The sequence below is a fragment of the Phycicoccus sp. DTK01 genome, from assembly GCF_017312765.1.
In the GTDB taxonomy this organism is placed as follows: domain Bacteria; phylum Actinomycetota; class Actinomycetes; order Actinomycetales; family Dermatophilaceae; genus Phycicoccus; species Phycicoccus jejuensis.
On the sequence record NZ_BOPU01000006.1, the window covers coordinates 56,658 to 113,961 of the forward strand.

Genomic DNA, 57,304 nt, shown 5'->3' on the forward strand with positions numbered 1-57,304 from the left:
TCGACCTCGGCGGACGCGCGGGCCGCGGTCGCCTGCCGGTCGGTGCTCGGCCGCTCCTCGGCGAGCCGGTCGAGGAGCACCCGGATCGTCGCGAGCGGGCTGCGCAGCTCGTGGCCGGCGTCGGCGACGAACGCCCGGCGCGAGGCGTCGGCGGTGTGCATCCGCTCGAGGAGGTGGTTCATCGTCTCGGCGAGGCGGGCGAGCTCGTCGCGCCCGGCGGGCACCTCGAGGGCCGGGCCGGGGGCCGGTGGCGCACCCGAGGCGGCGACGGCCTCGACCTGGTCGCGCATCCGCTCGACGGGGCGCAGGGCCTGGCCGACCGCGAAGGTCGTCACGGCGCCGAGGAGGGCGATGAGCCCGACGGCGCCGATGAACGCGAACTCGGTCGACTGCCCGAGCGCGGTCGTCTCGACACGGGTCGGCACCCCGACGAGCAGCGTGTAGTGCTCGTTCTCGGGCGAGGCGGCGTCGGCGGTGGCCACGACCCACGCGCCCTCGGGCAGCCCGGTGACGTCGCTGACCTTCTCGACGCGCACGGAGTCGCCCTCGGGCTCGACCCGGAGCAGCGGCGTCGTGGGGGCGCCGCCCGTCGCGGCGACGACCTCACGGGTGCGCGGGTCGACGACCTGGACGACGCGGTTGCCGTCGAGGACGGCGTGCGTGCCGATGAGGTCGCTCACGCCGTGCACCGCGAGGTCGGCGCGCAGCTCGACCACCTCGGCGCGCGCGACGTCCCGGGCGGAGGCCTCGAGCACCTGCCCGAGCGAGAGGTAGACGATGCCGGCGAGCGCGGCGCTGATGAGCAGGACGACCGGCATCGTCAGGGCGAGGATGCGGCTCCTCAGGCCGAGCCGGACGCGCATGCGGCGAGTCTAGGCGGGCGCGCCGACGCCCCGCCCGGCCGGAGCGGCGGCCGGACCCACCCGCCTCTCAGGAAGCGCCGCACCGGGCAGGATGGCGCCGTGAGCGCTCCCTCCCGCACCCTCGTCCTGCGCAGCGACCGGCTGGCCCTCGAGGTCGTCACCGCCGGGGCCGCCGCGCGCCGGCTGGTCCTCGACGACGGCGGCCCGGTCGACCTCGTCCTCGGCCACCACGACCCCGGCACGTACGTCGCGGACGGCGGCTACCTCGGCGCGACCGTCGGTCGCTTCACGAACCGGCTCGGCGGCGGCTGCGTCGTCGTCGACGGCACCGAGCACCGCGTCCCGCCGAACGACGGCGCCAACGCGCTGCACGGCGGGCCCGAGGGCTGGGACCGGCGCACCTGGGAGGTCCTCGAGGAGACGCCGGACCGGGTCGTGCTCGGGCTGGTCAGCCCGGACGGCGACCAGGGGCTGCCCGGCGAGGTGACCGCGCGGGTGACGTACGAGGTCACCGATGACGAGGTGCGGCTGCACCACCACGCGACGACGACGGCCGCCACCTACCTGGGGATGACCAACCACGCCTACTTCGCGCTGGACGACGCCCCGGACGTCCTCGACCACGGGCTCGAGGTCGACGCGTCGTCCTTCACCCCGGTCGGCCCGGACCTGCTGCCGACCGGCGAGGTGCTGCCGGTCGACGGCACGCCGTTCGACCTGCGGCAGGCGCGACGCATCGGTGACGTCCTGGCCCTCGACGACGAGCAGCTCGTGCGCGGCGGCGGCCTCGACCACAACCTCGTCGTCGACGGGGCCGGGATGCGGCGGGCCGCCCGGCTCGTCGGGGCGAGCGGCCGGTGGGTCGAGGTGCACACCGACCGCCCGGCGGTGCAGGTCTACACCGGGGCGCACTTCGACGGGTCGCTGACCGGCCTCGACGGCCGTCCGCTGCGCCGGTCCGCCGGTGTGGCGCTCGAGACGCAGGGCTTCCCGGACGCGCCGCACCATCCGGCTTTCCCCGACGCGACCCTGCGCCCCGGCGAGGTGTTCGAGGCCCGCACCACCTGGCGCGTCGGCCGCTCCTGACGAGGCGACCAGCGCCCCCGTCGGGGTCGAGTGCGGAAGCGGCTGCCTGCGCTACCGCCGCCCTCAACCCCCGCGCCTGTCGGGGTCGAGGGCGGAAGCGGCTGCCCCGGTGACCACTTCCGCACTCGACCCGAGGAGGGTCAGGGAAAGACGGTGCGGACCGCGGCCATGTCGTCGGCGCCGTGCCCGGCTCCCGACGCCTGCGCGAAGAGCTCGTGCAGGACGTGGAGCAGCTCGGTCGGGAAGCCGGCCGCCGCGCCCGCCGAGACCATGAGGCCGAGGTCCTTGACGACCCCGTCGACCTCGAACGAGGGCGTCCAGTCCTCCGCGAGCATCGCCCCGCCCTTGACCTTCGCGTAGGGAGCGAAGACCGGGCCGCCGTCGATGGCCTCGAGGAACAGCGCGGGGTCGACCCCGAGCGCGCCGGCGAGGGCGAGCGACTGCGCCGTCCCCGCCGTCAGCAGCGCCACCCATGCGTTGCACGCGAGCTTGAGCGCGCTCGCCGCCCCGACCTCGTCACCGGCCACGACCGACCGCGACCCGATGGCCTCGAGCACCGGAGCCACCCTCTGCCGCAACGCCTCCGGGCCCGAGAGCAGCACGACCAGCGCTCCCTCCTCGGCCGGCTTGCGCGTCCCGAGCACCGGCGCGTCGAGCACCCGCCCGTCACCGACCTCGGCCACCCGCGCGGCCCCCTCGACGCCGACGGTGCCGCACTGCAGCCAGACGGCGTCCTCGCGCAGGTGCGCGACGACCTCCCGGCCGACCTCGACGGTCGCGTCCGCGTCGAAGAGCATCGTCACGACGACGTCGGCGTCGTCCGCGGCCTCGGCCACCGAGCCGGCCACCGTCGCGCCGTCGGCGGCGAGCGGCTCGGCGCGCTCCGCCGTGCGGTTCCAGGCCACGACCTCGTGCCCCTCGCGCAGCAGGCTGCGGACCATCCCGCTGCCCATGATCCCCGTCCCCAGCACCGCGACCCGCACGTCGTTCCTCCATCGTCCGTGGCGGCGCCGACCGGTCGGTGGCGCCGTCTCCCACCCTGCCACCGCGCACCCCTCCCGCGGCCGGGGAGGGACCGGCCGCGGGAGGAGGCGTCGGGGGGCGCGGTCCGGCGCGCCCTCCCGATCAGGGGTGGACGAGGATCTTGACGTTCTCCTCCTTGTTGTCGACGAGCTGCCGGAAGCCCTGCTCGACGATGTCGCCGAGGTCGATCCGCCCGGTGATGAACTGGTACGGGTCGACCTTGCCGGCGCGGACCATGGCGATGGTCGCCGGGTGGTCGTCGCAGTAGGCGAGGCTGCCGAGGACGTCGACCTCGCGGAAGACGAGGTCGTTCATCGCCACCGACGCCTCGTGGCCCCAGATCGCGACGTTGACGCAGCGGCCGCCGGCGCGGGTCGAGCGGATGGCCGTCGCGAGCACCTGGTCGATGCCGGCGCACTCGAAGGACACGTCGGCGCCGCGGCCGTCCGTGATCTCCATGACCGCCTCGACGACGTCGGCGTCCCGCGGGTCGACGACGTGGTCGGCCCCGGCGACGAGCGCCTTCTCCTTGCGGGCCCGCGCCGGCTCCACGACGAGCACCTCCTCGACGCCGACCGCCTTGAGGCAGGCCGTCGTCACGAGGCCGATCGGCCCGGCGCCGAACACGAGCGCGGAGTGCTGCGGCTGCGCGCCCGAGAGCCGCACCGCGTGGTAGGCGACGGCGAGCGGCTCGATGAGCGCGCCCACGTCCGTCCCGAGCTCCCCGAGCGGATGGACCCAGCGGCGCTCGGCGACGACGAACTGGCTGAAGCCACCGCCGTGGCCCGAGAGGCCGACGAAACCCAGTGTCGCGCACACGTTGTAGCGACCCTGCCGGCACGCGTCGCACCGCCCGCAGATGATGTACGGCTCGACGACGACCCGGTCGCCGACCGCGAGGTCGGTCACGCCTTCGCCGAGCTCGGCGACGACGCCGGCGAACTCGTGGCCGAGGGTGATCGGGGCGGACTCACCGGTCAGCGGGTGCGGCGCCTCGACCGTCGGCGCGAAGATCGGGCCGTCGAGGTACTCGTGCAGGTCGGTGCCGCAGATGCCGCACCACTCGACCTCGACCTTGACCGTGCCCGGCCGGGTCGCCGGCTCGGGGACGTCGTCGACGCGGATGTCGCCGCGGGCGTGGAAGCGGGCGGCCCTCATGACGTGTGGTTCACCTCCTGCAGCCGGTACACGGGGGTGTCGAGGCCCTCGAAGCGCGCCTTGAGCTGCAGGGCGAGGAACTGCGAGTAGTGGCGCGACTGGTGGAGGTTGCCGCCGTGCATCCACAGGTTCGGCACCTGGGTCGGCTTCCACATGTTGCGCTGCTCGCCCTCCCAGGGCCCGGGGTCCTTCGTCGTGTCCGAGCCGAGGCCCCAGCACTTGCCGAGCCGGTCGGCCGTCTCCTGGTCGATGAGGTCGGCGACCCAGCCGTTCATCGAGTTGTATCCGGTGGCGAAGACGACGAGGTCGGCGGGCAGCTCGGTGCCGTCGTCGAGCACGACCGCGTCCTCGGTGAGGCGCACGACCTGCCCGTGGGCGAGCTTGACCTCGCCGTTGGCCACGAGCTCGGCGGCGCCGACGTCGATGTAGTAGCCGGAGCCGCGCCGCAGGTACTTCATGAAGAGGCCGGAGCCGTCGTCACCCCAGTCGAGCCAGAAGCCGGCCTTCTCGAGGCGGTCGTAGAAGTCCTTGTCGACCTCGGCCATCTTCTCGTAGGCGGGGATCTGGAACTCGTGGAGGATCCGGTAGGGCAGCGACGCGAAGATCATGTCGGCCTTCTCGGTCGTCACCCCCGCCGCGAGCGCCCGCTCGGAGTAGAGGTCACCGAGGCCGTACTCCATGAGGCTGTCGGACTTGACGATGTGCGTCGAGCTGCGCTGCACCATCGTGACGTCGGCGTCGTTCTCCCACAGGGCCCCACAGATGTCGAAGGCGCTGTTGTTGCTGCCGATGACGACCGCCTTCTTGCCGCGGTAGGCGTCCGGGCCGGGGTGCCGCGAGGAGTGGTGCACGTCGCCACGGAAGACGTCCATCCCCTCGACCTCGGGCATCCGCGCCTTGCCGCTCATGCCCGTCGCGAAGACGAGGTGCGTCGGGCGCAGCGTCAGCGGCTGCCCCTCCTTCTCGATCTCGACGACCCACTCGCCGGTCTCGCCGTTCCACGTCGCGCTCCTGGCCTCGGTGCTCGACCAGTACGGCACCTCCATGACCTTGACGTACGCCTCGAGCCAGTCGCCGATCTTGTCCTTCGGGGCGAAGACCGGCCAGTTGTCGGGGAACTTGACGTACGGCAGGTGGTCGTACCAGACCGGGTCGTGGAGGCAGAGCGACTTGTAGCGCCCGCGCCACTGGTCGCCCGGCCGCGGGTGCTTGTCGAGGACGAGGCTCGGGACGCCGAGCTGGCGCAGCCGCGCCCCGAGGGCGATGCCGCCCTGGCCGCCACCGACGACGAGCACGTAGGGCTGCGTCGTCGAGCCGAGCGACTCGGCCTCCTGCTGGCGCTGCTCCTTCCACGTCGTGCGCGAGCGGTCGGCGCCGTGCTCGGCGCCGCGGACCCGCCGGCTGCCGCGCGGCTCCTCGAAGCCCTTGAGCTCGTCGAGCGTCGTGAGGAAGGTCCAGGCGCGGTCCTCGCCGTCCTCCTCGACGAGACGCACGAGGCCGCTCCCGCGCCCGGTCGAGGTCTCGAAGGTGAACCACGCGGTGACGACGCCGCCGTCCTCGGTCGCGGGCTCGCTCGTCGCGAAGCCCGAGGCCGCGGTGCGCTCGGAGTTGTGGGCGAGCAGGTCGCGCACGCCGTCGCGGTCCTCGACCGTCGTGAGGTTCCACGTGAACGACACGAGGTCGCGCCAGAAGCTGCGCGTCGCGAACATCCCGGCGGCGCGGTCGAGGTCGCCCGCGGTGAGTGCCTGCTCGAAGCCGGAGAGCCACGCATCGGCCCGGGCCGGCGCGCTCCCCTCCTCGGTCGTGGTGCGCTCCAGGGTGTCGGTCATGGGGGCTCCTGTCGTCCGCCGCGCGTCCTCGTCGACGCGCGCTGATGGGGCACAGGACAGCAAGCGGACGGCCGCCGCGGGAAGCGTTGCAGCGCGTTGCATCCCCACCCGGTTCGACGGGGCGCGCGTCGGCGCGGAGGGCTAGCCTGTGGCCATCGCCCGGCGGCGCCGCCGGGGGGTGAGGAGCCGACGATGACGTCGTACCGCGCCGGGAGCGCCGTGGCCCCGGGCACCGACCTCGGGCAGCACGCCCGCGCGCTGCGCCGCGTCCACGACGCGGTGATGGGCGGCTCGGCCCCGGTCGCGACGGTCCGGCCGGTCGTCTCCCGCTCCTGGCGCCGCACGCTCGGCTTCGGGCTCGACCCGACGCACGCCAACGCCCGCGACCCGCTGCCGCTCGGCGAGGTCGAGCGCCGCCGCCGGGCCTCCCCGCTGCGGCTCGTCGTCGACGAGATCCGGGCCGTGCTGACGTCGGTCGCGGACGCGTCGCGGTTCATCGTCGTCGTCACCGACGCCGACGGCATCATCCTCTGGCGCGAGGGGTCGCCCGGGGTGCTGCGCACCGCCGACACCCTCGGCTTCTCGGAGGGCGCCGTCTGGACCGAGGACCACGTAGGCACCAACGCCATCGGCACCGCCCTCGCCGAGCAGGCGCCGGTGCAGCTGTTCTCGGCCGAGCACTTCGAGGAGGGGCAGCACCCCTGGTACTGCACCGCCTCCCCCGTCCACGACCCCCGCACCGGCGCGATGCTCGGCGTCGTCGACGTGTCGGGCCCGGCGCTCACCCTCCACCCGGCGCTCATCGCCCTCGTCGACACCGCGACGAAGCTCGCCGAGGCCCGGCTCTGGCGCCACCACGAGCAGTCGCTCCAGCGCCTGCGCCGCTCGGCCGAGCACGTCCTCGCGACGACGCACGGCCCGGTCCTGCTCGTCGACGACGACGGCTGGGTCGCGCACCACAGCGGCGTCCTCGTCCGCGACCGGATCGCGGCCCCCCGCGAGAACCTGCCCCTCACCGTGCCGGGGCTCGGGCTGTGCCTGCCGGAGCGGCTCGGCGAGGGCTGGCTCGTGCGGCCCGACGCGCAGGCGGCCGTCCTGGTGGCGACGCTGCGTACCGTCGGCGGCGAGGCGCTGCTCGAGGTGAGCGGCGGGGACGACGGCGGCTGGCGGGCCGCGCTCACGCCGCGGCACGCGGCCATCGTCCGCCTGCTCGCCGCGGCCGGTCCCGACGGGCTGACGGCCGCGACCCTCAGCCGTTCGCTGTTCGGTGACGAGGAGCACCAGGTGACCGTCCGCGCCGAGGTCAGCCGGCTGCGGCGGGTCGTCGGGGCCATCGTCGCGGCGGCGCCCTACCGGGTCGCCGAGGGCGTCCACCTCACCTGCGACCCCCGCTGACCCTCCTCCTCACCCCACTTCTTTCGAGTTGAGCCGCTCGACGCGCCGTCCGGCGGCGTGTCGGGCGGCGGAACTCGCAAGAAGTCGGGACGAGAGACGGGTCAGGAGGAGGGGCCGAAGCGCTCCGTGCGGATGGCGCCCGAGTCGTGGCCCTGGTCGATGAGGATGCCCGCCGCCGCCTCGACGAACCCCGACGGGCCGCAGACGTAGACGACCGGCGGCGCCGGGAACGCGTCGACCGCCGGCAGGTCCTGCGGCCGCAGCCGCCCCGGCTCCCGCTCGTCGTCGGGCAGCCCGCCGCGCGTGTAGAGCCGGTCGACCCGTAGGCCCGGCGAGGTGCGGGCGAGCGCGAAGAGCTCGTTCGTGTAGATGACGTGGTCCGGCGTGCGCGCCGAGTAGACGAGGTGGAAGGGCTGGACGGCCCCGACGCGCGAGCGGTGCCTGACCATCGCCATGAGGGGCACGACCCCGCTGCCACCGGCGACGAGGAGCACGGGCTCCGGCATCTGCTCGTCCCACCGGAACCAGCCGCCGATCGGGCCGCGCACCTCGAGCTCGTCGCCCTCCCGGGCCTCCCCGACGAGCCACGGCGACACCTCGCCCTCGGTGACGAGCTGCACGGTGAGCACGAGCCGGCCCGCCTCGGGCGCCGACGCGACGGAGTAGGTGCGGGTGGCCGTGTAGCCGTCGTCGGCGGTGAGCCGGACGTCGACGTGCTGACCGGCGTGGTGCCCCGGCCAGCCGGGGACGTCGAGGACGACGGTGCGGGCGGTGCGGGTCTCGAGCCACGCGTCCTCGACGCGGGCGTGGTACCAGGGCATGGGCAGCGGCGGGGAGGACCACGCGACGGTCATCGGGGCCCCGGCCTCAGTCGCCGACGTAGCGCTGCTCACGCCACGGGTCGCCGTACTCGTGGTAGCCGAGCTGCTCCCAGAACCCGGGCCGGTCCTGCGCGAGGAGCTGCAGGCCGCTCACCCACTTCGCCGACTTCCAGAAGTACAGGTGCGGGACGAGCAGCCGCGCCGGGCCACCGTGTTCCGGTGCGAGAGAAGCGCCCTCGTACTCCGTCGCGATCCAGGCGCGTCCGCCCCGCAGGTCGGCGAGCGGCAGGTTCGTCGTGTACCCGCCGTGCGCGTGGACGAGCACGTGCGTCGCGCCCTGCGTGCCGACGCCGGCCGCCGCCAGCACGGCCTCCACGTCGACCCCGCGCCACGAGGTGTCGAGCTTGCTCCACTTGGTCACGCAGTGGATGTCGGTGCGCACGTCCTCGACGGGGAGGCGGTGCAGGTCGGCCCACGACAGGATGCCGCTGCTGCCGTCCACGCCCTCCACCCGGAGCGTCCAGTCCTCGCGCCGGACGACCGGGGTCGGTCCCGCCGAGAGCACCGGGAAGTCGCGCTCGAGGTACTGGCCGGGCGGGATGCGCGGGTCGCCGCCGGAGCGCCGTCCGACGAAGCCACGGGTCACGATGTCCACGGGCCCATCGTCGCAGGCCGGGTGACGCACCAGACACTGTGACCCCCGAGACGTCCGGCCGCCGTCCGACCCCGCCCTTCCTAGGCTCGGAGCAGGAGCCCCGGGTTCCGCCGCGGGGCCGGTCGAGAGGCAGGACTGCCATGGCTCGGACGATCGTGGTGACGGGGGCGGCATCGGGGATCGGGCAGGCGCTCGCGGCGCTGCTGACCCGTCGCGGCGAGCACGTCGTCGCGGTCGACGTCACGTCCGGCGACGTCGTGGCCGACCTCTCGACCCGCCGGGGCCGGGACGACGCGGTCGAGGGCGTGCTCGACGAGACCGGCGGCCGCATCGACGCCGTCGTCGCCAACGCCGGTCTCGCGCTGCCGGTCCGCGAGACGGTGGCGGTCAACCACTTCGGCGCGGTCGACCTCCTGACCGGCCTGCGCCCCGCCCTCGCCGCCTCCTCCCGCGCCCCTCGCGCGGTCGTCACGTCGTCGATGGCCACGCTGCTGCCGGTGCACGCACCGCTCGTCGAGGCCTGCCTGGCCGGCGACGAGGACCGCGCGCTCGCGCTGGCCGCGGAGCTGGAGGCGGCCGGGCCGCAGGCCGCCGCGACCATTTACCCCTCGAGCAAGCGGGCGCTCTCGCGCTGGGTCCGGCGGGTCGCACCGCTGCCGGCGTGGGCCGGGGCCGGCATCCCCCTCAACGCGGTCGCCCCGGGCGTGGTCCGCACCCCGATGACCGCGGCGATGACGGCGACGGCCGGCGGGCGCGCCGCCCTCGACGCCGTGGTGCCCATGCCGCTGGGCGGGTACCTCGAGGCCGGGCAGGTCGCCGTGCTGCTCGCCTGGCTCGTCTCCGAGGAGAACACGCACGTCTGCGGCCAGACCGTCCACGTCGACGGCGGCTCGGACGTGCTCCTGCGCGGTGACGACGTGTGGTCGTGGCACGACGTGGACCCCGGGACCCTGTCCCCGAGGACCGGCGTCGCGACGACGCACGTCCCGGTCGCGACCTGAGCCGGGCCCCTGCCCCCGTCTCCGTCCGACCGGCGGGGGGCCCGGGACACCACCGCCCCGGGCCCGGTCGCCTGACCGAACCCTGACCGACTCCGGGTGTTCGCCTGACCTGCGACCCACCGGGCTGCCCCTAGCGTGGGCGCGCCGGTGGACGACGGGGTCCGCCGGCGTCGCGGTGACCACCACCGGGTCATCCCCTCGACGCGGCGGGTGGGTGCCAAGCCACCGGGGCCTCGGCACCCACCCGTCGTGCTGTTCCTGAGCGCCCGCTGACCTCGCGATTTGGGGCGGCGGGCGGCCCCGTGGCTATCGTGGCTGGGTTGTCCACCCCCGGACGGAGAGACCCGTGACCTGCCCCGAGTGCGGCGCCGCGGTACACCCCGCGGACCGATTCTGCTCCCTCTGCGGCACGACGCTGCCGCGAGACCACACCATGCCGACGACCCCGCCGGCCGACGACGCGACGACCACCGAGCTGCCCGTGACGGGGGCCCGTCCGACCCCGGCGGCGCCCGCCGGGGCGCCGGTCCCGGCCGCGGCCACCGTGCCGTCGGCCCCCACGGCGGCGCCGGTCGCCGAGCCCGACGACGCCTTCCTGCTCGGCGGGCGCGCGTCCGACGAGCCCCCGGCCGACCGGCGCACGGGCTGCCTCGGGATGGTGGCCCTGGCCCTCGTCGGCCTGCTCATGCTCGCCGGGATGCTCTGGTTCTTCGGCAGTGACGGCGACGAGGACTCCAGCGTCGCCGCCCCCTCGGTGTCGAGCTCCGCGTCGGCCTCCGACGAGGCCCCCTCCCCCGAGGAGACCGCGTCCGACGCCCCCTCGGACGGTCCGACGCCCACGCAGCGGGCCTCGACGGCCAAGGAGTGCGGCACCGTCGACGGCGCGACCGCGTGGAGCGGCAACGAGGTGACGTCGTGCGACTTCGCCACCGAGACCGCGCAGGCGCTCATGGCGTCGTCGGCCGACCTGCCGGCCACCGTCACGGCCCGCTCGCCGGTGACCGGCCGCGACTACGAGATGCGCTGCGAGAACACGACGCCCGTCGTCTGCCGCGGCGGCACCGACGCCCTCGTCTACGTCGACGTCCCGAACTGACGTCGACGGGATCACCGCACCCCCTCCACCCTCTCCTCACCCGGGCCCGGACGACCCCGGGCTAGGGTGAGGCGGGTGGAGCCGGTCGTACGCACCGAGCGCCTCACCAAGGACTACGGTGCGGTGCTCGCGCTCGACGCCCTCACCCTCGACATCGGCCCCGGCACGACCGGGCTGGTCGGCGCGAACGGCGCGGGCAAGTCGACCTTCCTCAAGATCCTCCTCGGCCTCGTCCCCGCGACCGGCGGCCGCGCCGAGGTGCTCGGCCACGACGTCGCCACGGAGGGGGCGCAGGTCCGGGCCGCGGTCGGCTACCTCCCCGAGCACGACTGCCTCCCCCCGGACGTCAGCGCCAGCGACTTCGTCGTCCACCTCGGGATGATGTCGGGGCTGCCGCGCGTCGCCGCCCGCGAGCGCGCGGCCGAGGTGCTGCGCCACGTCGGCCTCGCCGAGGAGCGCTACCGCCCGATGGGTGGCTACTCCACCGGCATGAAGCAGAAGGCGAAGCTCGCCCAGGCGCTCGTCCACGACCCTCGTCTGGTCCTGCTCGACGAGCCGACGAACGGTCTCGACCCCGCCGCCCGCGACGAGATGCTCGGTCTCGTCCGCCGGATCGGCCACGACTTCGGGATCGCCGTCATCGTCACCTCCCACCTCCTCGGCGAGCTCGAGCGGGTCAGCGACCACGTCGTGGTCCTCGACGGCGGCACCCTGCTGCGCGCCTCGCGGACCGACGAGTTCCTCGACGCCACCGGCGCCCTCCTCGTCGAGGTGCTCGGTGACGACGCGCAGACGCGGATGGCCGACGCCCTCGCCGCGGCCGGCGTGCCGGTGGTCCGGCGCGGGTCGCTGCTCTCGGTCGACGCCGCCGACCGGGGACCCCGCGACGTGCGCGACGTCGTCCGCGACACCGCCGCCGAGCTCGGGCTCGGGCTCGTGCGGATGCAGGCCGACCACCGCCACCTCGAGGACGTCTTCGCCGACCCGTCGGACGCCGCCGTGCACGACGAGCCCGGGGTGCCCCGTGGCTGAGCCGACGAGCCCCCGCGGCACTGACGACGCCGGCCGCAGCGTCATCCACGACCTCGGCTACCGGCCCTACACCGGGCCACGCCTCGGCAGCACGGCCATCGCGCGCTCGCTCGTGCTCACCGGCTTCCGCAACGCGTTCGGCCTCGGGCGCTCGGGCCGCTCGAAGGTGCTGCCCTTCCTGCTGCTCGGGCTCAACCTGCTGCCCGCCCTCATCGTCGCGGGGATCATGGCCTTCGTCGGCCTGGACCGGCTGCCCATCGGGTACGCGCAGTACGCGTCGACGACGCAGGTGCTGCTCGGCGTCTTCGTCGCGTCGCAGGCGCCGGTGCTCTTCTCGCGCGACCTGCGGCACGGCACGATCGCGCTCTACCTCGCCCGGCCGCTGCCCTCGGCCGCGTACGCGGTCGCGCGCTGGCTCTCGCTCCTGCTCGCCACCCTCGTCTTCCTCGTCCTGCCGGTCGTCATCCTCTACGCCGCGGCCCTGCTCACCGAGCTCGACGTCTCGGACCAGACCCGTGAGGCCGGGGTCGCGCTCGGGCTCGCGGTGCTCCTCGCGCTGTCGCTGGCTGGTGTCGGCGGGATCATCGCGTCGTGGTCGACGCGGCGCGGGTTCGCGGTCGTCGCGACGATCGCCTTCCTCGTCATCGCCAACGGGGTGGTGACGGCGGTCCAGGGCATCGCCGACGGCGAGGGCAGCACCCGCGTCGCCGAGGTCGCCGGGCTGTTCTCCCCGTACTCGCTCTACCGCGGGCTGATGGGCGCGTGGACCGACGCCGACACCCTCGCCCCACCGACCGGCGCGGGGATGGTGGCCGCGTACGTCGTCGTCCTCGTCGGCCTCTCGGCCGCCTGCGTCGGCGCCCTCGTCGCGCGCTACCGCCGGGAGGCGAGCGCATGAGCACGCTCGTCCTGGACCAGGTCTCGCGCTGGTACGGCAACGTCGTCGCCGTCAACGGCATCTCGATGAGCGTCGGTCCCGGCATCACCGGGCTGCTCGGGCCGAACGGCGCCGGCAAGACGACCCTCATCGCCCTCATGTCGGGCTTCCTCGCGCCGTCGGCCGGCACGGTGACGCTCGACGGCACGCCCGTGTGGCGCACGACCGACGTCTACCGGCACCTGGGGCTCGTCCCGGAGCGCGAGGTGAGCTTCGGCTACCTCACCGGCCGGCGCTTCGTCCTCGCCAACGCCGAGCTGCACGGCCTGCCCGACCCCGGCGCCGCCACCGAGCGGGCCCTCGAGGTCGTCGACATGGTCGAGCCCGCGGCCCGGCGCATCGGCACCTACTCGAAGGGGATGCGCCAGCGGGTCAAGCTCGCCTCCGCCCTCGTCCACAACCCGTCGGTGCTCCTCCTCGACGAGCCGTTCAACGGCGTCGACCCGCGCCAGCGCCTCCACCTCATGGCATTGCTGCGTCGGATGGGCGCCGAGGGACGCACGGTCCTGTTCAGCTCGCACATCCTCGAGGAGGTCGAGCAGGTCGCCCGGCAGATCGAGGTCGTCGTCTCCGGGCGGCACGCGGCGTCCGGCGAGTTCGGCGAGATCCGCCGGCTGATGACCGACCGCCCGGTGCAGTACGTCGTCTCGGCCGACGACGACCGTCGCCTCGCCGCCTGCCTCATCGCGGAGCCGTCGGTCGTCGCGGTGGCGCTGCGCCCGGACGGCGGGGTGTCGGTGTCGGTGGCGGACTTCGGCGCGTTCGCGCTGCGCCTGCCCGCCGTGACGCGCGAGCAGGGGCTGCGGCTGCTCGAGCTCGCCCCCACCGACGACTCGCTCGAGAGCGTGTTCTCGTACCTGGTGGAGGGATGACCCGGTGAACCGCACGCTCTTCGCCCTCTCCGCGCAGGCCGTCGTCGGCCGGCGGCGTGGTGTCGTGCTGCTCCTGCTGCCGCTGGCGCTCGTCGGCCTCGCGGTCGTCGTCCGCCTGCTCACCTCGGACGCCGTGGGGGTCGAGGCCACGGTCGGTCTCGGGTACACGCTCGCGCTGCCGCTCGTCGCGCTGCTGGCCGCCACCGCCGTGCTGGGCCCGGAGGTCGACGACGGCTCCATCGTCTACCTGCTCGCCAAGCCGGTGAGCCGGCACACCATCGCGCGCAGCAAGTTCGCCGCCGCCTGGCTGACGACGACGGCCCTCGGCGCCCTCCCGCTCGCCGTCGCCTCCCTCGTCCTCGACTCCGCGCACCCGGGGCGCGCCCTCGCCCTCGGCGCGGCCGGGGTGGTGGCGGGCACGGTGTACACGGCGCTCTTCCTGGGCCTCGCCGCGCTGACCCGCCACGCCGTCGTCGTCGGGCTGCTCTACACGCTCTTCTGGGAGGGCGTCATCGGCTCGGTGCTCAGCGGCGTCAAGTGGCTGTCGGTCGGCGCGTGGGGCCGCGAGGTCGGGCACGCGGTCGACGACCTCGTCGACGCGGGCGGCACCGGGCTCGGGTACGCCGTCGTCGCGGCCCTCGTCGTGAGCGTCGGGTCGGTGTGGTTCGCCGGCGACCGCCTGCGCTCGTTCACCCTCCGCGGCGACGAGTAGCGCTCCGGCCCAGGCCGGCGCGTCGTCCGGGCAGCGCCCTACTCGATGACCTCGGAGCGCACCGGCGTCGTGGGCTCCGGGACGTCCTCGTGCTCCTCGGTGAAGGGCGAGACGACGTAGGGGTTGCCGGCCACCAGCTCGGTGACGACCGAGTCGACCCAGGGGCCGGGCATCCCGACGACGCCGACGGCGGTCAGCCGCTCGACGAGCCGGTCGGCGACGAGGGTGGGGTCCTCGTGGGGCCCTTCCTCCGCGAGCCGGTCGACGACCTCCTGCACGGCGAGGTCGTGCTCACGACGTTCGGCCAGGCGGTCGGCATCGGCATCCATCGGGTGGTTCCTCTCGGTCGGCAACCCCCCGAACCTACGTCTGCGGCCGGCACCCCAACCGCGCTGCGCCGCACCGATCCCCCGGCCGTCGAAGGCTGTCCCGGCCGTTCTCCCCGCGACCTGCGCGGATCCCGGTGCGGTCGCACCCGGATCCGCGCAGAACGCACGGACGAGAGCCGGCTGACGGTGCCGGGCCCCCCGCGTCGGCCTCCGCCTCAGCCGAGGAGGACGAGGGAGTAGCCGCCGGTCTCCTGCCGCTCGGGGTCGGTGTGCGCCAGCTGCAGCAGGTGCGCAGCCGGTCCGCCCTCGGCGAGCGCCCCCGCCAGTCCGCCTGCCGTGAGGTCTCCGACGTCCCAGAGGCGCACGAGACCCTCGAGCAGGGCGTCACCGGGCTCGCCGTCGACGAGCACCCCGATGCGCTCGGCGTGCTCGGGCGCGAGCTCCTGCGCGAGTCCCGCGACGTCCACCGCGACGGGGTCGCGGCGGCCCCGGCGCGGCTTCCCGCCGTCGCGGCCGACGAGCCCGAGCTCGGTCGCCAGCGCGACGACCCGCTCGCTGTCGGCGAGGAGCCAGCCGCCGCGGGTGCGCAGCATCGTCGCGAGGTGCTGCCCGGTCGGCGTGGCGACCCCGTGGCGCAGCGCCTTCGGGGACGGCGGGAGCAGCCGCTCGGGCACCCCGAGCCCGGTCTGCGTGTCGCCGAGCACGCCGCGCACCAGCGGCCCCACCGTGGCCCCGCCGTGCACCAGCTCGAGCGTGCCGGTGACGCGCGAGCCCAGCGTCCACAGCAGCTGCTTGGCGTCGTCGCTGCCGGCGAGGATCGTCAGGTTGCGCTGCCCGACGTGCCGGTCGGCGTTGGCGTCCAGCACACCCGACCACGGGTCGAGGGGGCACGACACGGACGCCAGGAGGCACTCGTGGCCGGTCAGCGTCTCGGGGATGTCCCAGGTGCGGTCCAGCTCGACGACCGCGACGGCGCCGGGGCGGGTGCGGTCGTCGAGGCCGACCATCGCACCCCCGATGAGCTGCGGCTGGTAGGCCGGCCCGGTCGCGCCCCCGAAGAAGCCGGGGTCGACGAACCAGGCGCGCACGTGGACCCCGACGGCCGGCAGCAGCCCGAGGTTCCAGACCCGGACGAACACCCGGTAGCGGCGCCCGGCGGTCGGGCTGCCGACGAGCTGCGTCGGGTCGAAGGGGCCGGTGGCGGCGGCGTCCATGAGGAGGATGTCCGGGGACTGCCAGCACGGGACGGGCGGCCAGACCGGCCGCGCCCCGCGGTCGCCGGGGCTCGCCGCGCGGACGAGGAGGTAGGGGTAGACGTCCTCGCGCCGGGGCCGGTGCTCGCGCCCGATCTCGGCCGCGAGCTCGCCGGCCTCGCGGGCGAGGTGGTCCGAGGGGGTCCAGCCGTCGGCGAGGTCGCCGCTCGGCCGCGTCGTCGCGCCGACCGAACCGGCGGGGTCGGCGCCCCGCTGGGCGGCGTCCTCCTTCTCGGTGAGGACCGGGTGCTGCTCGTCGTCCCGGCCGTCGCGTCGCGGGCCGGTGGGGGTGGTGGTCATCTCATCGCTCCTCGCCGAGGTGGCGCTGCCACTCGAGGTCGGTCACGGGCTCGTGCTCGGACGGCTTCCCGCAGCGCCGGGGCCCGGCGCCGGGGAGGTAGTGCACGTCGAGGTCGTGCGTCTCGACGTACCAGCGGCCCGGGTGCGTCGGGCAGTCGTGGTCGGCGTGGAAGAGCTGCGGCGACGTGCACGGCATCCGGTAGCCGTAGTCCTCACTGCCGACCGGCGTGATGTCGGGCACGCAGGGCACCGTCGAGCGGTTCCAGTCCCAGCAGTGCCAGGCGTAGCCGCGGTCGGAGTCGAGGTTGAAGTCGGGCACCGAGAGCTCCGGCTCGCCGCTCTCGGCGGCCATCCGGCCGACGAGGTAGAGGCCGTAGTCGACCGGTCCGCCGAGGTGCTCGTCCTGCGGGAGCCGGACGTCGAGCACGGCGGCCGTCTCCTCCGGGCTCGACGCCGCCTCGAGGTCCGCCCGGGCCCCGTCGTCCCCGGTGAGGCCGGAGAGCAGGACGGTCGAGTCGGAGCCGACGACGTAGGGGCCGACGTGCGTGGCCGGACCCTCCTGCGCCACACCGGCTCCCGCCTGGTTGCGCAGCGGGTAGCGCCACGGCGCCACCCACTCCGAGGGCTTGAGCTCGTCACCGGGGGCGTCCGCCGCGTACCGCAGCGGCGACGTGAGCCCGAGGGCGCCGGCGAGGTCGGGCCTACCGATCGCGGACGGGAGGTCGCGCACGATGCCGCGCGGGTAGGCGTGGTCGAGCGCGTGCGTCGAGTGCGAGGTCAGCCGGCCGGACGGCTCGGTGACCGGCGGCGGCGCGGTCGGCAGGCCGAACGGCGCGTCGAGGGCGGAGGCGATGTCGTACGTCCCCTGACGCCCGAGGGTCGTCAGGCCCGTGTTGACCTCGGCGGGCTTGGGCATCGCGAAGCCAGACATCACGAGGGCGCGCCGGGCGAGCAGGTAGAGGTTCCAGGCCGGGACGATGACCGCCCAGTAGACGACCTCGCGCGCCGGGAACGTCGTGACGTCGACGATGAGGCTCGGCAGGATCGTCGCCAGCCAGAGCACCACCTGCGCGAGGTACACCGCCCACGCGAACAGGGCGAGCAGGAGGTCGAGCAGGCTGAACGAGTCGTCGTCGTCCACGTCGGCGCCACGGCTGGGGTCGTCGTCGATGCCGGAGCCCCCGCCGCCGGGCGGCGTGGGGAACGAGTGGTCGGTGAAGACCGACGGGGGCGGCGGCAGGCGCAGGCTGATCGCGTCGCTGCCGGTCATCTTGAGGTAGCGGTAGACGATCTCCCACATCTGGTTCATCGCGGCCTCGTTGGGGCGCCCGTCGGGCTGCCCGGTGCCGGGGTCGGTCGCCGAGAAGGGCGGGTCCTGCAGGAGGATGTGCGGGCCGTCGGCGCCGTAGACCTCGTGCATCGCATCGAGGAGGCCCTCGACGAGGTGGCCCGGCAACGGCCCGCTGTCGAGGTCGAAGAAGGCGCGCCGGGCGGCGGTGGCCGTCGGTCCGTCGCCGTCGTCGTATGCGGGCAGCCCGGCCCAGTGGTCGTAGGCGGGGGCGTCGTCGCGACCGTCGTAGGGCGCGTCGTCGCGGTGGCGGAAGGCGACGCGGAAGTGCAGCGCCGACGTGCCGTACTCGCCGTAGAGCGGGCCGGGGTGGCGCGCGTCGTAGTTCTCGGAGTCCATGTGGTTCTCGACGAGGTGGTGGCGCTGCCAATGGTCGCGGTAGGGCCCGCCGGACTTCGCGTTCGTGAAGGGGTGGCCGGTGACGTCGGTGGCGCAGTGGGACATCCAGCCGACGGCGAAGGCGATGCGCGCCTGCGCGTCCTTGCGCTCGTCGTCGGTGGTCGCGGCCGCGAGCGCCGCCTGCGCCTGCGAGAAGAGGACGAACGGGAACTGGTAGGTCCGCCGGTAGTGGAACATGTCCGACCAGTAGAAGGCGTCGTCGCCGTAGCCCTGCGGCACACCGGAGGTCAGCACGCCGAACCAGTCACCCATCTCCGCGAGCAGCCCCTTGAAGGCGGACATGATCGCCGACGTCAGCTCGTCGAGCACCTGGGCCAGCTGCGTCGACAGCCCGCCGGTCAGCTGCGACGCGAGCTGCGCGTTGTTCGTCGAGATCGGGTCGATCCACTTCTCCCACTTCGCGACGAACTCCGCGTCGACGACCTCCCACACGTCGAGAGCCCACTGCACGACCTGCCGGATGACCTGGCCGGTCGTGTCCTTGAAGTCGGGCAGCAGGTAGAAGAGGTCGGGGCCGAGGGCGCCGAGCGCGAGGTAGTTGCGCCAGGTGTGGCAGTGCTCGCCGATGACCCTCGCCTCCGGCTCGCTGACCGCGAACCCGGGTGGGACGGTGCCGTCCCGCAGCAGCCGGGCGGTGTCGTGCGCCGCCTCGAGGTGTACGTACCAACCGGGCATGTCCGCTCCTTCCCACCGACGACGGGTGCCGTCGGCGGGAGGAGGGGCGGACCGCCCTCGGTGATACGTCGGGGCTGACCCGGGTCTGGGCGGAGAGGCACCCGCGCCGCTACGGTCGGAGGCGTCCGTCCGCGACGAAGGGATGCACCGTGCCGTACCAGTACAAGGTCGTCGAGCTCCGCGAGAAGATGATCGGCGGCAAGATGTCCGGCGACCGCCTCGAGAAGGTCCTCAACGAGCACGCGGGCCAGGGCTGGCAGCTCAAGGCCATCACGAGCGCCGACGTCAAGGGCCGGATGGGCCCCGGCGGGGTCGAGGGGCTGCTCGTCACCTTCGAGCGCCCGGTCTGACCGCGGCCGCCGCGGGTCGAGGTGAAACCCGACCACCAGAAGGTCGTCTTTCACCTCGAACGCGGCGGATGCCGACGGGTCCGGGTGTCTCACTGGTCACCCCGCTGCGCCGCCGCGCGCCGGGGTCGGCAGGATGGGGGCAGCCCCGCCCCTCGAGACACGGAGACCCGATGACCGCCCTCGCCACCCCGATCCGCCCCGTCCTCGCGGAGGCCGTCCTGCCCCGCGCGCTGACCCGCACCGGGGTCACCGTCGGCCTCGGGGCGCTGCTCACCGCGCTCGCCGCCCAGGTGGCGATCCCCGTGCCGGGCTCCCCCGTGCCGGTGACCGGGCAGACCTTCGCGGTCCTCCTCGTCGGCGCGGCGCTCGGCCCCGGCCGCGCGGTCGCGAGCATGGCCCTCTACCTCGTCCTCGGGGTCGTCGGCCTGCCGGTCTTCACCGACGGCTCGCACGGGGCGCACGTCGTGGTCGGCGCGACCGGCGGCTACCTCGTCGGCTTCCTCGCCGCGGCCGCCGTCGCCGGGCTCGCGGCCCGTCGCGGCCACGACCGCTCGGTGCCGCGCCAGCTGCTCGCGGCCGTCGCGTCCTCGCTGACCATCTACGCCTTCGGTGTCACGTGGCTCTCGCTCTCGACCGGGATGTCGCTCGCGACCGCGGTCGCCGTCGGTGTCGTGCCCTTCCTCCTCGGTGACGCGCTCAAGGCGCTGCTCGCGGCCGGCGCCCTGCCCGCCGCGTGGCGCCTCGTCGGCGCGCTCGAGCGCGACTGACCACCGCCACCACGGCACGACGACGGCGCCCTCCCCCTCACCGGGAGGGCGCCGTCGCCGTCTCCGCCGGGTCGGCCGGGTCGGACCAGGACACGAGCGGGGGGAGCACGACCTCGCCCGTCGAGGCCCGGGCCAGCGCCGCCATCAGCTCTCGCGCCGTGCGCGACAACGGACGGTCGCGGTGCCGGACGAGGCGGACCTCCCGGCGGACGACCGGCTCGACCAACGGCCGCCACACGAGACCGGCGAAGGCGACGAGCGGCAGGACCAGCCCGGGGACCACGGCCACCCCGAGCCCTCCCCCGGCGAGGCCGGCGACCGCGCCCACGTTGCGGGCCTCGGTGAGCGGCCCCGGGCGGATCCCGACCCGGGCGTAGGCCGCGTCGGTGTGGCCGCGGATGGACGAGGTCCGGTCGAACGCGACGAGCGGCCGCCCGTCGAGCGCCGACCACGGCACCTCCGCCGCCTCCGCCAGCTCGTGGCCCTCCGGCACGGCCACGGCGAACCCGTCCTCGGCGACCGTCCGCGCGACGAGCTCCGGGGGCAGCTCCCGGGCGACCGTGAGCCCGAGGTCGACCTCGCCGTGGACGAGCATGGACAGCACCTCACCCGAGAGCCCGTCCCGGACGACGACCGACACGTCCGGCCGCGGCCGTCGGAACGCGGCGAGGACGGGTGGCAGCAGGGTCGCCGCGATCGACGGCAGCGCGGCCACGCTCACGGCCCCGCGCGTACCGGCGACGTAGCCCTCGACGTGGGCGAGGGTGGCGTCGAACTCCGCGACGAGGCGCCGCGCCACCTCGACGAGCTCGCGCCCGTCGACCGTCGGCTCGACGCGTCGGGTCGTCCGCTCGAACAGCCGGACCCCGACCCGCCGCTCGGCCTCGATGACGGCGCGCGAGAGCGACGACTGCGCCACCCCGAGGGCCTGCGCCGCCGCCGTGTACGTGCCGTGGTCGGCGACGGCGATGACGGCCCGCAGGTGCCGGATCCCGATGTTGATGCTCACAGCGCATCAATGTATGCCGCATTGGTGCTGGACGGGCAACGTCGGTGGTTGAGAGCCTCGGGCAGCACTCGAGAAAGGCCTCAGATGCTCTCCCTGCTCGGATACCTCACCGTCGCGGTCATCCTCGCCCTCCTGCTGACCAACCGGGTCGCAGCGGTCGTCGCCCTCGCCGGGGTCCCCCTCGCCGCCGCCCTCGCCGCGGGCTTCGGCCCCGACGAGATCGGCGGCTTCGTCAAGGACGGCCTCGGCGGCGTCGTCGGGACGACGACGATGTTCGTCTTCGCCATCGTCTACTTCGGCCTGATGCGCGACGCCGGCATGTTCGACCCGATCATCGCCCGCATCGTCCGCTTCGCCGGCAGCGCCCCGGTCACCGTGTGCGTCGGCACCGCGGTGCTCGCGATGGCTGCCCACCTCGACGGCGCCGGCGCGACGACGTTCCTCATCACCATCCCCGCGATGCTCCCCCTCTTCGACCGCCTCGGCATGAGCCGGCTCGTGCTGACCACCTGCGTCGGCCTGGGCGCCGGGGTCATGAACCTCCTGCCGTGGGGTGGCCCGACGGCGCGCGCCGCGACGACCGTCGAGGTCGACGCCAACGAGCTCTGGGTGCCCCTCATCCCCGCGCAGCTGACCGGCATGGTCGCCGTCGTCGTCATCGCGTGGTGGCTCGGCCGCCGCGAGGCGCGTCGGCTCGCCACGGAGGACGTCACGACGGTCGGGGTCGACACCGAGGCCGCCGCCGCCGAGCAGCGGACCCCGCTGGCCGTCGGCGCCCGCACCGCGGACGGCCCCGCGGGCCCGACCGGTCGGGACGAGGGCGCCGCGGCCGGTGACCGCGAGCGCTCCGACCGACCCACCGACCAGGCGCCCGACGACGCCGCCGCCGAGGAGGACCTGCGCCGCCCGCGCCTGTTCTGGTTCGACGTCGGGCTGACCGTGCTCGTCGTCGCGGCCCTCGTGAGCGGCATCGCACCGCCCGAGGTCTGCTTCCTGGCCGGTGTCGTCGTCGCGCTCGTCGTCAACTACCCCGGCCTGCGCCGGCAGACCGAGCGGATCGAGGCGCACGCCACGGGCGCGATGCTCATGGCCACGACGCTGCTGGCCGCCGGTGTCTTCCTCGGCATCCTCGAGGGCACGGGCATGATCGACGCGATGGCCACGAGCGCGGCCTCGCTCATCCCCGGCGGTCTCGCGCCGGGCCTCCCCCTCCTCGTCGGCGTGCTCGGGGTCCCGCTGAGCCTGCTCTTCGGCCCGGACGCCTACTACTTCGGGGTGATGCCGGTCCTCATCGGCGTCGGCGAGCAGTTCGGCGTCTCGGGCGAGGCGATCGCCCGGGCCTCGCTCCTCGGCGAGGAGACCACCGGCTTCCCGATCAGCCCGCTCACCGGCTCCTTCTTCCTCCTCGTCGGCCTCGGCGGGGTGCAGATCGGCAGCCACATCCGCCACCTCCTCACGTGGGCCTGGCTCGTCAGCCTCGTCATGCTCGCCGTCGCCGTCGTCACCGGGGCGGTGCCCCTGTGGGCCTGACCCCCACCCTGCGCCTCGGCGCCGGCGCCGGCTTCGCGGGCGACCGGATCGACCCCGCGGTCGAGCTGGTGCGGCAGGGCGACCTCGACGCCATCGTGTTCGAGTGCCTCGGCGAGCGCACCGTGGCGGCGGCCCAGGCCCGGCGGCTCGAGGACCCCTCGGCCGGCCACGACCCCCTGTGGGAGGAACGGCTGGAGGCCACGCTGGCCCCCGCGGCAGCGGCCGGGACGACGATCATCACCAACTCGGGCGCCGCCAACGCCCCGGCCGCGGCCGAGCTCGCGGCCCGCACGGCGCACCGCCTCGGCCTGCGCGCGCGGGTGGCCGCCGTGCTGGGCGACGACGTGCTCGAGCTCGTCCGCGAGCTCGACCCGGTGCTCTGGGAGACCGGAGAACCCCTGTCGCGCACGGGAGCCGAGCTCATCTCGGCCAATGCCTACCTCGGTCACGAAGGAGTGGTGGAGGCGCTCGGGACGGGGGCCGACGTCATCGTCACCGGGCGGCTGGCCGACCCGTCCCTCTACGTCGGCCCGCTCGTGCACCACTTCGGCTGGGCCGCCGACGACTGGGAGCGACTGGGCGCGGGGACCGCGGTCGGCCACCTGCTCGAGTGCGCCGGCCAGCTGACCGGCGGGTACTTCGCCGACCCCGCGACCAAGCCGGTGCCGGGGCTCGCGCGGCTCGGGTTCCCGTTCGCCGACGTCACGGCCGACGGCGACGCCCGCTTCGGCAAGCCCGCGGGGAGCGGCGGCCGCCTCGACCGGAGGACGTGCACCGAGCAGCTGCTCTACGAGGTGGGCGACCCCACCGCCTACGTCACCCCGGACGTCGTCGCCGACTTCTCGGGGGTCTCGTTCGCCGAGGTCGGCGCCGACGCCGTCGCGCTGACCGGTGCCGGCGGCCGCGCCCGCCCCGACGACCTCAAGGTGACGCTGGGCTTCCGCGACGGGTGGCTCGGCGAGGGCCAGATCTCCTACGCGGGCCCTCGCGCGCTCGAGCGGGCCCGCCTCGCGGCCGACGTCGTGCTCGAGCGGCTCACCGCCGTCCACGACCTCGCGGAGGACGACCTCACGGTCGAGCTCGTGGGGGCCGGTGCCGCCTTCCGCGGCCTGTCCGCGCCGGACGCCGGCTCCGAGGTCCGGCTCCGGGTCTCCGGCCACGTGCCCGACGCCCGTTCCGCGCACGCGGTCGGCCGGGAGGTCGAGTCGCTGTACACCAACGGTCCGGCCGGTGGCGGCGGGGCGCGGCGCGAGGCGCAGCCCATGGTGACCATCCGCTCGTGCCTCGTCCCCCGCGACCGGGTGCGGACGCGCGTGGAGGTGACGAAGTGACCACCGTCGACGACCTGGCCGACGTCCGCGCCGGCGACAAGGGCGACACCCTCATCCTCGCGGTGGTGCCCCGCGACGCGGACGCCCACGAGCGCCTCGTGCGCGACCTCACGGCGGCCCTCGTGGGCGAGCACTTCGGGATGACCGAGGCTGACGCCGTGCGCCGCACCGTGATGCCGAACCTGCCGGCCCTCGTGTTCGTCCTGCCGGGGGTGCTGGGGGGCGGCGTGACCGGCTCGACGGTGCTCGACGGTCACGGCAAGACGCTCGGCTACCACCTCCTCGACCTGCCCCTGCCCGACACCGCTCGCTGAGGGACCCGCCCGCCGACACGACGACGGCGCCCTCCCCTCACCGGCAGGGCGCCGTCGCCGTCCTTAAGGTCAGCGGTCCGGGTGGATGACCGCCTTGACCGAGTCGGTGACGCGGCTGCCGAGCGTCAGGGCGTCGGCGGTCTCGGCGAGCGAGAAGTGGTGCGTCACGAGGGAGTCGACCTTCACCCGGCCCGAGGCGACGAGGGCGATGGCCAGCGGCCACGTGTGGTTGTAGCGGTTGACGAGGCTGAGCGAGAGCTCGTTGACGTTGAGCTGCGAGAGAGGCAGCCCGACGAGCTCCTCCTTGGGCATCCCGATCATCGCGGCCCGCCCGGCCGGCCGCAGTCGCCGGAGCCCCTGCGCGAGAACGCCCTTCGCGCCGGAGCACTCGAGCAGGACGTCGAAGTCCTGCCCGCCCGTGCCGTCGTCGACCGCGAGGCCGAGGTCGCGCGCCATCCCCTGCCGGAACTCGCTCGGGTCGGTGACGGCCACCGACCGCGCCCCGAAGGCGAGCGCGACGGCCCCGGCCAGCAGCCCGACCGGTCCGGCGCCGGTGACGAGCACGTCGTCCCCGGGCTCGAGGCCGGCCCGCTTGCACCCCCAGATGCCGACCGAGAGCGGCTCGACGAGCGCACCCTCCTCGTACGACATCGACGCGGGGATGCGGTGGAGGTTGCGGGCGTCGATGACCATCGTCTCCATGAGCGCCCCGTCGTACGGCGGGGTCGCGAGGAAGACGAGGTCCGGGCAGAGGTGGTATCGCCCGGCCATGCACTCGCCGCACTGGCGGCAGGGGGTGCCCGGCTCGATGGCGACGCGGTCGCCGACGTCGACGCCGGTCACCTCCTCCCCCACGGCGAGCACCTGGCCGGCGGCCTCGTGGCCGAGGACGATCGGGCCGTCGACCACCCAGTCGCCGATCCGGCCGACCGTGAAGTACGCGGTGTCCGAGCCGCAGACCCCGACGGCCCGCAGCCGGACGAGCGCCTCGTGCGGGCCGGGCTCCTGCTGGGGCCGCTCCTGCACCTCGATCCGGCCGAGCCCGGTCATCACGGCCGCGCGGATCATCATGGTGTCCTCCTGGGACGGGACGTCGGGGGTCACGGCGGTGCTCATGCGCGGCCGTGCGAGGCGCGGGAGCGCCGGGCGAGGGAGTCGATCGCCACCGCGACGGCCAGGACGAGGCCGGTGATGACGAACCGGTAGGACGAGTCGAGGTTGAGCAGGGTCAGGCCGTTGGCGATGGCCGCGATGACGACCGTACCGAGCAGCGCCGACCACGCGCTGCCGCGGCCGCCGAAGAGGCTCGTGCCACCGATGACCGCCGCCGCGATGGCGTTGAGGTTGACGTCGCCGGTGCCGCTGCTGAGGTTCGCCGACGCGAGCCGGCCCGCGGCGAGGATGCCCCCGAGCGCGGCGAGGAAGGAGCAGACCGCGAACGCGCTGAGGTAGACCCGCCGGACGGGGATGCCCGAGCGCCGCGCGGCCTCGACGTTGCCGCCGACGGCGAGCAGCGAACGGCCCCAGCCGGTGCGCGTGATCGCGTAGTTGAGCAGGAGCACGAGCGCGACGAAGAAGACGACCATCCAGCCGACGCCCCGCTCGCGGTTGAGGTACCAGACGACGAACTCGAGCGCGACGAGCAGGGCCACCGACCGGACCACGAGGACCTGCACCGAGGTCGCGGAGAGGTTGGCGCGCCGGCGGCGGACCATCGTCTCGTAGCCGCTGGCGAGGACCGCGACGGGCCCGAGCGCGGCGAGCACGTACGCGAGCCACGGCGGCACGAACGCGACCTGCGCGAAGGTGACGAGGAAGGAGTCGAAGGGCAGGTTGACCGAGCCCTGGTCGCCGAGGATCGCCAGCTGGAGGCCGAGGAACGCGAGCAGCCCGGCGAGCGAGGCGACGAAGCTGGGCATCCCGAACCGGGTGAGCGCCAGCCCGTACGCCAGCCCGATGAGGGCCGCGATGCCGAGCGCGACGACGACCGCGAGCACCCAGTTCCAGTCGTGGCGGACGAAGAGCACCGCCACGATCGCGGCCGTGAAGCCGCTGACCGAGCCGACGGACAGGTCGATCTCGCCGACGAGCAGCACGCAGACGATGCCGAGCGAGATGACCCCGACCGCGGCCGAGTCGAGCATGAGATTGACGAGGTTGCCGCTCGAGAGGAAGACCGAGTTCAGGCTCTGGAAGATGACGGCGATGATGACGAGCCCGATGACGACGGGCAGCGCTCCGAGGTCGCCGGACCGGATGTTGCGCAGGACGGCTCGCGCGCGCCCGGCCGTCGTCGCGTCGTGGGTGATGCGCTCGTCGGCGCGGTCGAGCTGGACGGTGCTCATCGGGCGACCTCCTCGTCGGCAGGGGTGTCGACGGCCGCCGCGGCGGCTCCGGCGGACCCGCCGCCGACCCGCTCGCGACGCCGCGTGACGACGTTGTCGGTGGCCCCGGTGATGGCGGCGATGATCGTCTCGGACGAGACCGACCGCGCGTCGAAGCTGCCGTTGTTGCGGCCGAGCCGCAGGACGACGACGCGGTCGGCGACGGCGCGGACGTCCTCCATGTTGTGGCTGATCATGATGACGCCGAGCCCTCTCTGCCGGAGCCGCTCGATGAGGTCGAGGACCTCGGCGGTCTGCGCGACGCCGAGGGCCGCGGTCGGCTCGTCGAGGATGATGACCTGCGGGTCGCCGAGCAGCGAGCGCGCGATGGCGACGGTCTGGCGCTGGCCGCCGGAGAGCGACGCGATGGGGATGCGGACGGTCGGGATCTTCGCCGAGAGCTGCTGGAGCAGCTCCCAGGAGCGGACCTCCATCGAGACCTCGTCGAGGCGCATCCGGCCGCGCTCCTGACCGAGGAAGAGGTTGCCGACGACGTCGAGGTTCTCGCAGAGGGCGAGGTCCTGGAAGACCGTCGCGATGCCGAGGGCGATCGCGGCGGAGGGGTCGGCGACGGTGACGGGCCGGCCGTCGAACGAGATCGTCCCGGCGTCCGGCGCGTGCACGCCGGAGAGCACCTTGACGAGGGTGGACTTGCCGGCGCCGTTGTCGCCGACGAGCGCGACGACCTCGCCGCGCGCGACGTCGAGGTCGATGTCGGTCAGCGCGTTGACCGCGCCGAAGGTCTTGGTGACGCCGCGCAGGCTGAGCAGCGGCGGTGCGGTGGTGGTCGTGGTCATCGAGGTCCTCCGATGGTCGGCCGGGCGGCCGCCGGGGCGGGGTGCGCCCCGGCGGCGGTCCGGGCTCAGGAGATGCCGAGCTTCTGGCAGGCGGCGGCGTACTCGGAGGTGCACAGCTCCGAGGCCGGGGTGATCTGCTTGTCGACGATCTCGGCCTTGAGGTTCTCGGCCGTGACGAGCGTCGGGTCGTAGAGCTTCGACGGGGAGCCGAAGAGGTCCCCGGTCGTCTCGGGCGCCTCGTTGTTCAGCAGCTTGACGGCCACCTCGGCGGCGGCGCCGCCGACGATCTCGCTCGGCTTGCTGATGGTGTTGTACTGGTCGCCCGCGATGATGAGCTGCAGGCCGGCGACGGTGGCGTCGTTGCCGCTGACCGGCGGGTTGGGGTTGACCCCGGCCGCCTTGAACGCGGCGATCGAGCCGCCCGCGGTACCGTCGTTGGCCGCGACGACGCCGATGATCTTGTCGCCGAACCGCGAGATCTGGCCGCTGACGAACTTCTGCGCGTTCTCGGGCTTCCACTCGATCGTGTCGTACTCGGCGAGGATCGGGATGCCGCTGCTGTCGACGGCCGAGTGCACGCCCTTCTTGATGAGGCCGGCGGCCGCGTCGGTCGGGGACCCGTTGACGACGAGCAGGCCGGAGCCGGAGGGGACCGGGTCCTGCTTGATCTTCTCGAGGAGCGAGGTCGCGATCGCGTTGCCGATCTTCTCGTTGTCGAACGAGACGTAGAAGTCGACCTTGATGTCCGGGATCGGGCGGTCGTAGGCGATGACCTTGACGCCCTTGGAGTGCGCGGCGTTGACGAGCGAGGCCGCGGCCGCCGAGTCGACGGGGTCGAGCACGACCACCTTGGCGCCCTGGGCCAGGGCCGAGTTGAACTGCTGCTGCTGCTTGTCCGCGCTGCCGTCGGCGTTGTTGTACAGCGGCTGGCACGAGGGGCAGAGCTCCTTGAGCCGCTTCTCGAACCCGGGACGGTCGTGCAGCTCGTACCGGGTGGAGCCGGTGTCGGGCATGAGGAAGGCGACCTTCGCCCCGTCCCCACCGCCGCCACCGGACGACGACCCCGCCCCGCTGTCACCGGACCCACAGGCCGCCACGAGCAGGGTCGACAGGCCGGCCCCGGCCAGCACCACGCCTCGGATGATCCGACCACGCGCCATTGCGTTCTCCTCTTCGCTGAGGCTGCTTGAATCGTTTCAAGCAGGTGCGGACGATGGTAGGGTCCGTTTCTGAAACGTGTCAAGGATCACGGTCAGGAGCTGTCGAGGGTGACGACGCGACGAGTGGGTCTCAAGGACGTGGCCCGCGCGGCCGGGGTGTCGGTCGGCACGGTCTCGCACGTCCTCAACCACCCCGAGCGGGTCAGCGAGCCCCGGCGCGAGGCCGTGCAGCGGGCCATCGAGCGCCTCGGCTTCGTCCGCGACGAGTCCGCCCGCCAGCTGCGGGCCGGCTACTCCAGCACCGTCGGACTCCTCCTCCTCGACGCCTGGAACCCTGCGTTCGCCGAGATGGCCCGGGGGGTCGAGGACGCCGCCGCGGAGGCGGGGATGACACTCCTCATGGCCAACAGCGCCCGCAGTCTGGAGCGCGAGAAGGCCTCTCTCACAGTGTTTTCCGAGCACCGCGTCGCCGGCGCCATCGTCGTGCCGCACGACCCGCTCTCCGCGCAGCTGCACCGCGTGCGGGCCGGCGGTGTCCCCCTCGTCGTCCTCGACCGGATGGACCCGCGCGAGGGGGCGGTCAGCGTCGGCGTCGACGACACGCTCGGTGGCCGGCTCGCCGCCGAGCACCTCCTCGGGCTCGGACACCGGGCCGTCGCCTTCGCCGGCGACCCTGCGCTCGCGATCCCCGTCCGCGACCGCCACGACGGCGTCAGCGCGGTCGTCGCGGAGGCCGGCGCGACCCTCGTCGACCTGCCGTGCGCACTCTCGGTCGAGGGCGGCCGCGAGGTCGGGGCGGCGATCGCGGCGATGCCCGCCGCGCAGCGCCCCGGCGCCGTCGCGTGCGCCGTCGACGTCGTCGCGGTCGGCATCCTCCAGGAGCTCCAGCGGCACGGCATCCGCGTCCCCGAGGACGTCTCCGTCGTCGGCTACGACGACATCCCGCTCGCCGCGCAGCTCGCCGTGCCGCTGACCACGGTCGCCCGCCCCCACCACGCGATGGGCGTCGCGGCGTTCACCCTCCTCCTCGCGGTCGTCCGCGGCGAGACCCCGCACGAGCCGCACCGCCTCTTCGCGCCCGCGCTCGTCGTGCGGGGCTCGAGCGGGCCGCCCGCGCCCACCACGACCGACGGGAGCACCTGACGTGGACGAGCTGGTCCTGGGCATCGACATCGGCACCGGCAGCACGAAGGGCGTGCTCGCCACCCCGGACGGCACGGTCGTCGCCACCGCGGTGCGCGCCCACGAGGGCGCGATGGTCATGCCGCGGCCGGACCGCGCCGAGATGGACGCCGAGGCGGTGTGGTGGGCCGACGTCGTCGCGATCTCCCGCGAGCTCGTCGACCCCGCGCGCCCGGTGGCGGCGGTCTGCGTCAGCGGGCTCGGGCCGTGCCTGCTCCTCACGACCGCCGACGGCGCCCCCGTCCGGCCGGCGATCCTCTACGGCATCGACGGTCGTGCGACCGCCGAGATCGCCGAGCTCGACGAGCGGCTCGGCGCGGACGCGGTCCTCCGGCGGTGCGGCACACCGCTGACCACGCAGGCCGTCGGGCCCAAGGCGCTCTGGGTGCAGCGGCACGAGCCCGAGGCGTGGGCGAGGGCCGAGCGCTGGTTCAGCGCCGGCTCCTACGCCGCGTTCCGGCTGAGCGGCGAGTACGTCCTCGACCACCACACGGCCAGCCAGTCGGTGCCGCTCTACGACCTGCACGCCGCCGACTGGGCGCACGACTGGTACGACGAGGTGATGGCGGGCCTGGCCGCGCCCACCCTCGCGTGGTCCGGCGAGGTCGTCGGCGCCGTCACCGCCGCCGCGTCCGCCGAGACCGGGCTGCCCGTCGGCACGCCCGTCTGCGCGGGCACGGTCGACGCGTGGGCCGAGGCGTACGGCGCCGGCGTCCGGGCACCCGGCGACCTCATGCTCATGTACGGCTCGACGATGTTCTTCGTCCAGGAGCTGCGCTCCCCCGCCCCGCACCCGCAGCTGTGGAACACCCGGGGTGTCACGCCTGCGGGCTTCTCGCTCGCGGCGGGGATGTCGACCTCCGGCAGCCTGACGACGTGGGTGCGCGACCTCGTCGGGGGACCACCCTTCGAGGACCTCGTACGCGAGGCCGGTGCCGTCCCGCCGGGCAGCGACGGGCTCCTGCTCCTGCCCTACCTCGCCGGCGAGCGGACCCCGATCTTCGACACCCGCGCCCGTGGCGTCCTCGTCGGGCTCACGCTGCGCCACCGCCGCGGCCACCTGTTCCGCGCCGCGTACGAGGGCATCGCCTTCGGCATCCGGCAGATCCTCGAGCTGCTCGACTCCCCCGAGAACCCGGTCGAGCGCCTCGTGGCCGTCGGCGGCGGCACGCAGGGCGGCCTGTGGACCCGGGTCGTCAGCGACGTGACCGGCCGCCCGCAGCACCTGCCCCGACAGACCATCGGGGCGGCCTACGGCGACGCGCTGATGGCCGCGCAGGGTGCCGGCCTCGTGGCCCCGGACGCCGACTGGGCGAGCCTCGACCGCGTCGTCGAGCCGGACGCCACGCACCGGGGGCTCTACGACGAACTCTACGCCGCCTACACGTCGCTGCACCCGGCGACGCGCGAGCACCAGCACCTGCTGGCCGACCTCCAGGCGGGCCCCGGCTCCTGACGTCGGTCACGAGGCGGCCCAGCCGGTCGGCACGCGTCGTCCGGCCGCTGTCGTTCGCCCCCGCATCTGACGCAACCGTGACGAGCGGTCGTGGGCGGCCGCTCGTCCCGGTTGCTCCGGGTGCTGGGGCGACCGGCAGGGGGTGCGAGGGACGGATCGCGGCCAGCCGGTGCCCCCGCCTGGACGGGTCGAGGTGTCCGGCCACCTCGGGAGGGAGGCCGGATACCTCGACCCCGCTGGTTCAGCCCGCGCTTCGAGGTGAAAGGGGACCGTCAGCCGGTCGGGTTTCACCTCGACCCCGCTGCGTGCACCGCGGTTCGAGGTGACGAAGGACCATCAGCCGGTCGGGTTTCACCTCGACCCCGCTGCGTGCACCGCGGTTCGAGGTGAAAAGGGACCACCAGCCGGTCGCGTTTCACCTCGACCCGGCCGGCGGTCCGGAGTGGTGCTCCCGCGCGGCCGGGGCCCGACCCGCGGGCCGGGCCCCGGGGGCCGCAGGTGAGGGGTGGGAGGTGGTGACGCCGCCGCTGCGGCCCGACCGGTGCTCCGGCCGGGGGGGGTGGCTCGTCACCCCCGGCCGGGCGGTCGGCGTCACCACCTCGTGCCCTCGTCGCGGAGGTCGACTCGTGGCACCACCCGCGGCCCGCCCCGGGGGCCCCGACCCCGGGACGGGGGAGGAGGTGGGGCCGGAGCCCCGAGGCATGCCCACAATCATCCTGCGGCGCAGCCGGGTTCGACAGGGGCGGACGGCCGGACCTACGTGATGCATCGGCGCCAGTCCACGTCACCCCGGGCAACCCACCGGCCGGGGGACGGCGAAGAGCCCGGCCTCCGTGCAGGGGGAAGGAGGCCGGGCTCTCGCGGTGTGCGGGTCGGGAGGCCGGCCCCGATGCAGGGGAAAGGGGGCCGGACGCCCTGGTGCACGTGTCCCGGGGGCCTGCCCCCTGCAGGGGAAGGAGGCCGTGGCCCCGAGGCATGGCTCAAGTGTGGCGCGCGGGCCCCCGGAGCCGACAGGGGCGGACGTCCTGTCTTGACTGATGCAGTCGCACTACGAGGCGCGGTCACCGACCGGCACGACGAGCGAGACGCGGGTCCCGCCGCCGGGCGGGCTGTCGACCGTGAGGCTGCCGCCCAGGCTCTCGGCGCGGGCGACCATCGAGGTCATGCCGAGGTGCCCGGGCTCGGTGCTGGCCCTCGCTCCCCCGACGCCGTCGTCGACGACCTCCAGCACCACGGTCTCCCCCGACTCGGTGAGGCGGACGAGCACCCGGTCGGCCCGGGCGTGCTTGCGGACGTTGACGAGCGCCTCGCGCAGGACCCGGAAGGCCCCCGTCTCGATCTCGGGCTCGAGCGGCAGGAGGACGGGCCCCTCGACCTCGACCTCGGTGGCCGTGCCCATGAAGAGTCCCTCGGCCAGCGCCCGGATGGACGCCGCCAGGCCGTCGCGCAGGTCCGGCGGGCTGAGCGCGACGACGAGGTTGCGCAGCCGCTCGATGGTCTGCTCGAGGAGGGAGACGACGTGCTCGACGGGCTCGGCGAGCTCGGGAGGCAGCTGCGCCTGGAGGCCGTCCAGCCGCAGGATCGCCGCGACGACGAGCTGCAGCGGCTCGTCGTGCACCGCCTCGGCGAGGAGCATCCGCTCGCGGGCCTCGATCCGCTCCTCGGCCTCGCGCCGTCGGCGCTCGGCGTCGCGGTGCTCGGTGATGTCCTCGACGAACCCCCGGAAGCTGCCGATGTCGCCCGCCGGCCCGTAACGGGGCGTGAGGGTCGAGCGCACCCACACCGTCCCGCCGTCGCGACGGCGCATCTGCGTCTCGATCATCCGCGGCTTGCCCCCCGACTCGCTCCGCAGACCCCGCACCCGGTCCTCGGGGTCGACGTACAGGTCGTTGGCGCTGCCGACCCGGGCCAGGAGGTCCGCGGCGTCGTCGTAGCCGAGCATCGTCGCGAGCGCCTCGTTGACGGCGAGGATGTCTCCCGCCGGCGTGGTCTCCTTCCAGCCCTCGGCCATCGAGTCGAGGAGGTCGCGGTAGCGCTGCTCGGCCGCGCGCGCCCGCCCGAGCGCCTCGCGCAGCGGGTCCGGGACGTCCTCGCTGTCACCCGGACGCCCCTCGTCGACGATGACGGTCACGCCGTCGGTCGTGGGGTAGAGCCGGCGGCGCAGCCATCTCCCGACCCGCGGGGCGAACGCCTCGAACTCCTCGACCTCGCCGGTCTCGAGGGCACGTTCGAGATAGTGCAGGAAGTCCGGGTCGCGTGCCTGGGGGTAGAGCTCGTAGACGTTGCGACCCACCACCGCGGAGGCCTCCTCGCCGAGCATCGCGAGGATGGACCCGTTGACGTACTGGACCGTGCCGTCGGGGCCGACCGAGAACACGCCCCCGACGATCCGCTCGAGCGCCTGGGCCGCCGACAGCCCTCGCCGGTGCTCCCCGTCCGATGCGTCGGACACCGCCCCTCCCCACCCGAGGACCGTTCGACGTCCCCGTCGCCGCCCATGCTAGGGGGCCACACGGACCGGCGCGACGTCATGTCGAACTGCGACGCCCGGGCAATTTCATTCCACGACAGGCGAATGCCGCAGGAGCGCCTCGCGCAACGGGGCGAGGCGGCCGGTCTTGAGCACGAAGTCGTCGGCCCCGGCGGCGAGCATCGCCTCACGCACCTCGGGCTCGGAGTGCGCCGAGAACGAGATGATCGCGAGGTCGGGGTGCTCCGCCCGCACGGCCGCCACGAGCTCCGCCCCACCGCCGGGCATGCTGACGTCGACGACGAGCACGTCGACGTCCTCGGCCCGCAGCCCCTCGCGGCACTGGTCGCCGTCCTCCCCCACGCCGACCACGGCGAAACCGGGGATCGCCGTGATCACCGCGGTCAGCGCCTGTCGCATCTCGAACTGGTCGTCGCAGAGGAACACCCGCCGCACCCCGACCTCGGTGGACGTCACGGCACACCCCGCTGCAGGGGGCGGTGGGCACGCGACGCGCTCACGGCCCGCTCACGATGTTCTCGCGCAGGGCGATGGTCACGGCCTCGAGCTTGTTGTGGGCGCCGAGCTTGCCGATGACCGACTGGATGTGGTTGCGCGCCGTCGCGTACGAGATGAAGAGCCGGGCCGCGATGTCGCGCGTCGACACACCCTGGACGAGCAGGCGCAGCACGTCGCGCTCACGGGGGGTCAGGTCGTCCCCCAGCTGCTGGCCACCACGCTCGGACGACGGCAGCAGCCGCTGGACGTCGCGGGCGCTGAGGATCGTGATGCCCTCGGCCGCGCGCATCACCGCCTCGTGCAGGGCGTCCGCCCGCTGGCCCTTGTTGACGATGCCCACGGCGCCGGCGGCGAGGGCCTGGTGCAGCACGTCGACGCTGTCGTCGGCGGTCACGAGGAGGACCTTGGTGCCCGGGCTCGCGGCGAGGAGGCGGGGGATGAGGTCGGTGCCGAAGCCGTCGGGCAGACGCTGGTCGAGGAGGCAGACGTCCGGGCGGTGGCGCTCGACCGCCGCGAGCCCCTCGGCACACGAGGCCGCGACGTCGAGCACCGTCGTGCGACCACGCATCCGCAGGCCGGTCGCCACGGCGTCGGCCAGCAGCAGGTGGTCGTCGACGACGACCACGGTGACCGTGCCGGTGCGCGGCTCGGCCGCGGCCGTCGGTGTCATGTCCTGCTCCCTGTCATCGGTCATGTCATCGTCCCGCTCCCCGAGTCGCCCCGCCAGAACTCCGTGCACCACCCGACGTGATGCATCTGCACCAGACGACGGCCTGCGCCGCGCCGGTGTCCCTTCCCCCGATGACGGCGACGTCGCGGTCACCGAGGCCCCGAACGCTACCGGCGGGGCGCGACGGCGTCGATGGCTCCGATGCCTCGCGGGGCGCCCGGACGGGCGCGTCAGGACCGGAAGGGGATGGCCGAGCGCCGCACCGGCACGTCGTGGCCGTGCGAGAGGAGGAGCGTGCGCACCGACGCCGTCGCCTCGCTGCCGTTGGGGGACGGCGACACCGCGACCGCGCGGATCGGGAGCAGGGAGGGTCGCGTCGCCACCGGGGCGTCCGGCCGGTCCGGGTCGGTCCCGGTGAGCCGGAGGTAGGGCGCGATGCCGTACGCGGAGGCACGGTAGGACAGGAGCGAGGCCTCGACGAGCCGGCTCGCCTCGCCCGGCCGGGTGAGCAGCATGACGGCGTAGCGGGTCTCGCGCTCGTCCGCGAAGCCCTCGTGCTTGACGAGGAGCAGCGCCTCCTGGAGGGCGTCGAGGAAGGGCTCGAGGTGGCGGGCCAGGTGCTCGCGCAGGGCCGGGGTGAGCTCGGGCTCGGTGCCGTCGTCGGGCGGGCGCCGCGCGAAGGGCGCCGCCGGACCGCCCGCGAGGTCGCCGAGCAGCGCGAGCGCCGCGTCGACGAGCTCGAGCTGCTCCTCCCGCCGGTAGCGCACCGGCTGCCAGCCGTGCCGGCGCAGGTGGACCTCGCCGTCGCGGCCCGGCCGGAGGTCGACGTCGTCGCGGGCCAGCGCGACGAGGGGCTGCGCGGGGTCGAGCCCGATCGCGTAGGACTCCTTCGCCCCGCCGTACAGCCGCCACATCGCGAGCGAGTCGGGCGAGCTGCTCGCGCTGAGGATGAACGCGCTGCCGGCGCCCGGGCCCTCGCCGTGCGCCGTCGCCTCGCGCACCCGGTCCGCGAGCTCGGCCGCGACTCCCCCGTGTGCCGCGCCCGCCTCGAGCATCCGCTCGACGACCATCCGGCCGCCGAGCGCGACCTCCTCGCGGTCGTTGAGGAACGGTGCGGCGGTGGCCCACAACGTGTTGGAGGAGAGGATCGCGAGCAGCCCAGGGCCGTCGGTGTAGTGCCACGCGAGCCCGTCCGGGACCGGCGCGTCCCCCTCCGTCCGGGGGCCGGGTGCCGGGTCGCGCGCCATCCGGCGACCCTACGCCGCGGGGTCCGTCGACGCGGCCGGCGAGACCGCGCCGGCCGTGCCGTGCGAGGCGTCGCGCCCGCTGCGCGCACCCGCCGTGCTCCGCATCGGCAATGGTCAGAGGGCTGAACGGGTGAACCGATGGGCCGTTCGGCCCACCCGCCGCCCGGTCCCGCCCGCGCGCCGGGACCCGCTCGTAGCGTCGTTGGTCGAGGACCATCGTCGGCCGGAACCCCTGCTCCGACCGGCCCGGGTGTCGCCGAACCCCACCAGCACCCGGGGCCCTCGCGATCCCTGTGATGGTGGGGGCGGGGCGCCCAGGCACATGGAGTCGCTCCTCGGGGTGAAGTCCTCTCACGAGGGCGGGGCGCACCGGCGTCCCAACCCGACAGGTCACGTTCCGTAGGCGGCCCACCCGGAAGGAACGTGCCCGAATGTCCGCCCTCAGACGACCCACCACCCTGCTCGCCGTCCCCCTGCTCGCGCTCGGCCTCGCCACCGCCGCCGCGCCCACCGCCACCGCCGCCGGCTCCTCCCTCGGGTGGGGCGGCCACACCAACGGCAAGATCCCCGCGTCCGCGCTGTGCGCCATCCCCTGGGACAGGACCGACAGCCTGCGCTGCGACGCGACGCGCAAGCTCACCTCGCTCAACACGGCCTACAAGGCCCGCTTCGGCGCCAACCTCTGCATCAACGACGCGTACCGCTCGTACACGAAGCAGGTCGCGCTCTTCAAGAAGTACGGGTCGCCGCGCGCGGCCAAGCCCGGCACCTCCACCCACGGCTGGGGTCTGGCCGTCGACCTCGGCTGCGGCGTCGGCGCGTACAGCGGCGCCCGCTACAAGTGGATGGCCAGCGTCGGCCGCAAGTACGGATGGGCGCAGCCCACCTGGGCCGTGGCCAAGGGCTCGAACCCCGAGCCGTGGCACTGGCAGTTCTTCGGGACCGCCCTGCCCACCCCGCCGCCGCCCGCGCCGAAGCCGCCGGCCCCCAAGCCGCCTGCACCGAAGCCCCCGGCCCCGCCGGCCCCGGCGGTCACCACGGGATCGCTCTCCGTCACCGGCACCTGGCCGCGGACGGCGACGTTCACCCTGCGCGTCAAGAGCACGGGCAAGGCCGTGGCCAACGCGCGCGTGAGCATCGACACCCGCGACCTCGGCTCGACCCAGTTCAGGACCGTGCGGACGGCGACGACCGACTCCGCCGGCCGCGTGGCCTGGACCCAGGCGCCCGAGACGCCGACCGTCGTCCGCTTCACGTTCGCCGGCTCGAGCACCGCGAAGCCGACGACCGGGACCACGACGCTGACGACCGTGACCCGGCTCAGCAGCCGCCTCACCGACGGACGTCGCCACCCGCTCGTCGTCGGGCGCCTGACGACCCCCGCCAGCGACCGCCTCGACGGCCGGACCGTCACCCTGCAGCGCCGGGTCGACGGCTCGTCCACCTGGACGACCGAGGACACCCTCGAGACCAACGACGACGGCTGGGTGTGGGCCCGTATCGACCGCGACGTCGACTCCACCTACCGCTTCGTGTTCGCCGGGGCCGACGGGTACGTCGGCTCGGTGGGCGACGAGGTCGAGGTCTCGGAGAGCGGTCGCTGACCCCGCGAGCCCACAGGCGGCCGTCCCGGGCTGACGGCGTGGCCCCGGCCCCACGGACGGGCGGGGTGGTGGACCCGTGGTCCGCCACCCCGCCCGCCGGTGTGCCTGCTACTCCTTGCTCGGGCGCAGGGTGAACTGCACCGTGGTGGTGTTGCCCGCGACGTCGGAGACGACCAGGGTGTTCTCACCCTTGACCGCGCCGTAGGCACCGATCCGCACGTGGTTCAGGTCCGACCACGCGTTGTCGCTGAGGTCCTTGCCGACCCCGTTGAGGGTCAGCCGGTCGACCGTGCCGGTGTCGTGGAGCGTGAACGACACCATCCGGTAGCGGCTCTTCCTGGCGTTGACGGCGTCGGTGAACTCCGCACCGTCCTTGACCGTCACCGTGGGGGCGGTGACGTCCAGGGTGAACTGCACCGTCGTGGCGTTGCCGGCGGTGTCGTACACGACGAGGGTGTTGGCTCCCTCGACCGCGCCGAACCGGCCCGGTACGACGCCGTTCAGGTCCGACCAGGCGTTGTCGCTGAGGTCCTTGGCCACCCCGTTGAGGGTGAGCCGGTCGACCGTGCCGTCGGTGTCGTGGAGCTTGAACGACACCTTCGAGTACGTCCCGTCCCGACCCACCGTGAAGCCCTCACCGTCCTTGACCGTCACGCTCGGCGGCGTGGAGTCCTGGGGCGTGGCCTTCACGGTGAGGTCGCGGATCCGGCCGTAGTTGTCGAACGAGCCGAACCCGACCCGCCCGTGGTCGAACGTCGTGTCGTTCGCCGTGAGCAGCGGAGTGTCGACACCGTCGAGGTACACGGCGATGTCGCCGCTGTCGACGCACCGGACGACGCGCACGTCGTGCCACTCCTCGTCGGTGATGGCCGGCGGAGCGCCGATGCTGCCGTCCCACTGGTCGTCGATCCGCTCCCGGACCTTGCCGTCGACCTTGAAGATGCCGTTGTGCGGGTAGATCGTGTTGTCCTGCGACAGGTGGGCGTAGTAGTACTCCGTGTCGGACTGCCACCCGAAGACCACGATGACGTCCCTGTTGTTCACGTCGGCCGGCTCGTCGATCCGCACCTCGGCCGAGAGGTCGAACGACCCCGGCTCCGGTCCGGCCGTGAGCGTCGCGTACTCGAACGGACGGCGGATGCCGTCGCCGGGGTCCGTCCCCGGCTCCGTGAGCACCACCTGGTCACCCGGGAAGTCCCACTTCGACGGTGTCCTCGGCGCCCAGTCGTCCGCGGCCATGACGTCGGTGATCGTCGTCCCGGACGGCGTGCAGGACGGCGGGGTCGGCGGCTCCTGGGCCTGTGCGCCGAACCGCGCGTACTGGGCCGCCACCTGCTCCGGTGTCGGCGCGGTGTCGAGGAACATCAGGTCGTCCATCCGACCGGTGAAGGGGTTGAACTCCTTGGTGTTCTGCGGGTAGCTGCCGCCGATCTTGATGCCCCGCGGCGTCGTGTCGGAGGTCGCTCCGGCACCCCACGGGTTGGACGCGGTGTAGCGCCCGGCGAGCTCATGGCCGTTCCGGTAGAGCTTCATCTCGCCCGCTGCGAAGTCGAACGTGGCGGTGAGGTGGACCCAGGTGTTCCGGGCGAGGATCTCGTCCCACGGCTGGTCCGCGGCGAACGTCCAGCTGCCGGCACCGTCGACGCGTCGGCCGAGGGCCACGAGGCGGAGCTCGCCGTCGACGGTGATGACCTCGAGGAGCGCCCGGACGTTGTGTCCCTCGGAGTCACCGGTCAGCACGCCGGCCAGGCCGACGGCGTTGTAGCGGTCGTCGGGGTCGGCGGTGCCGGAGTTCAGCCCCGGCAGGGCGTCGCCCGTCCGCTTGAACCAGCCCATGACGGCCGCCTGCCCGGTCTGGGCGAAGGCGCCGAGGCTCGCGACTCCGTCCTCGTCGTACACCCCCGCCTTCCAGTCGTCGTTGCCCTGGGTGGTCGGGTTCATCTGCTGGGTCTGGAGCGCCTCTCCCGCGGTCGGGTAGGCCCGGTCGGCGACGCGCATCTCCACGCCACCGTTGACGAGCCGGATGTCGGTGCCCGACAGGCCCTGGTCCGCCTCGTCTGTCGGCATGCCGTCGACCGGGTGGTCGAAGTCGTAGTGCGCGACGACGTCACCGGCGAGGTCGGGGAGGACGACCGGCGACGACGCCGTGGCCCGATGGGCACCGGTGACCTTCCAGATCTTCCCGTTCGCCTTCGAGATGAGGTACAGCTCGCCGTCGGCGTCGGAGCCGAAGCGCAGGTCGACGCGGGCGTCGCCGACGAGGTCCTGGAACGTCGTCTGCTTCCCGTCCGCGAAGACCCGCAGCCGCTCGATGGGCGCGAGGTCCTCGACGTCGCCGTCGTTGCGCTGCATCTCCTCGGCCCGGGTCGAGAGCACCCAGCCCCGGACGAGGTCGGTGAACAGGTACCGCCCCTGCAGCTCGGGGATGCTGCCGCGGTAGACGAAGCCGCCGTTGTTCGCGACGCCGGCGTCCCCGGTCTGCCCGGGGTCACGGTTGTGGTCGTACGCGGCGACCGGGTAGGTGTAGCCCTTCGCCGCGTCGTCGTCCGGGAGCGGGTAGATCTGCCGGTTGTCGGCCCGGAACGGGCCCTCGCGCTCGGACCACCCGAAGTCGTCGCCCGGCTCCACGGCGTAGATCGACTCGACCTGCCACTCGCCGATGTGCCCGAGGTACATCGTGTGGTCACCCTCGGGGTCCCAGCTGATGCGGTGCGGGTCGCGCATCCCGATGGCGTACAGCTCGGGCAGCGCGCCCGCGGTGTCGAGGAACGGGTTGTCGTCGGGGATGCCGTACCGCCCGTTCTCGCTGTCCCGGCCGAGCGGGTCGATCCGCATGATCGTGCCCTGCGGGGTGGTGACGTCCTGCGGGTTGCCGTTGCCGACGCCGTTCCCGCCGTCGCCGGCGAGGACGTAGAGCATCCCGTAGTCGGGGTCACCCCGGTCGACCGTCGGGTTGAACGAGATCTGCTGCACCGTGTGGACCCGCCCGTTGAACGGCACGCGCATCACCTCGCGGTGGGTGCCGGAGAAGACGGCGGCCGTCGGGTCGTCGGCCTTCCACTCCGTGAGGACGCTGTGGAAGCCGGTGGTCCCGAAGGCGGGGAAGTCGGGCGTGTCCTCGGTGAGGGCGGTGCCCGCCTCGGTGTGGACCGTGTAGAAGAGGCCGTTCTCGGCGAAGTCCGGGTGGAACTCGGCGGCCCCGAGGCCGGTGCCGAGGCCCGCGCTGTTGTGGAAGTTGTCGATGAACTCCTGGCGCACGTCGAGGTAGGCGGTGTACGCGCCGCTCGCCTTGTCGACGGTGTACAGCGTGCCGTTGTTGTCGGGCACCATGAGCCGGCCGGAGCCGTCCGGGATCTCGTCGAGGTGCGTGATCCGGTTGTGCCGCACCAGTCGCTGGTCCTGCGTCTCGGGGGTCGTGTGTGACTCGGGGAGCTGCGCCAGCTCCTCGAGCTCGACGCCGAGCGTCGAGGTCTGCGGGTCCGGCAGCGGGTTGACCAGCGGCACCTGCGCGTCGTCGGCCGCTGCACAGTCGCCCGGGTTGCCGGTCGGGATCGCCAGGTTCTCCCCCGCGGGGTCGACGGCGACGTCGTCCAGCATCAGACCGCCGTCGCTGCGCGCGCCGTTGATCCAGAAGAACCGGTCCAGCGGCGTGGAGACGCCCTGCCGGAACCCGAACTGGCGCTCGGCGCCCTCGGGCAGCCGGGTGCGCTCCTCGTACGGGCCGCCCTGGCTGTAGACCGCCACGGTGTCGGACGCGTTGTCGGCGACGATCCAGACGCACTGCCACGTGTTCTCGGCCCAGGTGCCGGCGGCGGTGAACTTTCCCCCGTCCCGCACGAGGAGGGTGTCGTTGCTCTGGTTGTTGACGTACGCCCGGCTCTGCGAGTAGTCCGTGGGCGCGTCGACGTCGGTGATGCCGTACGAGGTGTCGACCGTGCCGGTGCGCAGCATCCGGAAGAACACCGTCCCCGTGTCGCCCTCGTCGATCCCAGGCACCGCGCGCGATGCCCGTTGGCCGCCACCCACCATCTCGAGGACCTGGTTGTTGGCGTTCAGCGGGTCGGCGACGACCCGGGCCGCCTTCGAGGCGGTCCAGCCGTCCTGCCCGTCGAGCGCGGACCGCTCGTACTGCTCGAAGCCGAGCAGCTCGGTGAACTCGCCGTCGGCGGCCGCGGCGGGTCCTCCCCCGAGGAAGGTCGTGGCGACCACGGCGGCCGACGCGACGGAGGCGACCGCGCGCATCCGTCCCCGCCGTCGTGGATTCTGTTGCCGCACAGTCTCTTCGTGTGGCGATCGGGCAGCTGGTCGCATGTGGTGCCTCTCAACGTCATTGTCGATCGGATCACGCCCCGCGATGGTCCCCTGCGGCGGGAAGCGCTTTCCGCACAGTAGGCGTCACCACGGCCGATGGCAAGGGACGTCTCGACAGGCACGCCCGGCGGCCCACGCGCCGCCCGCCCGCCACCGGCGCCGAGGCGCTCGTCAGAGGTGGGCGCGGGCGATGGTGCGGCCGAGCTCCTCGAGCAGCGCCTCCGGCTCCGCGAGGCACCGGGCGAGGTCGCTCTCGATGTCGAGCAGCGCGTACGCCGCACCCACCCCCATCGAGCGCAGCCCGGCCTCGTCGAGCTGCCGTGCGCCACAGACCGCGACGACGTCGCACCCCGCGGCGCGCGCCCGCGCCGCGACCCCGGCGGGGGCCTTGCCCGCGAGGGTCTGCACGTCGAGCGCCCCCTCCCCCGTCACGACGAGCGGGGCGCCGCGCAGCCGCTCGTCGATCCCGACCAGCTCGAGGACGACCTCCACGCCGGACCGGACCTCGGCGCCCAGCGCCGCGAGGACGGCGAAGCCCACACCGCCCGCGGCGCCGGCCCCCGGCGTGGCCCGGTGGTCGGTCCCGGTGGCCGCGTCGACCACGTCCGCCCACGCCTCCAGCGCGCGCTCCACGACCGGCAGGTCGTCGGGACGCAGACCCTTCTGGGGGCCGTACACCGCTGCCGCACCGCGCGGTCCGAGCAGCGGGTTGTCGACGTCGCACGCCAGCACCAGGCGGGCCTCGGACAGCCCCGGGTGCAGCGTCCGCAGGTCGAGGGCCGCGACCCGGTCGGGCCGGGCACCCGGGTCGGGGACGGGCGCGCCGTCGGCGCCGACGAGGCCGGCGCCCAGCCCGAGGAGAAGGCCGGCGCCGCCGTCGGTGCTCGCACTGCCGCCGACGCCGAGGCAGATGTCGCGGCACCCGGCGTCGAGGGCCGCGGCGAGCACCTCGCCGGTGCCGCGCGTCGTCGCCGTCCACGGGGCCGGTCGACCCCCGGGCAGCAGCGCCAGGCCGCTGGTGTGCGCGAGCTCGACGACGGCCCGGTCACCCTGACGGGCGTAGGCGGTCGCCACCGGCTCTCCGGTGGGTCCGGCCGCGGTCACCGGCACCAGCTCGTAGCCCGCCGCCACCGCGGCCGCGAGGGTGCCGTCACCGCCGTCCGCGACGGGGACGACGTCAACCTCGACATCGGGTCGGACCGACAGCAGGCCGCGCCGGACCGCCTCTCCCACACCGTCGGACGAGAGCGAACCCTTGAACTTGTCCGACGCGACGACGACCCTGCGCGGCCGCGGGGCGTGGCCCGCGGCGGCCTTGAGCTGCACGTCAGCCCCTGAGCGCGGTGCTGTCGCGCAACCGCACCTCCGCCGCGACGGACACCCGGCGGGCCGACCCGGCGCCGTCCAGCGCGAGCTCGGCGGCCCGGGCACCGATGGCGCGCAGGTCCAGCGCCACGGTGGTGAGCGTGGGGGTCACGTCGAGCAACGTCGGGATGTCGTCGAAGCCGGCAACGGCGACGTCCTCGGGCACCCGCAGCCCGAGGTCGCGACACGCGGCGAGGACCCCGAGCGCCATGACGTCGGAGACCGCGAAGACGCACAGGGGCCCGGGGTCGTCACCACCCTCGAGGACCGAGCGCACGGCGTCGTAGCCACCCGCGCGCGAGAAGTCGCCGCGGACCGACCACGCGACCCGCTCCGGCCCGACCTCCCGACGGAAGGCGTCCGCGCGGTCGACCGAGGTGCGCAGCCAGCGCGGGCCCTCGACGACGGCGAACCGCCGGTGCCCGGTCTCGACGAGGGCCCGGGCCAGGCGGCGGGCACCCCCGGCGTTGTCCGGCACGACGGCCGGGAACCCCTCGAACTGCTGCCCGACGAACGCCAGGCGACCGCCGTTGCGCTCGTACATCCGGCAGGCCGCGACGAGGTCGCGGTGGGCGCCGTCGGCGCTGCGCCGTCGGGAGCCCGCGAGGATGATCGCCTGGGTGCGCTGCGCGGCGAGGGAGCGCACCGCGGCCGTCTCGAGCTGCGGGTCGCGGCCGGTGCTCGCGAGGAGGGTCTGCTTGCCCAAGGGCTGCGCGACCGACTGGACACCGCCGGCGATCGTCGAGAAGTACGGGTCGGCGATGTCGTGGACGACGAGCCCGACGAGGTCGCTCGTCGCCCGCGCGAGGGCCTGCGCCTGGGCGTGCGGGACGTAGCCCAGCGACTCGGCGGCGGCGCGGACGCGGGAGGCGATCTCCGGGCCGGGATGGCGATCGGACCCGTTGAGGACGCGGGAGGCCGTGGCGAGGGAGACGCCGGCACTCCGCGCGACCTCCTGCAGCGTCGTCGCCATCGTGGCCCCTTTCGTCGTCGCTGGCCGAGCCCAGTGTGCTGGGTCGGTGGTCGTCGGGCGACCACCTGGGTCCCACGACGTGGTTGACACGCCTCAGAGCAGACCATACCGTTCGGGAAAGCGCTATCCGCAACAGGAGCCGCGCTCCCGTCACCCCAGGAGCCTTCGCCAATGACGACGAATTCCACGCTCGCCCGACCCGCCCCGCCGGCACCCCGGCCACGCACCCCGCGCACGGGGACCCTGCTGCGGTCGTACGGCCGACCCGCCGCGTTCGTCGCGGCGGTCCTCGTGCTCTGGTGGCTCCTCACGTCGGTGACCTCGAGCCTGCCCGGGTACCTCGTGCCCTCCCCCGGCGACACGTGGGCGGCCTTCGCCGACAACCTCGCCTACTTCGGGACCAACACCTGGGTCACCCTCGTCGAGACCGTCATCGGCTTCGTCGTCGCCGTCGTCGTCGGCGAGCTCGTCGCGGTCGCGATGATCTACTCGACCTCCTTCGAGCGCACCCTCTACCCCCTCGTCCTCTTCGCCCAGGTCATCCCGAAGATCGCCATCGCGCCGCTCTTCGTCGTGTGGCTCGGGTTCGGGATGACGCCCAAGGTCGTCGTCGCCGTCCTCATGGCGTTCTTCCCGGTCGTCATCTCCGGTCTCGCCGGCCTCAAGTCGGTGGACCCCGAGGTCCTCGAGCTCACGTCCACGATGGGCGCGAACCCGCTCAAGGTCTTCGCCAAGGTGCGCTTCCCCGCGTCGCTGCCGCAGTTGTTCTCGGGCCTCAAGGTGGCCGCGACCCTCGCCGTGACCGGCGCCGTCGTCGGCGAGTTCGTCGGGTCCAACTCGGGCCTGGGCTACGTGATCCTCCAGGCCAACGGCAACGTCGACACGGCCTCGCTCTTCGTCGCGCTCATCATCATGTCGCTGCTCGGGGTGGCCCTCTTCGCCCTGCTGCAGGTCGCCGAGCGGCTCGTCATCCCGTGGCACTCCTCGCGGCGCTCCTCCGCCGGCTCCACCGTCCAGCTCTGACCTCCACCCCCTCTCTCTCCCGAAGGACCACCATGACCTCGCGCACCCGCACGACCCTCCTGGCCGCCGCCGCGGTCGCCGCCCTCGGTCTCGGCGCCTGCGGCAGCGGCGACGACGCCCCCTCCGCGACCGCCGCCGACGGCACCCGCACCGTCAGCCTGATGCTCAACTGGTACCCCTACGGCGAGCACGCCCCGTTCTACTACGGCGTGCAGGAGGGCATCTTCGCCAAGCACGGCATCGACCTGCAGATCAAGGCCGGCCAGGGCTCGACCAAGACCGTGCAGGCCGTCGGCAGCGACCAGGTGGACTTCGGGTGGGCCGACACCCCCGCGGTGCTCGCCAACATCGACAAGGGCGTCGGCGTCAAGAGCGTCGGGGTCTTCCTCCAGACGACGCCGTCGTCCGTCCAGGTCTTCTCCGACTCCGGCATCTCCTCCCCCGCCGACCTCGCGGGCCACACCATCGCCGTGTCGGCCGGGGACGCGCCGACCGTCATGTTCCCGACCTACCTGAAGATGGCCGGTGTCGACGAGGGGGCCGTCAAGACCCAGAACCTCGACCCGGCCGGCAAGATCGCCGCCGTCCTCACCGACAAGGTCGACGGCCTCATCGGGTTCGCGCACGACCAGGGCCCGACCATCGCCGCGAAGAGCGGCAAGGAGATGACCTACCTGCGCTACTCCGACGTCGGGCTCAACTACTTCAGCACCGGCCTCATCGCGCCGCAGGGCACCCTCGACGACGACGCCGCCCTCGTCAAGGAGCTCGTCGCCGCGACGAGCGAGGCGTTCGCCGCGGCCGAGCAGCAGCCCGAGGCCGCGGTGCAGGCGATGTCGGGCAAGGACCCGCAGATGCCGGCCGACGACGTCCTCCTCGAGCAGTGGAAACAGACGAGCGAGCTGCTGCACACCGACGCGACCGAGGGCGACGCCCCGGGGGTCAACGCGACCGCCGACTGGGAGTCGACGCTCAAGGTCCTCTCGGACGCGGGCCTCGTCGCCGCGGGCAAGAGCGTCGACACCTACTTCGACGCCTCGGCCCAGCCGCAGGGATGAGGGAGCAGATGACCACCGTGACGGACCAGCCGTCCACCTCCGGCACCGTGACCCGCCCCACCGTCCACGTCTCCGACCTGCACGTGCGCTTCGCCTCGCCCCGGGGTGAGGTGACGGCGCTCGAGGACGTCGGGCTGACCGTCGCCCCGGGCGAGTTCGTGACGATCGCCGGGCCGTCGGGCTGCGGCAAGTCGACCCTGCTCAAGGTGGTCAGCGGGCTGACCCGCGCCTCGCGCGGGACGGTCGAGCTCAACGGCACACCGGTCACCGGGCCGCGCCAGGACATCGGCTACGTCTTCCAGCGAGCCGCGCTCCTCGAGTGGCGCGACGTCGAGGGCAACATCCTCCTGCAGTCCGAGATGCGCGGCCACGACAAGGGCCGGGCGCGACGACGGGCGGCCGAGCTCATCGAGATGACCGGCCTGTCCGGGTTCGAGAAGGCGTTGCCGCACGAGCTCTCCGGGGGCATGCAGCAGCGGGTCTCGCTCTGCCGGGCCCTGCTGCACGAGCCGCAGGTGCTCCTCATGGACGAGCCCTTCGGGGCGCTCGACGCCCTGACCCGCGAGCGGATGAACATCGAGCTGCGGGCCATCTGGGAGCGCACCGGCACCACCGTCCTGCTCGTCACGCACTCGGTGCCGGAGGCCGTCTACCTCGCTGACCGCGTCGTCGTCATGAGTCCCCGGCCCGGCCGGATCATGGAGGTCCTCGACGTCGACCTCCCGCGGCACCGCGTCTACGGCGACACGATGGCCAGCCCCGTCTTCCAGGACCTCACGACCCGGGTGCGCGCCCTGCTGCGCACCACGGGCGAGGCCGACTGACACCGGCTCCCGCTCCCCCTCCTCCCTCCAGACCCTCCACCAAGGAGCACCGATGTCCGACACCCCGAAGACCCTCCGCATCGCCATGAACGGCGTCACCGGACGCATGGGCTACCGCCAGCACCTCGTCCGGTCCGTCCTCGCGCTGCGGGAGGAGGGCCTCACGCTGCCCGACGGCAGCAGCGTCCAGGTCGAGCCCGTCCTCCTCGGCCGTGACGGCGAGAAGCTCTCGCGGCTGGCGGCCCGCCACGACGTGCCCGAGTGGAGCACCGACGTCGACGCCGTGCTCGCCGACGACACCGTCGACGTGTACTTCGACGCGCAGGTCACCTCGCGGCGCGCCCCGGCGGTCCGCGCGGCCCTCGCGGCCGGCAAGCACGTCTACATGGAGAAGCCCACCGCCGAGACCCTCGAGGAGGCGGTGGCGCTGGCCAGGCTCGCGGCCTCGAGCGACCGCACCGTCGGCGTCGTGCACGACAAGCTCTACCTGCCCGGCCTGGTCAAGCTGCGCCGCCTCGTCGACGAGGGGTTCTTCGGGCGCATCCTGTCGCTGCGCGGGGAGTTCGGCTACTGGGTCTTCGACGGCGAGCACCAGCGCGCGCAGCGCCCGAGCTGGAACTACCGCGCCGAGGACGGCGGGGGCATCACCGTCGACATGTTCTGCCACTGGAACTACGTGCTCGAGGGGATCCTCGGGCGGGTCGAGGCCGTCAGCGCGCGCACGGTGACCCACCTCCCGCAGCGCTGGGACGAGCAGGACCGGCCCTACGACGCGACGGCCGACGACGCGGCGTACGGCACCTTCGACGTCGAGGGCGGCGTCGTCGCCCAGATCAACTCGTCGTGGACCGTGCGGGTGCGCCGCGACGAGCTCGTCGAGTTCCAGGTCGACGGGACCCACGGCTCGGCCGTCGCCGGGCTGCGCTCCTGCGTCGTCCAGCCGGCGAGCGCCACCCCGAAGCCGGTCTGGAACCCCGACCTGCCCGTCGCCGAGCCCTTCCGGGAGCAGTGGCTGCCGGTGCCCGACAACGACGACCTCGACAACGGGTTCAAGCTGCAGTGGGCCGAGTTCCTGCGTGACGTCGTCGCACGCCGCCCCCACCGCTACGACCTCCTGAGCGCCGCCCGGGGCGTGCAGCTCGCCGAGCTCGGCCTGCGCTCCTCCGCGGAGGGTCGTCGGCTGGCCGTCCCGGAGATCGCCCTGTGAGGCCGGCCCTCCTCCTGCCCGACGGGGGGCGGCACGAGCTCTCGCCGGCGACCACGTGGACCAGGCCCGAGGCCCCGCTGCGCTCCCGCGTCGCCTACGCCGCGGCCCACGTGGTGCCGCGCGTCGACGGCGAGAACGTCGCCGGGGCGCCGGCGCAGGTCGACTGGGACGCGACCATCGCCATCCGGCGCGAGCTCTGGTCCTGGGGGCTCGGGGTCGCCGAGGCGATGGACACGGCGCAGCGCGGGATGGGGCTCGACTGGCCCGCCGCCCGCGAGCTGATCCGCCGCTCCGCCGCCGCGGCCGCGGAGGAGGGCGGGCGCATCGCCGCCGGGGCCGGCACCGACCAGCTCGACCTCGCACACCTCGTCGGCGCGGCGGACCCGCTCGACCGGGTGGTCGAGGCGTACCGCGAGCAGGTCGGCGTCGTCGAGGAGGCGGGCGCGACGGTCATCGTCATGGCCTCGCGGGCCCTCGCGGCCGTCGCCTCCTCCGCCAGGGACTACCTCGACGTGTACGGGGCGGTGCTGGAGCACGCCCGGCGGCCGGTCATCCTCCACTGGCTCGGCGAGATGTTCGACCCGGCCCTCTCCGGCTACTGGGGGTCGACGGACGTCGGGACGGCCACGCAGACCTTCCTGGGGCTGCTGCGCGCCCACGCCGACCGGGTGGACGGGGTGAAGGTGTCGCTCCTCGACGCCGACCACGAGCGCGCGCTGCGGGCCGCCCTCCCGGAGGGGGTCCGGCTCTACACGGGCGACGACTTCAACTTCCCCGAGCTCGTCTGCCCGGACGACGACGGCCGCTTCTCGGACGCCCTGCTCGGTGTCTTCGCGGCGATCGCGCCCGCGGCGTCCGCGGCGCTCCAGCGCCTGGACGACGACGACCCGGCCGAGGCGCGGCGCATCCTCGACTCCACCCGCGAGCTCGGACGGCACCTGTTCGAGGCACCCACCTACCACTACAAGGTCGGCATCGCCTTCCTCGCGTGGCTCAACGGGGTCCAGCCCGGGTTCCAGATGGTCGGCGGCCTCGCGAGCAACCGGTCGGTGGCGCACCTGACCCGCCTGACCGTCCTCGCCGACCGTGCCGGGCTGCTCCGCGACCCCGCGCTGGCCGCGGACCGGTTCAACGGGTGGTCCACGGTGATGGGGGTGCGTGCCGGTGCGTGACGCCCAGCGCCGGCTCTCGCTCAACTCCAAGACCGTCGACCGGCTGAGCCTCGACGAGGTGGTCGAGCTGGCCGCCGACACGGGGCTCGAAGCCGTCGGCCTCTGGCGCGACCGCGTGCAGGAGGCCGGCGTCGAGCAGGCCGCCCGCCGGGTGCGCGGCGCGGGGCTGCGGGTGTCGTCGCTGTGCCGCGGCGGCTTCCTCACGGCGTCCTCCCCGGACGGCGTCCGCGCCGCGCTCGACGACAACGAGCGGGCCCTCGACGAGGCCGCCGCGCTGGGTGCACCCGAGCTCGTCATGGTCGTCGGGGGGCTCCCGGAGGGTGACCGCGACCTCGTGGCGGCGCGACACCGGGTCGCGGAGCGCCTCGACGCGCTGGCGCCCCTCGCCCTGGCGCGCGGGGTGCGCCTGGCCCTGGAGCCCCTCCACCCGATGTTCGCCGCCGACCGCGCCGTGCTGTCGACCCTCGAGCAGGCGCTCGACCTCGCCGCCGCGCACCCGCCGGCGGCGGTCGGCGTCGTGGTCGACACCTTCCACGTCTTCTGGGACCCTGCGGCCGAGGAGTCCGTCGCGCGCGCCGGGCGCGAGGGCCGCATCTCCTCCTACCAGGTGTGCGACTTCAACCTCCCGATCGCGGCGGACGCCCTGCTCTCCCGCGGGATGATGGGCGACGGCGTCATCGACTTCGCGCACTGGTCCGCCGCCGTCGCGAGCGCGGGCTACACCGGGGACGTCGAGGTCGAGATCTTCAACGCCGAGGTCTGGGCGCGCGACCCGGACCAGGTCGTCCGCGAGATGAAGGAGCGCTACGCCGCCCTCGTGGCGCCGCACCTCGCGGCCGAGGCCCCCCAGCCGGTCTGAGCGCATGCCCACGCAGGGCCGGTCGCCGTCGCGACCGACCCCGCACGTGCGGGCTTTCCGCGGTCTCTGGCGGGTCCGGACAGCGACAACCCCGCACTTGCGGGCTTTCCGCGCGCCGCCAGGGGTTCGGACAGCGACAACCCCGCACGTGCCGGCCGGATGGACGCCGGCCGCTCCTCCTCCACCTGACATCCCGGCGGAGCATCACGTCAGACGATGGTGGGCAGCGCCCCGCCGTCGGCCCGCAGCGCTGCGCCGTTCGTCGCCGAGGAGCGCGGGCTCGCGAGGTAGAGCACGAGCGAGGCGATCTCGTCGGGCTCGATGAACCGCTGGAGGAGGCCGCGGTGGTCGGGCCCGACGATCGCGGCGCGCAGGTCGTCGACCGGCACACCCTGCGCCCGGCTCACCTCCGCCACCGCGTCGGCGACGCCGTCGGACCACGTCGGCCCGCCGAGGACGGTGTTGACCGTCACGCGGCTCCCTCGGGTCAGCTTCGCCAGGCCGTTGGCGAGCGCGAGCGCCCCGGCCTTGGTGACGCCGTAGTGCAGCATGTCGGCAGGGACGTCGACCGCGGACTCGGTGTTGACGAAGACGATGCGCCCCCATCCGCGCTCGAGCATCGGCCCGATCACGCTGCGCGACAGGCGCACCGCGCTCATGACGTTGCCCTCGAAGTACCGCAGCCAGTCCTCGTCGCGAAGGTCCTCGAAGCGCGCGACCTCGAACACCCCGACGTTGTTGACGAGGACGTCGACCGACCCGAGGGCCGCGATCAGCCCCTCCACCTGTGCGGCGTCCGCGAGGTCCGCCGCGATCCCGCTGACCCGCCCGCCCGGGCGGTGCGCGCGCAGCCGCTCGACGGCCTCGGCCGCCCGCCGCTCGTCCCGGCCGTTGACGACCACCTCCGCACCCTCGTCGAGCAGCCCTCGCGCGACGGCGTACCCGATGCCTCGGGTCGCACCGCTGACGAACGCCCGCTTGCCGGCCAGGTCCAGGTCCACGCTCTTCTCCGTCCTCGGCCTCCGGCCGAAATCACTTGCTTGAGCAAGTCAATGTAGGCCGGATGACTTGCCCGGGCAAGTCAATGACGGCCGCGGACCGGCTGCGGATGCGTAGGCTGCAGGGATGCCGGACTCCCCCGCCCCGCAGCGCCTCACGGGCGAGGCGCTCGAGACCTGGGCCGCGCTGGCCACCGTCCTGGAATGGCTGCCGGCGGCGCTCGACGCGCAGCTCCAGCGGGACGCCGACCTCACCCACTTCGAGTACGGCGTCCTCTACGCGCTGGCGGAGGCCGAGGGTGGGGAGCTGCGCCTGAGCGTCCTCGCCGGGTACGCCAACAGCACGCTCTCGCGGCTGTCCCGGGCGGCCACCCGGCTGGAGTCCCGCGGATGGCTGCGCCGGTCGCCCGACCCCCGGGACGGTCGCTACACCCTCGCCACCCTGACGGCCGCCGGGCGTGACAAGGTCGAGCAGGCCACGCCGGGGCACGTCCGGCTCGTGCACGACCTGGTGCTCGACCGGCTCACCGCGGCGCAGGCCCGTGGGCTGCGCGAGGCCAGCCGACGCATCGTCCGGGCCATCCGGGACGACGGCGGCTGGGCCGTCCCGCCGGAGACCCCGCAGGGCTGACCACGTCGGCACCCGACCGGCGGGTGTCGGTGCCCGCTGGTAGTCGTGGGGGTATGACCGACGTGCCCCTCCCCCTCTTCGGGGACGAGGACGGCGCCGACCGGGCGCGCTCCGGGGTGTCGTTCGCGGCGGCGCAGCGGCTGCGTCTGGACGAGCACTCGTGGGTCGAGCACGTGCCGGGCTGGCTCGCCGGCGCCGACGACCTGTTCGCCGAGCTGCTCGCCCTGCCCGGGTGGACGCAGCGGCGGCGCCGGATGTACGACGAGGTCGCCACCGAGCCGCGGCTGACCGCCGAGTACCCCGACGCGCGCGCGGCACCGTCGAGGTTGCGCGAGCTGGCCGGCGAGCTGGGCGAGCACTACGGGGTCGACTACGACCGGCTCTGGCTCAACCTCTACCGCGACCACCGCGACAGCACCGGCTGGCACGGCGACGGCGCCTCGGCCCGCCGGCGCGAGTGCGTCGTCCCGGTGCTCAGCCTCGGCGCGCCGAGGCACTTCCTCCTCCGGCCGTACGAGGGCGGTCCGAGCCGGCGGCTGCGCCCGGCGAGCGGCGACCTCGTCGTCATGGGTGGGCGCTGCCAGACCGACTGGCGGCACTGCGTCCCCAAGCAGGGCGCGGCGTCGGGCCCGCGGATCAGCGTCAACTTCGCCGCCTCGAGCCAGGCCGTCCCCGACCCCTGAGCCGCACGGCGCGGGACGGTCAGGAGGCGAACACCACGGTGTTGTCGACGTAGTGCCCGCTCACCGGGTCGATGTCCCCGCTGCACGTGATGAGGCGCAGCACCGGGCCCGGGGCGGGGCCGTAGACGCGGTCGGTCGGGAAGTCGTCCTTCGCGAAGCTCTCCAGCCGGCGGACCGTGAACGTCAGCGTCGTGCCGTCGCGCCGCTCGACCTCGATGGCGTCACCGGGCTCGAGCTCGCGCAGCCGGTAGAACACCGCCGGTCCCTCGTGGGTGTCGACGTGGCCGGCGATGACCGCCGGGCCGCGCTCGCCGGGCGCCGGAGCCCCGGTCAGCCAGCCCGCGAGCGCCGGGTCGGTGGGCACCTGCATGGTGCCGTCCTTCGCGATGCCGAGGTCGATGAGCCGCGACTCGACCCCGATGGCCGGGATGCGGATGGCGACCGGCTGCTGTGCCGCCGGTGTGTCCGAGCCGGCGGCGGGCACCGGGATGGACGCGTCGTTCGAGCCGGCGTCCCGGGCCGGCGCGCCCTGCGCCGCGTCCGCCCCGCCCGCCCCGCCGGACGCCGAGGCATCCGGGGCCGACGCGGTCGGCGACGGCGCCCCGGTGCGGGCGGGGAGCGGGGCCAGGCTCGCCGGCTCGGGGTGCGTCGCCGCCTGGGCCGCGAGCGCGACCCCGCCGACGAGCAGGAGCGCGGCGAGCACCGCGGCGACGCGCGCGAGCGGTCCCACCGCCGGGGCCGACCCGCTGCGAGCGAGCACCGCCCGGCGCCGGGAGGCCGGGGGCCGACCGATCCCGACCGCCCAGCCGGTGACCCGCAGCAGCGCCTCGAGGACGATGCGACCGCTCATCTTCGAGGTGCCCTGGGCGCGCTCGGTGAAGGTGATCGGGACCTCGGCGAGGCGCAGCCCGAGCCGGCGGGCGACGTACGTCGACTCGATCTGGAAGGCGTAGCCCTCGCTGGCCAGGCTCGCGGGGTCGATCGTCTCGAGCGCCGAGCGCCGGAAGGCGCGGAAGCCGGCGGTCGCGTCACCGACGCCGAGCCCGAGCATCAGGCGGACGTAGAGGTTCCCGCCACGGGAGAGCAGTCGCCGGGACAGCGGCCAGCCTTCTGTCGCACCGCCCTTCACCCAGCGGGAACCGATGGAGAGGTCGGCGTCACCGAGGGCGTCGAGCAGGGCCGGGAGCCGGTCGGCGGGGTGGGACAGGTCGGCGTCCATCTCGACGACGGCGTCATGGCCGCGCTCGAGCGCCCAGGCGAACCCCGCGCGGTAGGCGCTGCCGAGCCCGCCCTTGCCGCTGCGGCGCATCAGGTGCAGCCGGGGCTCGTCGGCGGCGAGCGCCGCGACGAGGTCGGCGGTCCCGTCGGGGCTCCCGTCGTCGACGACGAGCACCTCGGTGCGCGCGTCGGCGGCGAGGACCCGGGTGACCGCGCGCTCGACGGACTCCCGCTCGTCGTAGGTCGGGACGACGACGAGCGCGGACGTCACGGGCGTGGTGTCGAGGGTCATCGGGTCTCCTGCTGCCGGCACGTGATGCCGAGCGTCGTCGGGTCCTCGAGGAGGTCCTCCCCGAGGGCGGCCCAGGCCGCGCCGTAGTAGGTGCTCGCGCGGGTGTCGAGGTCGGCGGCCGCCCGGAGCAGCTCGCCGGCCGGGCCGGCGTCGCCCTCGGCGTCACTGACCGCGGCCGCCGACACGAGGGCCACGGGATGCTGCCAGTCGACCGTCGCGGTGCCGCCGAGGTCGTAGACCCCGCGGACGTCGGCGCTCGCCCGCGGGAGGGCACCCCCGAGCCGCTCGACGAGGGCGCGGTCGCCGGCGTCGCACGACACCGCGTACCGGACGGCGACGCGCTGGGCGTCGAGGCCGTAGGCGACGTCGCCTCCCCCGGGCGGGGGCATCGCGTCGACCGCGCCGTCCGGGCCCACCTGCGCCCAGTCCGGCGGGAGGGGCGCCTTGTCGAGCAGGGCGCCGAGCACGGCGCGGTCTCCGTCGGCGACCTCCGCCCAGCGCGCGTCCCCGGTGGCCCGGCCCAGCACGGCGTAGGCCGCGGGAGCCGAGTAGCTGGGGTTGACCCGGTAGGGCTCGGTGCCGGCCCACTGCCCGGCGAGCAGCACCCGGCCGAGCGAGGTCTGCGCCGTCTCGTGGTCGAGCACGGCCGTGGCGAGCGTCCGCCCGGCCGCCGTGAGGTCGGACCGGTCGAAGCGCTCGCCGGCGACCACGAGGGCGTGGGCCGCGTCGACGTCGGCGTCGGCGGCCGAGTTGGCGTCGACGACGGCGCCGTCGGCCCAGGTCCACGACAGCAGGCCGTCGGGACGCAGGAGGTTCGCGCGGGTCCAGCCCCAGACCCGGTCGAAGGTCTGCTCGTCACCGTCCGCGGCCGCGAGCAGCAGGGCGTAGGCCTGACCCTCGCTCACGGTGTCACCACCCTGGTCGCGGCGCACCACCCGCCCGTCGGCGTCGACGTAGGCGTCGACGAAGCGGGCGGCGAGGTCGGGTCCGGCGGGCAACGCCGACCCCGAGGCCGACGGGTCGGCGGTCGGGGCGACGGCCCGCGGGGCGTCCCCGTCGGGGGACCACCCGGTGACGACGAGGGCCAGCACCGTGGCGACCGCCACGGAGAGGACCCCGACGAGCACGAGCGGGCCCCGGACGGAGCGCATCAGGCGCGGCGCGTCGACGGGACGGAGGAGCGCCGACGCGCGGCCAGGACGAGGAGGACGGACGCACCGGCCGCGGCGAGGCCGAGCCCCCCGAGCAGCCGCGGGTCGTCCGGGCGCGTGGCCATGCCGCCACCCCCGGTCTGGACCCCGTCCTTCGGGGCGGTCGCGACGCCCTGCGCGTCGACGACCGGCTTGAGGGTGACGCCGTCGCCGCTCGAGGAGTCGAGCACGAGGAGCGTGTAGACGCCCCCGCTCGCGAGGTCGACCTTGCCGGTCGTGCTGCTGCCCTGCATGGCGCGTCCCCCGGTCGTCATCGTGGTGCTCACGTCGAGCGTCCACGGACCGTCGGGCACCGCGGCGTACCCGGTGGGGGTGCCGAACTTCGCGTCGTCGGCGACCGTCGGCCCGTTCTGCGCGGCGACGGTGACGGCCGAGGCACGCGTGGCCGCCGGGAGCAGCCGCACGCTCGCGGTCCCCGGCTTCGGCGGCCGCAGGTCGTCGGAGAGGACCTGGATGCGCGGCGAGGTCTTGCTGCCCAGCGCGGCCAGCGTGTACGCCTGGTCGGCCTTGGCGTCGACGGTGCCGGTGAGGACCGGCGGGGCGTCGGCCGCGGCGCCCGCAGGACGGACGGTGACGGTGTACAGGCCCTGCGGGACTTGGCGGTAGTCACCCGCCGTGCCGTAACCGGCAGCAGGCTCGACGACACGGGCGCCGTCCTGCTGGTCGGCCTCCGGCACACCGGGCTTGGTGACGTCGCCGGCCGCCGCACCGGCGAACGGCACGAGGCTGATGGTCATCTCCCCCATGCCGGGGACGAGGTGCGCGGCACGGACCCAGGCCGTGGCCATCCCGTCGGCGGCGGGGGCGGGCGCGGCGGACGCCGAGGGCGCGAAGGCGCCTGCGGCGAGGGCCACGGCGGCCGCGAGGACCGCGAGGACGCGGGGCGTCCGGTGTGGCGTGGTGGTGTGCATGGTGTTCCTCTCTCCGGGGGCGGACAGGTCACGCGTCGCGGACCTGGTGGAACGGGTCGGGGTGGCTCGGGGCGTCATCGGGTGCTCCGGGGCCAGGACAGGACGAGGGCGGGCGGGGTGTCGCGCCCGGCCTCGGTGAAGCGCACGTCGGCGCGGTAGGGAGCGGGCCGCTCCGCGGACAGGCGCGCCACCTCGGCGGCCGGCGCGGAGTCCGGGACGGCGGCGTCGCCGTCGACCTGCGTGATGGTCACGGTGCGGCGTGCGGCGCCGGCGGTCTCCTCCGGCGCCGGCTGCGGCAGGGCGTCGAGCGTCAGCGTGTGCCGCGCTCCGAGCGAGGCGAGGACGGTGAGCAGCCGCGGGTCGACCCGGCCCGACAGGAGCGCGTCGCGCGCGGCCGTCGAGGTGGTGATGGCCGGGTTGGCGACGAGCTGCTGACCGGCCGCGGCCGCCGCGGCGCGCTGCTGGTCGAGGACGGCCGGGTCGGTGCCGGCGCGCTGCACCCGCAGGATCTCGACGCGACGCTCGCCGGTCCCGAAGGCCGCGACCGGGACGCTGCGCTCCAGCGCCTCGGCGAGGGTCGGGAAGGAGCGCGGGTCGCTGCGGACGGAGTCGGTCGAGACGACCCACTGGTAGGCGTCGGCGCCCTTCGGGACGGCCGGGTCGGTGTCGGGCTTGTAGAACCACACGACGTCGCTGCGGTCCCGGCCCTGCTCGACGAGGTCGACCCAGAGCGCGTCGTCGGTGAGGATGCGCTCGTCGGTCGGCACGTTCTGCGCGATCCACGCGGTCGCGTCGGTCATCGGCTGGTCGAGCGGCGCGATCATCAGGCCGCGCAGCTGTCCGGCCCAGGCGGGCGTGGCGACCGCGGTGAGGCCGAGCCCCACGGCGACGAGCACGCCGGCGCCCGCCCGGCCGACCCGACGGCCCGCGAGGCGGGTCGGCCGGCTCTCCCAGAGCGTCGTCGCGACGCCCGCGACGAGCAGCGCCCCGAGCG

The 57,304-nt window shown here is 74.4% G+C and carries 50 protein-coding genes (2 of these 50 only partly in view); 24 read left to right on the plus strand and 26 right to left on the minus strand.

The genetic code is table 11. The features are described 5' to 3' along the window. Nucleotides 1-863 carry the 5' portion of a cell wall metabolism sensor histidine kinase WalK gene (locus J3473_RS13730; protein ID WP_207024280.1) on the minus strand. It extends 517 nt beyond the left edge of the window, so only the first 863 of its 1,380 coding nucleotides appear in the window; the start codon lies at nt 861-863; the stop codon falls past the left edge of the window. Nucleotides 864-962: 99 nt separating this feature from the next. Between J3473_RS13730 and J3473_RS13735 the strand changes: the two genes are divergently transcribed. After that, nucleotides 963-1,949: an aldose epimerase family protein gene (locus tag J3473_RS13735; RefSeq protein WP_207024282.1), complete on the plus strand. Its 987-nt coding sequence runs from the start codon at nt 963-965 to the stop codon at nt 1,947-1,949. Between the two features lie 140 nt (nt 1,950-2,089). Here J3473_RS13735 and J3473_RS13740 read toward each other — a convergent pair whose 3' ends face one another. The 3 genes from J3473_RS13740 to J3473_RS13750 all read right to left on the minus strand — a co-directional run bounded on the left by J3473_RS13740 (nt 2,090) and on the right by J3473_RS13750 (nt 5,959). Then, entirely contained in the window at nt 2,090-2,995 is a 906-nt protein-coding gene (locus J3473_RS13740) for an NAD(P)-dependent oxidoreductase (protein WP_256437949.1), read from the minus strand. A 79-nt stretch (nt 2,996-3,074) separates the two neighbouring features. Beyond that, nucleotides 3,075-4,130 (minus strand): 2,3-butanediol dehydrogenase, encoded by a 1,056-nt coding sequence (locus tag J3473_RS13745; protein WP_207024284.1) that lies wholly within the window; start codon nt 4,128-4,130, stop codon nt 3,075-3,077. Beyond that, nucleotides 4,127-5,959 (minus strand): NAD(P)/FAD-dependent oxidoreductase, encoded by a 1,833-nt coding sequence (locus J3473_RS13750; protein WP_207024286.1) that lies wholly within the window; start codon nt 5,957-5,959, stop codon nt 4,127-4,129. The genes J3473_RS13745 and J3473_RS13750 overlap by 4 nt, the downstream gene beginning before the upstream one ends. A gap of 192 nt (nt 5,960-6,151) precedes the next feature. Between J3473_RS13750 and J3473_RS13755 the strand changes: the two genes are divergently transcribed. Next, a complete protein-coding gene (locus J3473_RS13755) occupies nt 6,152-7,354 on the plus strand; it encodes a GAF domain-containing protein (RefSeq protein WP_242525870.1) in 1,203 nt (400 codons plus the stop codon). Between the two features lie 101 nt (nt 7,355-7,455). Here the strand turns inward: J3473_RS13755 and J3473_RS13760 are convergent, their stop codons facing one another. Both J3473_RS13760 and J3473_RS13765 read right to left on the minus strand, forming a co-directional pair. Next, a complete protein-coding gene (locus J3473_RS13760; protein WP_242525871.1) occupies nt 7,456-8,208 on the minus strand; it encodes a ferredoxin reductase in 753 nt (250 codons plus the stop codon). Between the two features lie 13 nt (nt 8,209-8,221). Further along, nucleotides 8,222-8,830, minus strand: a complete 609-nt coding sequence (locus tag J3473_RS13765) for a sulfite oxidase-like oxidoreductase (RefSeq protein ID WP_030528596.1) — start codon at nt 8,828-8,830, stop codon at nt 8,222-8,224. A 140-nt stretch (nt 8,831-8,970) separates the two neighbouring features. Between J3473_RS13765 and J3473_RS13770 the strand changes: the two genes are divergently transcribed. From J3473_RS13770 to J3473_RS13795, 6 genes are all read left to right on the plus strand, one after another. After that, nucleotides 8,971-9,831, plus strand: a complete 861-nt coding sequence (locus tag J3473_RS13770; RefSeq protein WP_207024288.1) for an SDR family oxidoreductase — start codon at nt 8,971-8,973, stop codon at nt 9,829-9,831. A 433-nt stretch (nt 9,832-10,264) separates the two neighbouring features. Beyond that, nucleotides 10,265-10,927: a hypothetical protein gene (locus J3473_RS13775; RefSeq protein WP_207024290.1), complete on the plus strand. Its 663-nt coding sequence runs from the start codon at nt 10,265-10,267 to the stop codon at nt 10,925-10,927. A 75-nt stretch (nt 10,928-11,002) separates the two neighbouring features. Further along, nucleotides 11,003-11,959, plus strand: a complete 957-nt coding sequence (locus tag J3473_RS13780; RefSeq protein ID WP_030528593.1) for an ABC transporter ATP-binding protein — start codon at nt 11,003-11,005, stop codon at nt 11,957-11,959. Beyond that, the gene (locus tag J3473_RS13785) at nt 11,952-12,857 is read left to right on the plus strand and encodes an ABC transporter permease (RefSeq protein ID WP_207024292.1); all 906 of its coding nucleotides are present in this window, start codon (nt 11,952-11,954) and stop codon (nt 12,855-12,857) included. Before J3473_RS13780 ends, J3473_RS13785 begins: the two co-directional genes overlap by 8 nt. Continuing rightward, nucleotides 12,854-13,768 carry an ABC transporter ATP-binding protein gene (locus J3473_RS13790; protein ID WP_207024294.1) on the plus strand — a complete coding sequence of 305 codons (915 nt, stop codon included), beginning with the start codon at nt 12,854-12,856 and terminating at the stop codon, nt 13,766-13,768. Before J3473_RS13785 ends, J3473_RS13790 begins: the two co-directional genes overlap by 4 nt. Nucleotides 13,769-13,772: 4 nt before the next feature. Further along, nucleotides 13,773-14,480 carry an ABC transporter permease subunit gene (locus J3473_RS13795; protein WP_030528590.1) on the plus strand — a complete coding sequence of 236 codons (708 nt, stop codon included), beginning with the start codon at nt 13,773-13,775 and terminating at the stop codon, nt 14,478-14,480. A 38-nt stretch (nt 14,481-14,518) separates the two neighbouring features. Here the strand turns inward: J3473_RS13795 and J3473_RS13800 are convergent, their stop codons facing one another. From J3473_RS13800 to J3473_RS13810, 3 genes are all read right to left on the minus strand, one after another. Further along, on the minus strand, nt 14,519-14,809 hold the full coding sequence (locus J3473_RS13800) for a hypothetical protein (protein WP_207024296.1): 291 nt from the start codon (nt 14,807-14,809) through the stop codon (nt 14,519-14,521). A gap of 215 nt (nt 14,810-15,024) precedes the next feature. After that, nucleotides 15,025-16,362 (minus strand): hypothetical protein, encoded by a 1,338-nt coding sequence (locus J3473_RS13805; RefSeq protein WP_207024298.1) that lies wholly within the window; start codon nt 16,360-16,362, stop codon nt 15,025-15,027. A gap of 1 nt (nt 16,363) precedes the next feature. Next, nucleotides 16,364-18,784 (minus strand): zinc dependent phospholipase C family protein, encoded by a 2,421-nt coding sequence (locus J3473_RS13810; protein ID WP_207024300.1) that lies wholly within the window; start codon nt 18,782-18,784, stop codon nt 16,364-16,366. Between the two features lie 149 nt (nt 18,785-18,933). Between J3473_RS13810 and J3473_RS13815 the strand changes: the two genes are divergently transcribed. Continuing rightward, nucleotides 18,934-19,134, plus strand: a complete 201-nt coding sequence (locus tag J3473_RS13815; RefSeq protein ID WP_207024302.1) for a DUF4177 domain-containing protein — start codon at nt 18,934-18,936, stop codon at nt 19,132-19,134. 170 nt (nt 19,135-19,304) lie between these two features. Further along, nucleotides 19,305-19,901, plus strand: a complete 597-nt coding sequence (locus J3473_RS13820) for a biotin transporter BioY (protein WP_207024304.1) — start codon at nt 19,305-19,307, stop codon at nt 19,899-19,901. A gap of 37 nt (nt 19,902-19,938) precedes the next feature. Here J3473_RS13820 and J3473_RS13825 read toward each other — a convergent pair whose 3' ends face one another. Continuing rightward, a complete protein-coding gene (locus J3473_RS13825) occupies nt 19,939-20,910 on the minus strand; it encodes a LysR family transcriptional regulator (protein WP_207024306.1) in 972 nt (323 codons plus the stop codon). 84 nt (nt 20,911-20,994) lie between these two features. On the opposite strand from J3473_RS13825, the gene J3473_RS13830 reads away from it, so the two are divergent. Genes J3473_RS13830 through J3473_RS13840 form a run of 3 tightly spaced genes read left to right on the plus strand, consistent with a single transcriptional unit; the run spans nt 20,995 to nt 24,085 of the window. Then, nucleotides 20,995-22,440 carry a CitMHS family transporter gene (locus J3473_RS13830; protein ID WP_207024307.1) on the plus strand — a complete coding sequence of 482 codons (1,446 nt, stop codon included), beginning with the start codon at nt 20,995-20,997 and terminating at the stop codon, nt 22,438-22,440. After that, nucleotides 22,431-23,771, plus strand: a complete 1,341-nt coding sequence (locus J3473_RS13835) for an acyclic terpene utilization AtuA family protein (RefSeq protein ID WP_242525872.1) — start codon at nt 22,431-22,433, stop codon at nt 23,769-23,771. Before J3473_RS13830 ends, J3473_RS13835 begins: the two co-directional genes overlap by 10 nt. Further along, nucleotides 23,768-24,085, plus strand: coding sequence for a hypothetical protein (locus J3473_RS13840; RefSeq protein ID WP_207024310.1), 318 nt, complete (start codon nt 23,768-23,770; stop codon nt 24,083-24,085). Before J3473_RS13835 ends, J3473_RS13840 begins: the two co-directional genes overlap by 4 nt. Nucleotides 24,086-24,154: 69 nt before the next feature. On the opposite strand, the gene J3473_RS13845 is transcribed toward J3473_RS13840, so the two are convergent. The 4 genes from J3473_RS13845 to J3473_RS13860 all read right to left on the minus strand — a co-directional run bounded on the left by J3473_RS13845 (nt 24,155) and on the right by J3473_RS13860 (nt 28,399). Continuing rightward, nucleotides 24,155-25,201, minus strand: coding sequence for an NAD(P)-dependent alcohol dehydrogenase (locus J3473_RS13845; protein ID WP_242525873.1), 1,047 nt, complete (start codon nt 25,199-25,201; stop codon nt 24,155-24,157). Continuing rightward, on the minus strand, nt 25,198-26,430 hold the full coding sequence (locus J3473_RS13850; protein WP_207024312.1) for a sugar ABC transporter permease: 1,233 nt from the start codon (nt 26,428-26,430) through the stop codon (nt 25,198-25,200). Before J3473_RS13850 ends, J3473_RS13845 begins: the two co-directional genes overlap by 4 nt. Beyond that, nucleotides 26,427-27,266, minus strand: a complete 840-nt coding sequence (locus J3473_RS13855) for an ATP-binding cassette domain-containing protein (protein WP_207024314.1) — start codon at nt 27,264-27,266, stop codon at nt 26,427-26,429. Before J3473_RS13855 ends, J3473_RS13850 begins: the two co-directional genes overlap by 4 nt. Nucleotides 27,267-27,331: 65 nt before the next feature. Beyond that, complete coding sequence (locus tag J3473_RS13860; RefSeq protein ID WP_242525874.1) at nt 27,332-28,399, minus strand: sugar ABC transporter substrate-binding protein; 1,068 nt, start codon at nt 28,397-28,399, stop codon at nt 27,332-27,334. Nucleotides 28,400-28,534: 135 nt separating this feature from the next. On the opposite strand from J3473_RS13860, the gene J3473_RS13865 reads away from it, so the two are divergent. Together J3473_RS13865 and J3473_RS13870 are read left to right on the plus strand one after the other, a co-directional pair. Beyond that, nucleotides 28,535-29,569 (plus strand): LacI family DNA-binding transcriptional regulator, encoded by a 1,035-nt coding sequence (locus J3473_RS13865; protein WP_207024318.1) that lies wholly within the window; start codon nt 28,535-28,537, stop codon nt 29,567-29,569. A gap of 1 nt (nt 29,570) precedes the next feature. After that, on the plus strand, nt 29,571-31,064 hold the full coding sequence (locus J3473_RS13870; RefSeq protein ID WP_242525875.1) for an FGGY-family carbohydrate kinase: 1,494 nt from the start codon (nt 29,571-29,573) through the stop codon (nt 31,062-31,064). A gap of 1,048 nt (nt 31,065-32,112) precedes the next feature. On the opposite strand, the gene J3473_RS13875 is transcribed toward J3473_RS13870, so the two are convergent. The 4 genes from J3473_RS13875 to J3473_RS13890 form a co-directional block, all read right to left on the minus strand. Continuing rightward, nucleotides 32,113-33,516, minus strand: coding sequence for a PAS domain S-box protein (locus J3473_RS13875; RefSeq protein ID WP_207024320.1), 1,404 nt, complete (start codon nt 33,514-33,516; stop codon nt 32,113-32,115). Between the two features lie 105 nt (nt 33,517-33,621). Further along, the gene (locus tag J3473_RS13880; RefSeq protein ID WP_207024322.1) at nt 33,622-34,011 is read right to left on the minus strand and encodes a response regulator transcription factor; all 390 of its coding nucleotides are present in this window, start codon (nt 34,009-34,011) and stop codon (nt 33,622-33,624) included. A gap of 40 nt (nt 34,012-34,051) precedes the next feature. Then, nucleotides 34,052-34,747: a response regulator transcription factor gene (locus J3473_RS13885; RefSeq protein ID WP_084696794.1), complete on the minus strand. Its 696-nt coding sequence runs from the start codon at nt 34,745-34,747 to the stop codon at nt 34,052-34,054. 206 nt (nt 34,748-34,953) lie between these two features. Further along, nucleotides 34,954-35,970: a hypothetical protein gene (locus J3473_RS13890; protein ID WP_207024324.1), complete on the minus strand. Its 1,017-nt coding sequence runs from the start codon at nt 35,968-35,970 to the stop codon at nt 34,954-34,956. A 431-nt stretch (nt 35,971-36,401) separates the two neighbouring features. Between J3473_RS13890 and J3473_RS13895 the strand changes: the two genes are divergently transcribed. Next, nucleotides 36,402-37,574, plus strand: coding sequence for a M15 family metallopeptidase (locus J3473_RS13895; protein WP_207024326.1), 1,173 nt, complete (start codon nt 36,402-36,404; stop codon nt 37,572-37,574). Between the two features lie 108 nt (nt 37,575-37,682). Here J3473_RS13895 and J3473_RS13900 read toward each other — a convergent pair whose 3' ends face one another. From J3473_RS13900 to J3473_RS13910, 3 genes are all read right to left on the minus strand, one after another. Next, nucleotides 37,683-41,816: a PQQ-dependent sugar dehydrogenase gene (locus tag J3473_RS13900; protein WP_207024328.1), complete on the minus strand. Its 4,134-nt coding sequence runs from the start codon at nt 41,814-41,816 to the stop codon at nt 37,683-37,685. Between the two features lie 240 nt (nt 41,817-42,056). Further along, nucleotides 42,057-43,211, minus strand: coding sequence for a glycerate kinase (locus J3473_RS13905; protein ID WP_207024330.1), 1,155 nt, complete (start codon nt 43,209-43,211; stop codon nt 42,057-42,059). A 1-nt stretch (nt 43,212) separates the two neighbouring features. Further along, nucleotides 43,213-44,223: a LacI family DNA-binding transcriptional regulator gene (locus J3473_RS13910; protein ID WP_207024332.1), complete on the minus strand. Its 1,011-nt coding sequence runs from the start codon at nt 44,221-44,223 to the stop codon at nt 43,213-43,215. Between the two features lie 171 nt (nt 44,224-44,394). Here J3473_RS13910 and J3473_RS13915 point away from each other — a divergent pair, with 171 nt between their 5' ends. The 6 genes from J3473_RS13915 to J3473_RS13940 are packed head-to-tail and all read left to right on the plus strand — an operon-like array spanning nt 44,395 to nt 50,366. Next, the gene (locus J3473_RS13915; RefSeq protein WP_207024334.1) at nt 44,395-45,246 is read left to right on the plus strand and encodes an ABC transporter permease; all 852 of its coding nucleotides are present in this window, start codon (nt 44,395-44,397) and stop codon (nt 45,244-45,246) included. Between the two features lie 32 nt (nt 45,247-45,278). After that, a complete protein-coding gene (locus J3473_RS13920) occupies nt 45,279-46,304 on the plus strand; it encodes an ABC transporter substrate-binding protein (protein ID WP_207024336.1) in 1,026 nt (341 codons plus the stop codon). A gap of 8 nt (nt 46,305-46,312) precedes the next feature. Then, on the plus strand, nt 46,313-47,128 hold the full coding sequence (locus J3473_RS13925) for an ABC transporter ATP-binding protein (RefSeq protein ID WP_207024338.1): 816 nt from the start codon (nt 46,313-46,315) through the stop codon (nt 47,126-47,128). Between the two features lie 52 nt (nt 47,129-47,180). Next, nucleotides 47,181-48,335: a Gfo/Idh/MocA family protein gene (locus J3473_RS13930; RefSeq protein WP_207024340.1), complete on the plus strand. Its 1,155-nt coding sequence runs from the start codon at nt 47,181-47,183 to the stop codon at nt 48,333-48,335. Continuing rightward, nucleotides 48,332-49,507, plus strand: a complete 1,176-nt coding sequence (locus tag J3473_RS13935) for a dihydrodipicolinate synthase family protein (RefSeq protein ID WP_207024342.1) — start codon at nt 48,332-48,334, stop codon at nt 49,505-49,507. The genes J3473_RS13930 and J3473_RS13935 overlap by 4 nt, the downstream gene beginning before the upstream one ends. After that, a complete protein-coding gene (locus J3473_RS13940; protein WP_207024344.1) occupies nt 49,500-50,366 on the plus strand; it encodes a sugar phosphate isomerase/epimerase in 867 nt (288 codons plus the stop codon). Before J3473_RS13935 ends, J3473_RS13940 begins: the two co-directional genes overlap by 8 nt. Before the next feature lie 209 nt (nt 50,367-50,575). On the opposite strand, the gene J3473_RS13945 is transcribed toward J3473_RS13940, so the two are convergent. Beyond that, the gene (locus tag J3473_RS13945) at nt 50,576-51,367 is read right to left on the minus strand and encodes an SDR family NAD(P)-dependent oxidoreductase (protein WP_207024346.1); all 792 of its coding nucleotides are present in this window, start codon (nt 51,365-51,367) and stop codon (nt 50,576-50,578) included. A gap of 124 nt (nt 51,368-51,491) precedes the next feature. On the opposite strand from J3473_RS13945, the gene J3473_RS13950 reads away from it, so the two are divergent. Then, nucleotides 51,492-51,995, plus strand: a complete 504-nt coding sequence (locus J3473_RS13950; RefSeq protein ID WP_207024348.1) for a MarR family winged helix-turn-helix transcriptional regulator — start codon at nt 51,492-51,494, stop codon at nt 51,993-51,995. 53 nt (nt 51,996-52,048) lie between these two features. Continuing rightward, the gene (locus tag J3473_RS13955) at nt 52,049-52,678 is read left to right on the plus strand and encodes an alpha-ketoglutarate-dependent dioxygenase AlkB (protein WP_207024351.1); all 630 of its coding nucleotides are present in this window, start codon (nt 52,049-52,051) and stop codon (nt 52,676-52,678) included. 19 nt (nt 52,679-52,697) lie between these two features. Here the strand turns inward: J3473_RS13955 and J3473_RS19745 are convergent, their stop codons facing one another. The 4 genes from J3473_RS19745 to J3473_RS13975 all read right to left on the minus strand — a co-directional run. Beyond that, nucleotides 52,698-54,188: a class F sortase gene (locus J3473_RS19745; RefSeq protein ID WP_207024353.1), complete on the minus strand. Its 1,491-nt coding sequence runs from the start codon at nt 54,186-54,188 to the stop codon at nt 52,698-52,700. Next, nucleotides 54,185-55,339, minus strand: a complete 1,155-nt coding sequence (locus J3473_RS13965) for a glycosyl hydrolase family 8 (RefSeq protein ID WP_207024355.1) — start codon at nt 55,337-55,339, stop codon at nt 54,185-54,187. Before J3473_RS13965 ends, J3473_RS19745 begins: the two co-directional genes overlap by 4 nt. After that, the gene (locus tag J3473_RS13970; protein ID WP_207024356.1) at nt 55,339-56,310 is read right to left on the minus strand and encodes a DUF4397 domain-containing protein; all 972 of its coding nucleotides are present in this window, start codon (nt 56,308-56,310) and stop codon (nt 55,339-55,341) included. The genes J3473_RS13965 and J3473_RS13970 overlap by 1 nt, the downstream gene beginning before the upstream one ends. Before the next feature lie 74 nt (nt 56,311-56,384). Beyond that, a protein-coding gene (locus J3473_RS13975) for a glycosyltransferase family 39 protein (protein ID WP_207024358.1) crosses the window boundary here: on the minus strand, nt 56,385-57,304 show its end. 1,063 nt of this gene lie beyond the right edge of the window; 920 of the gene's 1,983 nt are visible here — the last part of the coding sequence; its start codon lies beyond the right edge, outside the window; the stop codon is at nt 56,385-56,387.

Coding starts and splice junctions, on each gene's coding strand:
- J3473_RS13750 (WP_207024286.1), bottom strand. CDS start 5,959: ATGACCGACACCCTGGAGCGCACCACGACCGAGGAGGGGAGCGCGCCG.
- J3473_RS13970 (WP_207024356.1), bottom strand. CDS start 56,310: ATGCACACCACCACGCCACACCGGACGCCCCGCGTCCTCGCGGTCCTC.
- J3473_RS13820 (WP_207024304.1), top strand. CDS start 19,305: ATGACCGCCCTCGCCACCCCGATCCGCCCCGTCCTCGCGGAGGCCGTC.
- J3473_RS13775 (WP_207024290.1), top strand. CDS start 10,265: ATGCCGACGACCCCGCCGGCCGACGACGCGACGACCACCGAGCTGCCC.
- J3473_RS13770 (WP_207024288.1), top strand. CDS start 8,971: ATGGCTCGGACGATCGTGGTGACGGGGGCGGCATCGGGGATCGGGCAG.
- J3473_RS13920 (WP_207024336.1), top strand. CDS start 45,279: ATGACCTCGCGCACCCGCACGACCCTCCTGGCCGCCGCCGCGGTCGCC.
- J3473_RS13745 (WP_207024284.1), bottom strand. CDS start 4,130: ATGAGGGCCGCCCGCTTCCACGCCCGCGGCGACATCCGCGTCGACGAC.
- J3473_RS13890 (WP_207024324.1), bottom strand. CDS start 35,970: ATGGCGCGCGACCCGGCACCCGGCCCCCGGACGGAGGGGGACGCGCCG.
- J3473_RS13830 (WP_207024307.1), top strand. CDS start 20,995: ATGCTCTCCCTGCTCGGATACCTCACCGTCGCGGTCATCCTCGCCCTC.
- J3473_RS13810 (WP_207024300.1), bottom strand. CDS start 18,784: ATGCCCGGTTGGTACGTACACCTCGAGGCGGCGCACGACACCGCCCGG.
- J3473_RS13900 (WP_207024328.1), bottom strand. CDS start 41,816: ATGCGCGCGGTCGCCTCCGTCGCGTCGGCCGCCGTGGTCGCCACGACC.
- J3473_RS13895 (WP_207024326.1), top strand. CDS start 36,402: ATGTCCGCCCTCAGACGACCCACCACCCTGCTCGCCGTCCCCCTGCTC.
- J3473_RS13805 (WP_207024298.1), bottom strand. CDS start 16,362: ATGACCACCACCCCCACCGGCCCGCGACGCGACGGCCGGGACGACGAG.
- J3473_RS13925 (WP_207024338.1), top strand. CDS start 46,313: ATGACCACCGTGACGGACCAGCCGTCCACCTCCGGCACCGTGACCCGC.
- J3473_RS13950 (WP_207024348.1), top strand. CDS start 51,492: ATGCCGGACTCCCCCGCCCCGCAGCGCCTCACGGGCGAGGCGCTCGAG.
- J3473_RS19745 (WP_207024353.1), bottom strand. CDS start 54,188: ATGACCCTCGACACCACGCCCGTGACGTCCGCGCTCGTCGTCGTCCCG.
- J3473_RS13955 (WP_207024351.1), top strand. CDS start 52,049: ATGACCGACGTGCCCCTCCCCCTCTTCGGGGACGAGGACGGCGCCGAC.
- J3473_RS13915 (WP_207024334.1), top strand. CDS start 44,395: ATGACGACGAATTCCACGCTCGCCCGACCCGCCCCGCCGGCACCCCGG.
- J3473_RS13800 (WP_207024296.1), bottom strand. CDS start 14,809: ATGGATGCCGATGCCGACCGCCTGGCCGAACGTCGTGAGCACGACCTC.
- J3473_RS13845 (WP_242525873.1), bottom strand. CDS start 25,201: ATGAGCACCGCCGTGACCCCCGACGTCCCGTCCCAGGAGGACACCATG.
- J3473_RS13755 (WP_242525870.1), top strand. CDS start 6,152: ATGACGTCGTACCGCGCCGGGAGCGCCGTGGCCCCGGGCACCGACCTC.
- J3473_RS13855 (WP_207024314.1), bottom strand. CDS start 27,266: ATGACCACGACCACCACCGCACCGCCGCTGCTCAGCCTGCGCGGCGTC.
- J3473_RS13910 (WP_207024332.1), bottom strand. CDS start 44,223: ATGGCGACGACGCTGCAGGAGGTCGCGCGGAGTGCCGGCGTCTCCCTC.
- J3473_RS13885 (WP_084696794.1), bottom strand. CDS start 34,747: ATGACCGATGACAGGGAGCAGGACATGACACCGACGGCCGCGGCCGAG.
- J3473_RS13790 (WP_207024294.1), top strand. CDS start 12,854: ATGAGCACGCTCGTCCTGGACCAGGTCTCGCGCTGGTACGGCAACGTC.
- J3473_RS13965 (WP_207024355.1), bottom strand. CDS start 55,339: ATGCGCTCCGTCCGGGGCCCGCTCGTGCTCGTCGGGGTCCTCTCCGTG.
- J3473_RS13930 (WP_207024340.1), top strand. CDS start 47,181: ATGTCCGACACCCCGAAGACCCTCCGCATCGCCATGAACGGCGTCACC.
- J3473_RS13850 (WP_207024312.1), bottom strand. CDS start 26,430: ATGAGCACCGTCCAGCTCGACCGCGCCGACGAGCGCATCACCCACGAC.
- J3473_RS13760 (WP_242525871.1), bottom strand. CDS start 8,208: ATGACCGTCGCGTGGTCCTCCCCGCCGCTGCCCATGCCCTGGTACCAC.